55 protein-coding genes (2 of these 55 running past the window's edge) are annotated in these 54,110 nt (G+C 68.0%); 32 read left to right on the forward strand and 23 right to left on the reverse strand.

Annotated features, from left to right (window positions below; genetic code table 11):
* The 8 genes from ASG27_RS03430 to ASG27_RS03465 form a co-directional block, all read left to right on the forward strand.
* A protein-coding gene (locus ASG27_RS03430; protein ID WP_200912368.1) for a substrate-binding domain-containing protein crosses the window boundary here: on the forward strand, positions 1–194 show its 3' portion. 496 nt of this gene lie to the left of the window's left edge; only the last 194 of its 690 coding nucleotides appear in the window; its start codon lies off the left edge, out of view; the stop codon is at positions 192–194.
* Between the two features lie 58 nt (positions 195–252).
* Positions 253–1,287: an amidohydrolase family protein gene (locus ASG27_RS03435; protein ID WP_056411325.1), complete on the forward strand. Its 1,035-nt coding sequence runs from the start codon at positions 253–255 to the stop codon at positions 1,285–1,287.
* Between the two features lie 161 nt (positions 1,288–1,448).
* Positions 1,449–2,132: a 4-carboxy-4-hydroxy-2-oxoadipate aldolase/oxaloacetate decarboxylase gene (gene ligK / locus ASG27_RS03440; protein WP_056411326.1), complete on the forward strand. Its 684-nt coding sequence runs from the start codon at positions 1,449–1,451 to the stop codon at positions 2,130–2,132.
* Between the two features lie 91 nt (positions 2,133–2,223).
* Positions 2,224–3,237, forward strand: coding sequence for a Bug family tripartite tricarboxylate transporter substrate binding protein (locus ASG27_RS03445; RefSeq protein ID WP_056411328.1), 1,014 nt, complete (start codon positions 2,224–2,226; stop codon positions 3,235–3,237).
* Positions 3,238–3,268: 31 nt separating this feature from the next.
* Complete coding sequence (locus ASG27_RS03450) at positions 3,269–4,207, forward strand: amidohydrolase family protein (protein WP_056411330.1); 939 nt, start codon at positions 3,269–3,271, stop codon at positions 4,205–4,207.
* Between the two features lie 11 nt (positions 4,208–4,218).
* Entirely contained in the window at positions 4,219–4,665 is a 447-nt protein-coding gene (ligA, locus tag ASG27_RS03455) for a protocatechuate 4,5-dioxygenase subunit alpha (protein WP_056170929.1), read from the forward strand.
* Between the two features lies 1 nt (position 4,666).
* Positions 4,667–5,524, forward strand: a complete 858-nt coding sequence (locus ASG27_RS03460) for a class III extradiol dioxygenase subunit beta (RefSeq protein WP_056411331.1) — start codon at positions 4,667–4,669, stop codon at positions 5,522–5,524.
* Positions 5,525–5,540: 16 nt separating this feature from the next.
* A complete protein-coding gene (locus ASG27_RS03465) occupies positions 5,541–6,494 on the forward strand; it encodes a Gfo/Idh/MocA family oxidoreductase (protein ID WP_056411333.1) in 954 nt (317 codons plus the stop codon).
* A gap of 134 nt (positions 6,495–6,628) precedes the next feature.
* On the opposite strand, the gene map is transcribed toward ASG27_RS03465, so the two are convergent.
* Together map and ASG27_RS03475 are read right to left on the reverse strand one after the other, a co-directional pair.
* Positions 6,629–7,420, reverse strand: a complete 792-nt coding sequence (gene map, locus ASG27_RS03470; RefSeq protein ID WP_056411336.1) for a type I methionyl aminopeptidase — start codon at positions 7,418–7,420, stop codon at positions 6,629–6,631.
* The gene (locus tag ASG27_RS03475; RefSeq protein WP_056411337.1) at positions 7,420–7,674 is read right to left on the reverse strand and encodes a ParD-like family protein; all 255 of its coding nucleotides are present in this window, start codon (positions 7,672–7,674) and stop codon (positions 7,420–7,422) included. The genes map and ASG27_RS03475 overlap by 1 nt, the downstream gene beginning before the upstream one ends.
* 156 nt (positions 7,675–7,830) lie before the next feature.
* Here ASG27_RS03475 and ASG27_RS03480 point away from each other — a divergent pair, with 156 nt between their 5' ends.
* Positions 7,831–8,856: a GNAT family N-acetyltransferase gene (locus tag ASG27_RS03480; protein WP_056411339.1), complete on the forward strand. Its 1,026-nt coding sequence runs from the start codon at positions 7,831–7,833 to the stop codon at positions 8,854–8,856.
* On the opposite strand, the gene ASG27_RS03485 is transcribed toward ASG27_RS03480, so the two are convergent.
* Complete coding sequence (locus ASG27_RS03485; RefSeq protein WP_056411341.1) at positions 8,857–9,291, reverse strand: hypothetical protein; 435 nt, start codon at positions 9,289–9,291, stop codon at positions 8,857–8,859. It abuts the gene before it with no gap.
* Positions 9,292–9,442: 151 nt separating this feature from the next.
* Between ASG27_RS03485 and ASG27_RS03490 the strand changes: the two genes are divergently transcribed.
* The gene (locus ASG27_RS03490) at positions 9,443–10,045 is read left to right on the forward strand and encodes a YdeI/OmpD-associated family protein (RefSeq protein WP_056411343.1); all 603 of its coding nucleotides are present in this window, start codon (positions 9,443–9,445) and stop codon (positions 10,043–10,045) included.
* A gap of 28 nt (positions 10,046–10,073) precedes the next feature.
* Positions 10,074–11,093: an aldo/keto reductase gene (locus tag ASG27_RS03495; protein ID WP_056411345.1), complete on the forward strand. Its 1,020-nt coding sequence runs from the start codon at positions 10,074–10,076 to the stop codon at positions 11,091–11,093.
* 69 nt (positions 11,094–11,162) lie between these two features.
* On the opposite strand, the gene ASG27_RS03500 is transcribed toward ASG27_RS03495, so the two are convergent.
* Both ASG27_RS03500 and ASG27_RS03505 read right to left on the reverse strand, forming a co-directional pair.
* Positions 11,163–12,083: an OmpA family protein gene (locus tag ASG27_RS03500; RefSeq protein WP_056411347.1), complete on the reverse strand. Its 921-nt coding sequence runs from the start codon at positions 12,081–12,083 to the stop codon at positions 11,163–11,165.
* A gap of 70 nt (positions 12,084–12,153) precedes the next feature.
* Positions 12,154–12,531, reverse strand: coding sequence for a DUF4398 domain-containing protein (locus tag ASG27_RS03505; protein ID WP_056411349.1), 378 nt, complete (start codon positions 12,529–12,531; stop codon positions 12,154–12,156).
* Between the two features lie 648 nt (positions 12,532–13,179).
* Here ASG27_RS03505 and ASG27_RS03510 point away from each other — a divergent pair.
* On the forward strand, positions 13,180–14,367 hold the full coding sequence (locus ASG27_RS03510; protein ID WP_082485753.1) for a mechanosensitive ion channel family protein: 1,188 nt from the start codon (positions 13,180–13,182) through the stop codon (positions 14,365–14,367).
* Here the strand turns inward: ASG27_RS03510 and ASG27_RS03515 are convergent.
* The 3 genes from ASG27_RS03515 to tkt form a co-directional block, all read right to left on the reverse strand.
* Positions 14,339–14,809, reverse strand: coding sequence for a hypothetical protein (locus ASG27_RS03515; RefSeq protein ID WP_056411351.1), 471 nt, complete (start codon positions 14,807–14,809; stop codon positions 14,339–14,341). The genes ASG27_RS03510 and ASG27_RS03515 overlap by 29 nt on opposite strands.
* 120 nt (positions 14,810–14,929) lie before the next feature.
* Positions 14,930–15,928: a type I glyceraldehyde-3-phosphate dehydrogenase gene (gene gap, locus ASG27_RS03520; RefSeq protein ID WP_056411353.1), complete on the reverse strand. Its 999-nt coding sequence runs from the start codon at positions 15,926–15,928 to the stop codon at positions 14,930–14,932.
* A 93-nt stretch (positions 15,929–16,021) separates the two neighbouring features.
* The gene (gene tkt, locus ASG27_RS03525; RefSeq protein WP_056411355.1) at positions 16,022–18,106 is read right to left on the reverse strand and encodes a transketolase; all 2,085 of its coding nucleotides are present in this window, start codon (positions 18,104–18,106) and stop codon (positions 16,022–16,024) included.
* Positions 18,107–18,249: 143 nt separating this feature from the next.
* On the opposite strand from tkt, the gene ASG27_RS03530 reads away from it, so the two are divergent.
* Both ASG27_RS03530 and ASG27_RS03535 read left to right on the forward strand, forming a co-directional pair.
* Positions 18,250–18,639, forward strand: a complete 390-nt coding sequence (locus ASG27_RS03530; protein ID WP_056411358.1) for an S-adenosylmethionine decarboxylase family protein — start codon at positions 18,250–18,252, stop codon at positions 18,637–18,639.
* Complete coding sequence (locus ASG27_RS03535) at positions 18,636–19,406, forward strand: nucleotidyltransferase family protein (RefSeq protein WP_056411360.1); 771 nt, start codon at positions 18,636–18,638, stop codon at positions 19,404–19,406. The genes ASG27_RS03530 and ASG27_RS03535 overlap by 4 nt, the downstream gene beginning before the upstream one ends.
* A 19-nt stretch (positions 19,407–19,425) precedes the next feature.
* Here the strand turns inward: ASG27_RS03535 and ASG27_RS03540 are convergent, their stop codons facing one another.
* The 5 genes from ASG27_RS03540 to ASG27_RS03560 all read right to left on the reverse strand — a co-directional run bounded on the left by ASG27_RS03540 (position 19,426) and on the right by ASG27_RS03560 (position 23,910).
* Entirely contained in the window at positions 19,426–20,184 is a 759-nt protein-coding gene (locus ASG27_RS03540) for a hypothetical protein (RefSeq protein ID WP_056170881.1), read from the reverse strand.
* Between the two features lie 149 nt (positions 20,185–20,333).
* Positions 20,334–22,043, reverse strand: a complete 1,710-nt coding sequence (locus ASG27_RS03545; RefSeq protein ID WP_056411361.1) for a flotillin family protein — start codon at positions 22,041–22,043, stop codon at positions 20,334–20,336.
* 52 nt (positions 22,044–22,095) lie between these two features.
* Positions 22,096–22,728: a YqiJ family protein gene (locus tag ASG27_RS03550; protein WP_056170875.1), complete on the reverse strand. Its 633-nt coding sequence runs from the start codon at positions 22,726–22,728 to the stop codon at positions 22,096–22,098.
* Positions 22,725–23,396: a PspA/IM30 family protein gene (locus tag ASG27_RS03555; protein WP_056411363.1), complete on the reverse strand. Its 672-nt coding sequence runs from the start codon at positions 23,394–23,396 to the stop codon at positions 22,725–22,727. Before ASG27_RS03555 ends, ASG27_RS03550 begins: the two co-directional genes overlap by 4 nt.
* Position 23,397: 1 nt before the next feature.
* Positions 23,398–23,910 (reverse strand): hypothetical protein, encoded by a 513-nt coding sequence (locus ASG27_RS03560; protein ID WP_056411365.1) that lies wholly within the window; start codon positions 23,908–23,910, stop codon positions 23,398–23,400.
* 147 nt (positions 23,911–24,057) lie between these two features.
* Between ASG27_RS03560 and ASG27_RS03565 the strand changes: the two genes are divergently transcribed.
* The 3 genes from ASG27_RS03565 (at position 24,058) to pyk (ending at position 27,810) form a co-directional block, all read left to right on the forward strand.
* The gene (locus tag ASG27_RS03565) at positions 24,058–25,461 is read left to right on the forward strand and encodes an aminopeptidase P N-terminal domain-containing protein (protein WP_056411367.1); all 1,404 of its coding nucleotides are present in this window, start codon (positions 24,058–24,060) and stop codon (positions 25,459–25,461) included.
* The gene (locus ASG27_RS03570) at positions 25,458–26,264 is read left to right on the forward strand and encodes a CPBP family glutamic-type intramembrane protease (RefSeq protein WP_235503883.1); all 807 of its coding nucleotides are present in this window, start codon (positions 25,458–25,460) and stop codon (positions 26,262–26,264) included. Before ASG27_RS03565 ends, ASG27_RS03570 begins: the two co-directional genes overlap by 4 nt.
* 106 nt (positions 26,265–26,370) lie before the next feature.
* Positions 26,371–27,810 (forward strand): pyruvate kinase, encoded by a 1,440-nt coding sequence (gene pyk / locus ASG27_RS03575; protein ID WP_056411369.1) that lies wholly within the window; start codon positions 26,371–26,373, stop codon positions 27,808–27,810.
* Here the strand turns inward: pyk and ASG27_RS03580 are convergent.
* Entirely contained in the window at positions 27,743–28,330 is a 588-nt protein-coding gene (locus ASG27_RS03580; RefSeq protein WP_056411371.1) for a phosphatase PAP2 family protein, read from the reverse strand. The genes pyk and ASG27_RS03580 overlap by 68 nt on opposite strands.
* Positions 28,317–29,069, reverse strand: coding sequence for a phosphatase PAP2 family protein (locus tag ASG27_RS03585; protein WP_056411669.1), 753 nt, complete (start codon positions 29,067–29,069; stop codon positions 28,317–28,319). The genes ASG27_RS03580 and ASG27_RS03585 overlap by 14 nt, the downstream gene beginning before the upstream one ends.
* A 76-nt stretch (positions 29,070–29,145) precedes the next feature.
* Here ASG27_RS03585 and ASG27_RS03590 point away from each other — a divergent pair, with 76 nt between their 5' ends.
* The 10 genes from ASG27_RS03590 to ASG27_RS03635 all read left to right on the forward strand — a co-directional run bounded on the left by ASG27_RS03590 (position 29,146) and on the right by ASG27_RS03635 (position 39,584).
* The gene (locus tag ASG27_RS03590; RefSeq protein ID WP_056411372.1) at positions 29,146–29,850 is read left to right on the forward strand and encodes a response regulator transcription factor; all 705 of its coding nucleotides are present in this window, start codon (positions 29,146–29,148) and stop codon (positions 29,848–29,850) included.
* Positions 29,847–31,235: a histidine kinase dimerization/phospho-acceptor domain-containing protein gene (locus tag ASG27_RS03595; protein ID WP_056411374.1), complete on the forward strand. Its 1,389-nt coding sequence runs from the start codon at positions 29,847–29,849 to the stop codon at positions 31,233–31,235. The genes ASG27_RS03590 and ASG27_RS03595 overlap by 4 nt, the downstream gene beginning before the upstream one ends.
* Before the next feature lie 97 nt (positions 31,236–31,332).
* Complete coding sequence (fba, locus tag ASG27_RS03600; protein ID WP_056411376.1) at positions 31,333–32,397, forward strand: class II fructose-bisphosphate aldolase; 1,065 nt, start codon at positions 31,333–31,335, stop codon at positions 32,395–32,397.
* 278 nt (positions 32,398–32,675) lie between these two features.
* Entirely contained in the window at positions 32,676–33,791 is a 1,116-nt protein-coding gene (locus ASG27_RS03605) for a Re/Si-specific NAD(P)(+) transhydrogenase subunit alpha (RefSeq protein ID WP_056411379.1), read from the forward strand.
* Positions 33,788–34,534, forward strand: a complete 747-nt coding sequence (locus ASG27_RS03610; protein ID WP_056411380.1) for a hypothetical protein — start codon at positions 33,788–33,790, stop codon at positions 34,532–34,534. The genes ASG27_RS03605 and ASG27_RS03610 overlap by 4 nt, the downstream gene beginning before the upstream one ends.
* 65 nt (positions 34,535–34,599) lie before the next feature.
* Complete coding sequence (locus ASG27_RS03615) at positions 34,600–35,139, forward strand: hypothetical protein (RefSeq protein ID WP_056411382.1); 540 nt, start codon at positions 34,600–34,602, stop codon at positions 35,137–35,139.
* A 24-nt stretch (positions 35,140–35,163) separates the two neighbouring features.
* Positions 35,164–35,493: an NAD(P) transhydrogenase subunit alpha gene (locus tag ASG27_RS03620; protein WP_056411384.1), complete on the forward strand. Its 330-nt coding sequence runs from the start codon at positions 35,164–35,166 to the stop codon at positions 35,491–35,493.
* Positions 35,490–36,914, forward strand: a complete 1,425-nt coding sequence (locus ASG27_RS03625; protein WP_056411386.1) for an NAD(P)(+) transhydrogenase (Re/Si-specific) subunit beta — start codon at positions 35,490–35,492, stop codon at positions 36,912–36,914. The genes ASG27_RS03620 and ASG27_RS03625 overlap by 4 nt, the downstream gene beginning before the upstream one ends.
* 153 nt (positions 36,915–37,067) lie before the next feature.
* Entirely contained in the window at positions 37,068–38,747 is a 1,680-nt protein-coding gene (locus ASG27_RS03630) for a long-chain-fatty-acid--CoA ligase (RefSeq protein WP_056411388.1), read from the forward strand.
* 93 nt (positions 38,748–38,840) lie between these two features.
* Positions 38,841–39,584: a 5'-methylthioadenosine/adenosylhomocysteine nucleosidase gene (locus ASG27_RS03635; RefSeq protein WP_056411390.1), complete on the forward strand. Its 744-nt coding sequence runs from the start codon at positions 38,841–38,843 to the stop codon at positions 39,582–39,584.
* A 392-nt stretch (positions 39,585–39,976) separates the two neighbouring features.
* On the opposite strand, the gene corA is transcribed toward ASG27_RS03635, so the two are convergent.
* The 6 genes from corA to ASG27_RS03665 all read right to left on the reverse strand — a co-directional run bounded on the left by corA (position 39,977) and on the right by ASG27_RS03665 (position 46,350).
* Positions 39,977–40,966, reverse strand: coding sequence for a magnesium/cobalt transporter CorA (gene corA, locus ASG27_RS03640; RefSeq protein WP_056411392.1), 990 nt, complete (start codon positions 40,964–40,966; stop codon positions 39,977–39,979).
* Between the two features lie 371 nt (positions 40,967–41,337).
* Positions 41,338–42,123 (reverse strand): uracil-DNA glycosylase family protein, encoded by a 786-nt coding sequence (locus tag ASG27_RS03645; RefSeq protein ID WP_056411394.1) that lies wholly within the window; start codon positions 42,121–42,123, stop codon positions 41,338–41,340.
* 28 nt (positions 42,124–42,151) lie between these two features.
* Positions 42,152–42,631: a ribosomal protein S18-alanine N-acetyltransferase gene (gene rimI / locus ASG27_RS03650; RefSeq protein WP_056411396.1), complete on the reverse strand. Its 480-nt coding sequence runs from the start codon at positions 42,629–42,631 to the stop codon at positions 42,152–42,154.
* Entirely contained in the window at positions 42,628–43,347 is a 720-nt protein-coding gene (gene tsaB, locus ASG27_RS03655; RefSeq protein ID WP_056411398.1) for a tRNA (adenosine(37)-N6)-threonylcarbamoyltransferase complex dimerization subunit type 1 TsaB, read from the reverse strand. Before tsaB ends, rimI begins: the two co-directional genes overlap by 4 nt.
* Before the next feature lie 38 nt (positions 43,348–43,385).
* Entirely contained in the window at positions 43,386–44,396 is a 1,011-nt protein-coding gene (locus ASG27_RS03660) for a DMT family transporter (protein WP_056411401.1), read from the reverse strand.
* Between the two features lie 163 nt (positions 44,397–44,559).
* Positions 44,560–46,350, reverse strand: a complete 1,791-nt coding sequence (locus ASG27_RS03665) for a methyl-accepting chemotaxis protein (RefSeq protein WP_056411403.1) — start codon at positions 46,348–46,350, stop codon at positions 44,560–44,562.
* Between the two features lie 234 nt (positions 46,351–46,584).
* Between ASG27_RS03665 and dacB the strand changes: the two genes are divergently transcribed.
* From dacB to ASG27_RS03690, 5 genes are all read left to right on the forward strand, one after another.
* Complete coding sequence (gene dacB, locus ASG27_RS03670) at positions 46,585–48,051, forward strand: D-alanyl-D-alanine carboxypeptidase/D-alanyl-D-alanine endopeptidase (RefSeq protein WP_056411405.1); 1,467 nt, start codon at positions 46,585–46,587, stop codon at positions 48,049–48,051.
* A gap of 43 nt (positions 48,052–48,094) precedes the next feature.
* Positions 48,095–48,364, forward strand: coding sequence for a SemiSWEET transporter (locus ASG27_RS03675; protein WP_056411407.1), 270 nt, complete (start codon positions 48,095–48,097; stop codon positions 48,362–48,364).
* Positions 48,365–48,534: 170 nt separating this feature from the next.
* Positions 48,535–49,833: a lipase family protein gene (locus ASG27_RS03680; RefSeq protein WP_056411408.1), complete on the forward strand. Its 1,299-nt coding sequence runs from the start codon at positions 48,535–48,537 to the stop codon at positions 49,831–49,833.
* A 242-nt stretch (positions 49,834–50,075) separates the two neighbouring features.
* Positions 50,076–51,221, forward strand: coding sequence for an SGNH/GDSL hydrolase family protein (locus ASG27_RS03685; RefSeq protein ID WP_056411410.1), 1,146 nt, complete (start codon positions 50,076–50,078; stop codon positions 51,219–51,221).
* 35 nt (positions 51,222–51,256) lie between these two features.
* Positions 51,257–51,928, forward strand: coding sequence for an OmpW/AlkL family protein (locus ASG27_RS03690; protein WP_056411671.1), 672 nt, complete (start codon positions 51,257–51,259; stop codon positions 51,926–51,928).
* 113 nt (positions 51,929–52,041) lie between these two features.
* On the opposite strand, the gene ASG27_RS03695 is transcribed toward ASG27_RS03690, so the two are convergent.
* Together ASG27_RS03695 and ASG27_RS03700 are read right to left on the reverse strand one after the other, a co-directional pair.
* Entirely contained in the window at positions 52,042–52,995 is a 954-nt protein-coding gene (locus tag ASG27_RS03695) for an SGNH/GDSL hydrolase family protein (RefSeq protein ID WP_056411412.1), read from the reverse strand.
* Positions 52,996–53,126: 131 nt separating this feature from the next.
* Positions 53,127–54,110, reverse strand: partial view of an L-threonylcarbamoyladenylate synthase gene (locus tag ASG27_RS03700; protein ID WP_056411414.1) — the 3' portion only. The gene runs 33 nt beyond the window's last position; only the last 984 of its 1,017 coding nucleotides appear in the window; its start codon lies beyond the right edge, outside the window — the gene reads right to left on this strand; its stop codon occupies positions 53,127–53,129.

Below are 54,110 nucleotides of genomic sequence, written 5' to 3' on the forward strand. Positions count from 1 at the left end.
TGAGCGAGCTGCTGCACGTGCAAGGCATCGCCATCGTCGGGCCGCTGCCGCCCGCCATCCAGATCACGACCACGTTCTCCGCCGGCATCGGCGCGCAGTCGCAGCAGGCCGATGCCGCCCGCGAACTGCTGGCCTACATGGCGTCGCCGCAAGCCGCGGACGCCAAGCATAGGCAGGGCATGAGCCCCGCGTGACCGGCCTGCGCCACAGCACAAGCACTTCGACAAGAACATCTTTCAGGAGCAACACCCCATGAGCCTCATCATCGACTGCCACGGCCACTACACCACGGCCCCCAAGGCGCTGGAGAACTGGCGCAACGCGCAGATCGCCGGCATCAAGGACCCCGCCCAGATGCCCAAGGTGGCAGACCTGACCATCAGCGACGACGAACTGCGCGAGTCCATCGAGACCAACCAGCTCAAGCTGATGAAGGAGCGCGGCAGCGACATCACGCTGTTCAGCCCGCGCGCGAGCTTCATGGCCCACCACATCGGCGACTTCGAGGTGTCCAGCACCTGGGCCGCCATCTGCAACGAGCTGTGCTATCGGGTCTCCACGCTGTTCCCCGACCACTTCGTGCCCGTGGCCATGCTGCCGCAAAGCCCCGGCGTGGACCCCGCCACCTGCATCCCCGAGCTCGAAAAGTGCGTGCATGAATACGGCGCCGTGGGCATCAACCTGAACCCCGACCCCTCGGGCGGGCACTGGACCAGCCCGCCGCTGACCGACAAGCACTGGTACCCCATCTACGAAAAGATGGTGGAGTACGACCTGCCCGCCATGATCCACGTGAGCACCAGCTGCAACGCGTGCTTTCACACCACGGGCGCGCACTACCTGAACGCCGACACCACGGCCTTCATGCAGCTGATCCAGGGCGACTTGTTCAAGGACTTCCCCACGCTCAGGTTCTTGATCCCGCACGGCGGCGGCGCGGTGCCCTACCACTGGGGCCGGTTCCGGGGCCTGGCGCAGGAGATGAAGAAGCCGCTGCTGGACGACCACCTGATGAACAACGTGTTCTTCGACACCTGCGTCTACCACCAGCCCGGCATCGATTTGCTGAACACGGTGATCCCGGTGAAGAACGTGCTGTTCGCCAGCGAGATGATCGGCGCGGTGCGCGGCATCGACCCCACCACCGGCAACTACTACGACGACACCAAGCGCTACATCGAGGCCAGCAAGATCCTGAGCGCGGACGACAAGCACCAGATCTACGAAGGCAATGTGCGCCGCGTGTTCCCGCGCCTGGATGCGCGCCTGAAGGCCAAGGGGCTGTGACCTTGCTGCCGGCCTAGATGACCCCCAACCCCGGCCGTTCACGCCGAGTCTGTCGAAGCGCGGCACCAGGCTTCGACAAGCTCAGCCCGAACGGTGGAGGGTGATCGAACGCCGTGCGCTCAAAGATCCAACACCACCCACACAAACGAAGAGAGACCACCATGTACGAACTAGGCGTTGTCTACCGCAACATCACCCGCGCTGACCGCGCGGCCGCCGACGGCCTGGCCGCTTTGGGCTCGGCCACCGTGCACGAGGCCATGGGCCGCGTCGGCCTGCTCAAGCCCTACATGCGCCCCATCTACGGCGGCCAGCAGATCAGCGGCACGGCCGTGACCGTGCTGCTGCAGCCGGGCGACAACTGGATGCTGCACGTGGCGGCCGAGCAGATCCAGCCCGGCGACGTGGTGGTGGCGGGGGTCACGTCCGAGTGCACCGACGGCTACTTCGGCGACCTGCTCGCCACCTCCTTCCAGTCGCGCGGTGCGCGTGCGCTCATCATCGACGCCGGCGTGCGCGACGTGAAGACGCTGCAGGAGATGAACTTCCCCGTGTGGAGCCGCGCCATCAGCAGCAAGGGCACGATCAAGGCCACGCTGGGCTCGGTGAACATCCCCGTGGTGTGCGCCGGTGCGCTCGTCACGCCGGGCGACGTGATCGTGGCCGATGACGACGGCGTGGTCTGCGTGCCCGCCGCCCGTGCGGCCGAGACGCTGGCCGCCGCGCAAAAGCGCGAGAGCTTCGAGGGCGAGAAACGCGCCAAGCTGGCCTCGGGCGTGCTGGGCCTGGACATGTACAACATGCGCCCCGGCCTGGAGAAGGCGGGCCTCAGGTACATCGACTAGATCAGGCAGCCTTGAATATTTCAGGCCTCTACCGCTTGCCTGGCAAGCGGTAGCAGCTATCGAATTTATAGCATTTGTTTTTTTGCATTCCATGACCTCTCGCACCTTCTCCCCCCTGCGCCGCAGCGTTGGCCTGGCGTCCGTTGTCTCGCTCGGCCTGGCCGCCACCCTGGGCCTCGCGTCCCACGGCGCACACGCCCAGGCCTTCCCCACCAAGCCGGTGCGCATCATCACGCCCTTCCCGGTGGGTGGCGGCCCTGATGGCGTGGCCCGCCTGGTAGCCGACAAGTTGTCCAAGAGCTGGGGCCAGCCCGTGGTGGTCGAGAACCGGCCCGGCGGCAACGGCTTCATCGCCATCGACGCCTTCAAGCGCGGCGCCAAGGACGGGCATGACCTGATCGTGCTGGACAACGTGCACCTGGCCGCCTACCCCAGCCTGTTCAAGAAGCTGCCCTACGACGTGGCCAAGGACTTCGACACGCTGCTGCCGCTGTTCAAGACCCACTTCTTCTTCACCGTGGGCACGGGCAGCAAGTACAAGACCGTGGGCGACATCGTGGCCGACGCCAAGGCCCGCCCGGGCAAGCTCAACTACGGCTCGTGGTCCGTGGGCAACCCGGTGCACCTGGGCTCGGAGCTGTTCGAGTCCGCCACCGGCACGCAGATGGAGCACGTGATCTTCAAGGAGACCACGCAGCTGTACACCTCGGTCGCCACCGGCGACATCGACTTCGCGTTGGGCAGCGCCGCCACCGCCGGCCCGCTGTACCGCGCGGGCAAGCTGCGCCTGCTGGCCTTTGCCGGCCCCCAGCGCTCGGCCGAGTTCCCCGACGTGCCCACCGTGGGCGAAGCGGGTGGCCCCAAGGACTTTGCCGTGACCGGCTGGAACGCCATCGCCGTGCCGCCCGGCCTGCCTGCGGCCGTCACCGACAAGATCAAGCGCGACATAGAGCAGGCCCTGACCGGCCCGGATGTGGCCGAGAAGTTCAAGACCTTCGGCTACGAGCAGTTCCCCACCACGCGCCCCCAGTTCGCGCAGTTCGTGAAGGACGAGAGCCAGCGTTTTGGCGACGTGATCAAGAAGGCCAACGTTTCGCTGGACTGATGGCATCCACCTTTGTGAAAGTTTCATCATCATGAGTAAACCCACTTCCGGCCCTTTCGAGAAGACCGCTGGCTGGCTGGACTGGTACACCGGCCCGAGCCAGCCCCGGTTCCAGCTGCCCGCAGGCGCGGTGGATGCGCACTGCCACGTGTTCGGCCCCGGCGCCGAATTTCCTTACGCACCCGAGCGCAAGTACACGCCCTGCGATGCCTCCAAGGCGCAGCTGTTCGCGCTGCGCGACCACCTGGGCTTCGACAAGAACGTGGTGGTGCAGGCCACCTGCCACGGCGCGGACAACCGCGCCATGGTCGATGCGCTCCAGGCCAGCGGCGGCAAGGCCAAGGGCGTGGCCACGGTCAAGCGCAGCATCTCGGACGCCGAGCTGCAGGCGCTGCACGACGCCGGCGTGCGGGGCGTGCGCTTCAACTTCGTCAAGCGCCTGGTGGACTTCACGCCCAAGGACGAGCTGATGGAGATCGCCGGCCGCATCCACAAGCTCGGCTGGCACGTGGTGATCTACTTCGAGGCGGTGGACCTGCCCGAGCTGTGGGACTTCTTCACCCAGCTGCCCACCACGGTGGTGGTGGACCACATGGGCCGCCCGGATGTGAGCAAGCCGGTGGATGGCCCCGAGTTCGCGCTGTTCCTGAAATTCATGCGTGAGCACCCCAACGTGTGGAGCAAGGTCAGTTGCCCCGAGCGCCTGTCGGTGGCCGGCCCCAAGGCACTGAACGGCGAGCAGGCGGCCTACCAGGACGTGGTGCCGTTTGCGCGCAAGGTGGTCGAGGAGTTCCCCGACCGCGTGCTCTGGGGCACCGACTGGCCGCACCCCAACCTCAAGGACCACATGCCCGACGACGGCCTGCTGGTGGACTTCATCCCGCACATCGCGCCCACGGCCGAGCTGCAAAAGAAGCTGCTGGTGGACAATCCCACGCGCCTGTACTGGCCCGAGTTGGCCCAGGGCTGAAGGAGCACACCATGGCATTGCACAAACCCTACAAGGACGTGCCCGGCACGACCATCTTCGACGCCGAGCAGTCGCGCCTGGGCTACCACCTGAACCAGTTCTGCATGTCGCTCATGAAGGCCGAGAACCGCGCGCGGTTCCTGGCCAACGAGCGCGGCTACCTGGACGAGTGGCCCATGACCGAAGACCAGAAGCTGGCCGTGCTCGCCCGCGACCTCAACCGCTGCATCGCGCTGGGCGGCAACATCTACTTCCTGGCCAAGATCGGCGCGACCGACGGCCGGTCCTTCCAGCAGATGGCCGGCTCCATGACCGGCATGACGGAAGACGAATACCGCAACATGATGATCGGCGGCGGCCGCTCGGCCGAGGGCAACCGCTACGTCGGCGAAGACGGCGACGCACAGGCGCACCGACAACCCCAAGGAGCCGCCGGCAAGAAGCCGGCCGGACACTGACATGGCCAAGATCACCGCATCCGTCTACACCTCCCACGTGCCCGCCATCGGCGCGGCGCTCGACCTGGGCAAGCAGGGCGAGCCCTACTGGCAGCCGCTGTTCAAGGGCTACGACTTCTCCAAGGCATGGGAGAAGGCCAACAAGCCCGACGTCGTGTTCCTGGTCTTCAACGACCACGCCACCGCATTCAGCCTGGACATGATCCCCACGTTCGCCATCGGCACGGCCGCGTCCTACCAGCCCGCCGACGAGGGCTGGGGCCCGCGCCCCGTGCCCACGGTGTACGGCCACCCCGAGCTGGCCGCGCACATCGCGCAGTCGGTCATCCAGGACGACTTCGACCTCACCATCGTCAACCGCATGGATGTGGACCACGGCCTCACCGTGCCGCTGTCGCTGATGTTCGGCCAGCCCGAGCAGTGGCCCTGCAAGGTCATCCCGTTCGCGGTCAACGTGGTGCAGTACCCCGTGCCGTCGGGCAACCGGTGCTTTCAGATCGGCAAGGCCATCCGCAAGGCGATCGAGTCGTTCGATGAAGACCTCAACGTGCAGATCTGGGGCACGGGCGGCATGAGCCACCAGCTGCAGGGCCCGCGCGCCGGCCTGATCAACAAGGACTGGGACAACAAGTTCCTGGACCGCCTGATCGCCGAGCCCGCCGAGCTGGCCCAGGTGCCGCACATCGAATACGTGCGCGAAGCCGGCAGCGAGGGCATCGAACTCGTGATGTGGCTCATCGCCCGCGGCGCCATGAGCGATGTGGCCGGTACCGGCCCAGCGCCCAAGGTGGCGCACCGCTTCTTCCACGTGCCCGCCAGCAATACGGCAGTGGGGCACCTGATCCTCGAGAACCAATAACTTCAAGGAACCCGACATGACCATCAAAGTCGCACTCGCAGGCGCTGGCGCCTTCGGCATCAAGCATCTGGACGGCATTAAAAACATCGACGGCGTCGAAGTCATCTCCCTCATCAGCCGCGACCTGGCCAAGACCCAGGAAGTGGCCGACAAGTACGGCATCCAGCACGTCAGCACCGACCTGAACGATGCACTGGCCATCCGGGAGGTGGACGCCGTGATCCTGTGCACCCCCACGCAGATGCACGCCGAGCAGAGCATCGCCTGCCTGAAGGCCGGCAAGCACGTGCAGGTGGAGATCCCGCTGGCAGATAGCCTCAAGGGCGCGCAGGAAGTCGTCGCCACGCAAAAGGACAAAGGCCTGGTGGCCATGTGCGGCCACACGCGCCGTTTCAACCCCAGCCACCAGTACGTGCACCAGAAGGTCCAGGCAGGCGAGTTCAACATCCAGCAGATGGATGTGCAGACCTACTTCTTTCGCCGCACCAACACCAATGCGCTGGGCCAGGCCCGCAGCTGGACGGACCACCTGCTGTGGCACCACGCCGCGCACACGGTGGATTTGTTCGCGTACCAGGCGGGCAGCCCCATCGTCAAAGCCAACGCCATCCAGGGCCCCATCCACCCGGTGCTGGGCATTGCGATGGACATGAGCATCCAGCTCAAGGCAGCGAACGGCGCCATCTGCACGCTGTCGCTGTCGTTCAACAACGACGGCCCGCTGGGCACGTACTTCCGCTACATCGGCGACACCGCCACCTACCTGGCGCGCTACGACGACCTGTACAACGGCAAGGACGAGAAGATCGACGTGAGCCATGTCGACGTGTCGATGAACGGCATCGAGCTGCAGGACCGCGAGTTCTTCGCCGCCATCCGCGAAGGCCGCGAACCCAACTCCAGCGTGGGCCGCGTGCTGGCGTGCTATGAGGTGCTGCACGGATTGGAGCAGCAGCTCAACGCGGGCTGAAGCCCGGCTTTCAGGGGTTGAAAAAGACCCTGTCGCCCATTGGAAGAGCGCGAGCAGCTATCGATTCGATAGCTGCTCTTTCTTTTGGGTGCCCGGCTTCATACCTGCGCAGAGGCGTGGAGGGGCGCTGGTGTTCAGATCGGCGCGTAGCTGCCCGTGCCGCCCGGCCAGGCCGTGAGCACTTCGTACCCGTCGGGCGTCACCGCCACCATGTGCTCCCACTGGGCGGACAGCGAGCGGTCCTTGGTCACCACGGTCCAGCCGTCGGCCAGCTCCTTGGTTTCGCGGCCGCCGGCGTTGAGCATGGGCTCGATGGTGAAGACCATGCCGGCCTCCAGCGTGAGGCCGGTGCCGCGCTGGCCGTAGTGCAACACGTTCGGTACGTCGTGATAAATCTGCCCGATGCCGTGGCCGCAGTACTCGCGCACCACGCTGAAGCGCTCGCGCTGCGCCACCGTCTGGATCGCGTGACCGACGTCGCCCAGCGTGGCCCCGGGCCGCACCTGCCGGATGCCTGCGCACAGGGCTTCGTACGTCGTTTCCACCAGGCGCCGGGCGAGCGTGCTGGGCGCACCGACGAAGTACATGCGGCTGGTGTCGCCGTACCAGCCGTCCTTGATCACGGCCACATCGATGTTGACGATGTCGCCCTTCTTCAGGATCTTGTCGTGCGACGGAATGCCGTGGCAGACCACCTGGTTGACCGAGGTGAGGATGGTCTTGGGGTACCCCAGGTAACCCACGTTGGCCGGCACCGCGCCCTGTACGTTCACGATGTGATCGTGGCAGATGCGGTCCAGTTCTTCGGTGCTCACGCCGGGCACCACGTGGGGCTCGATCCTGTGCAGCACCTCGGCGGCCAGTTGCGCGGCGCGGCGCGACAGGGCCAGTTCGTCTGCCGACTTGATGGGGACGCTGCGCGCCATCAGTGCTTCCCGTTGCCCACGGCGCGGGGTTTGTCCGGCAGGCCGTCCACCGCCATGGCGATGTCCAGGCCGCCCGCCATTTCGGCCCGCACCAGCAGCTGGCAGATCTCGCGGTGGTCGAGCTCGGGGTGCATCTCGGTCAGCATGCCCACCCGCATCCAGTGCTCGGCCTGCGCGTTGATGGAGCGGCTCAGTGCCGTGCCTGCGACCCGCAGGTTCTCGTGCATCTGGTCGGAAATTTTGACGATACCCATGGATTGGTCTCTATATAAAACGTATACGAATTATATATAAAACGTGTAGCGACGTCTTAAGATGACGCACAGCATGGGTTGACCACAATGGGCGGTCCGCCGTGCCGCTGCCTCTGCGGCCCACGCACGCCACCGCAACACCAGGACCAGCCACCCATGGGTTCATCGCCTCCCGTGACCTTTCGCCCCTTCGCCGGGCCGTCGGATTTTCCGGCCATGGTCGCCTGCGCCAACGCCAGCTTTGCGCTCGATGAGACCCGGTTCTTCCGCACCGTGGACGACGTGGCGCGCGACTACGCCGCATTCACCGCGTGCGTGCCGCAGCACGACGTGTGGATCGCGCAGGCGGGAGACAACATCGCCGGCTATGTGCGCGCCTGGCACTGGGAGCAGGTCGACGGGCTGCAGCTGTACGGGCAGTTCGCCGTGGTCGCACCGCCGTGGCGCCGGCGCGGCATCGGCACGCAACTGCATGCATGGCTGGAGGCGCGGCAGCGCGCCATGGCCGCGGCCCGGGGCCACCCCGGCCCGCATGCGCACCACGCCTTCGTCACCCAGGGCGAAAGCGCGCGCGCGGCGCTGCTGGAAAAATCCGGCTACCGGCCCGAGCGCTACTTCTTCACCATGGTGCGCCCCACGCTGAACGACATCGCCAACTTCGCGCTGCCTGCCGGCGTGGAAGTGCGCGCGGTGCAGCCCGACCACTACCGCGCCATCCGCGAGGCGCACCACCGTGCGTTCCGGTCGCACTGGGGTGTCGCGCCGCCGGACGACAATGACTACGAACGCTGGCTGGACAGCCCCGTCTTTCAGCCGCACCTGTGGCAGGTGGCCTGGGATGTGGCCACGAACGAAGTGGCTGGCCAGGTGCGCGCGTACATCGATGCGACGTGGAATGCGGGCAACGCACGCCAGCGCGGCTGGACGGAATTCATCAGCGTGGACGAGCGCTGGCGCCGCCGGGGCCTGGCGCGTGCGCTGATCGCGCGCAGCCTGCGGGCGCAGGCCGACGCGGGCATGCACGAGTCCGGGCTGGGCGTGGACAGCACCAACGCCCACGGCGCCCAGGGCATCTATGAAGACTGCGGATTCATCGTCGAGCAGCGCAACTGCGTGTTCCGCAAGCCCCTGCTCCTGGACCGCACGCACCAGCCGCGGAGCCCCGCCGCGCCCGCGCGTTAGTCAGTTCGACAAGTCCCTCGACAGCACGATGAGCCCCCACACCGCCACCACCAGCTGCACCAGGTTGAGCAGCAGCGCCGTGGCATGGATGCGGCGGAACTGCTGCACCGCCCCTGCATGGCCCGCTTCGATCCGGCTGCCCAGATGCAGCATCACCGGCAGCAGACGCCTGCGCAAGAGCGTGGCCGTGGCAGCCAGCACGGCGGCACCCACGGCAAACGCCCACCGGCCCCACAGCGCATAGCTGACCGCAGCGCCCAGTGCCACCCAGAAAGCGGCCTGGTAGTACACGTTGAAGAATCCGCGCACGAACCGGGCGTCCAGCGGCTCGTCGTGCCGCAGTATCAAAAGCGGCAGGCCCCCCAGCAGGAAGTAGCCCGTGTTGACCAGCATGGCCACGGTGAAGAACAGCGCGGGGTAGATCGCGGAGGGCATGGCACTTCTCCTGGGCAGGGCGGGCTCGCTGCGGCGGGGCGATGGGGCCGCGAACGGCCTTGCGTAATGTATCTCTGGCGGGCGCGCAGGGGTGCTGCCTGCGTGCTGCCCGCCTGTACAGGCGCGCAGATGTTGGCAACAATGGCCCGCCATGCCAGCCCCCACTTTCTTCGCCACGCCCGCCGCCTTCCGCCGATGGCTGCAGCAGCACGCCGCGCAGTCCAGCGAGCTGCTGGTGGGCTTTCACAAGGTCGGCTCGGGCCGCCCCTGCATGACATGGTCCGAATCGGTGGACGAGGCGCTGTGCTTTGGCTGGATCGACGGCGTGCGCCGGCGCATCGACGAGCACAGCTATTCCATCCGCTTCACGCCACGCAAGCCATCGTCCATCTGGAGCGCGGTGAATATCGCCAAGATGGAGCAGTTGCAGGCGGTTGGCCGCATGATGCCCGCGGGCCTGGCGGCCTTCAGCCACCGCAAGGCGGACAAGTCCGCCATCTACTCGCACGAGCAGGCCGCAGCCGCCGAGCTGCCCGCGCCGCAGTTGCGCGAGTTCCAACGCCACAAGAAGGCCTGGCAGTTCTTCGAGGCCGCACCGGCGGGATATCGCAAATCGATGCTGCACTGGGTGACATCGGCCAAGCGTGCCGAAACCCGCGATTCGCGGTTTGCGCAATTGCTGGCCGCTTCGCAAGCGGGCGAACGGATCGACCTGTGGACGGGGCGGGCCGCGGCATTGGCTGCCAAGGCTTGAGGGCGCCTGCTTGTCGTAAGCTTGCGCCATGCAACAAAGAAACCTTGGACCTTTCTCCGTCTCGGCCATCGGGCTGGGCTGCATGAACCTCTCGCACGCCTACGGCGCGCCGGTGTCGGCCGAGCAGGGCGAGCGCGTGCTGCTGGCCGCGCTCGATGCGGGCGTGACGCTGTTCGACACCGCCACGCTGTATGGCTTCGGCGCCAACGAAACACTGGTGGGCCGCGTGATGAAGAGCCACCGCAGCCGCTTCACCCTGGCGAGCAAATGCGGCATGCAGGGCGTGGACGTGGCCGGCGACGGCAAGCTGGTGCGCGTGATCGACGGCCGCCCCGCCACGCTGCGCCAGACCTGCGAAGACAGCCTGCGCCGCCTGCAGACCGACGTGATCGACCTGTACTACCTGCACCGCTGGGACAAGAAGGTGCCCATCGAAGACAGCGTGGGCGCACTGGCCGACCTGGTGCGCGCGGGCAAGATCCGCAGCATCGGCCTGTCCGAAGTGTCCGCCGCCACCCTGCGCCGCGCGCACGCGGTGCACCCCATCGCGGCGGTGCAGACCGAGTATTCGCTGTGGACCCGCAACCCCGAGATCGCCGTGCTCGACGCCTGCCGCGAGCTTGGCACCGCCTTCGTCGCTTTCAGCCCGGTGGCGCGGGGTTTTTTGTGTGGCGAACTCACGGACGTGAGCACGCTGGACGCCAAGGACATCCGCCGAGCCATGCCGCGTTTTGCGCCCGATGCCTATGCTGCCAACCTGCAACTGCTGACCGGCTACCAGGCCATCGCGCGCGAGGTGGGCTGCACCCCCGCGCAACTGGCGCTGGCGTGGTTGCTGCACCGGGGCGAGCACATCATCCCCATCCCCGGAACGACGAGCGTGGAGCACCTGCTGGACGATGTGGGCGCGGCCGGTGTGCAGCTGGATGCGGCGGTGATCGCACGGCTTGATGTGCTGATCAATGAGCGCACGGTGGTGGGCCCGCGGTACAGCGCGCAGAGTGCGGGTGAGGTGGATACCGAGACGTTCGAAAGCCGCGCGGCGTAGCGGGTGCTGAAAAGACAAGGGCCCGGAGCATCACTGCTCCGGGCCCTTGCCTTTGGGTTACTGGAAGCCTCAACGTCCGCGCAGATTCCCCTTGTCATCCGCAATCACGATCTCCACGCGACGATTCATCGCGCGGCCCTCCGGCGATGCGTTGTCGGCCACGGGGTGGGCCTTGCCGTAGCCGCGGGCGGTGATGCGGCTGGTGTCCACGCCGCGCACCACCAGCGCGTCGCGCACGGCCTGGGCGCGACGGTCGGACAGGTCCTGGTTGTAGCTGTCGGAGCCCACGCTGTCCGTGTAGCCCTCGATCAGCAGCTTGCGGTCCGGGAACTGCTTCAAGAAGTTGGCCAGCTTTTCCAGGCGCGGTGCGGCCTGGGGTGAGAGCTCGGCCTTGTTGAAGGCGAACAGCACGTCGCCGAGCGTGACCAGCAGGCCGCGTTCGGTCTGCTGCGCTTCCATGTCGCGCAGCTGGGCTTCCAGCGCGCGCACGCGGTCCTGGGCGGCATTGGCCTGGGCCATGGCGGCGGTGGCATTGGCCTGCTGCTGGGCGGCGCGTTGCTCGGCGCTCATGGCCTGGGCCTGGGCCTGCTGGGCGCGCAGGCGGGCCTGGTCGGCCTCCTGGGTGCGGGCCTGCAGGCGGATGCGGTCGGCCTCGCTGCCGGCTTGCTGGATGTTGGCGTCGAGCTGGCGTGCGCGGGCGGTGTTGGTCGCGATCTCGGCACGCTGGCGGGCGATGTAGGCCAGGTGGTTGGTTTCCGATTCGTCGTGGTCGTCGGCCCATTCACGGTCGGCGCGGGCCAGGGCGTCGGTGGCTTGCTTGAGCTCCACGGCGGCGTACTGGTTCACGGCGGGGTCGCCCGCAGCGGCGGTGACGGCAGAGCGGGCTTGCTCCAGGGCGGGCAGGGGTGCGGTGCTGGCACAGGCGGCGAGCAGGCCCACGGCGATCAGGCTGGAGCACAGGGCGGTGGTACGGTGGATCAATTGGCGCATGGTGGGATGTCCCTTCAAATGTCGTTCAGGCGGTCAGTGGTGAGGCGCGGCGCAAGGCGTGCGACGGCGCTCAGCGGGGAGACCGGCGGTTGATTTCTTCCTGCAGCGCACGGATGCTGTCCTGCACCTGGGCCAGGTTGGTGGCGTTGCGGGCCGCATCGGCGCGCGTCTCGGCCACGCGGGCATCGACTTCTGCTTCGGCTGCCAGGCGGCGGGCGTTCTTGTAGTCGCCCTGGGTCATGGACTTCTCGGCCTGGATGAGCTTTTCCTGCGCACGCTGCAGGTCGACCGGTGCATTGGCGGCCACGGTGGGCGCTGCCGCGACACGGTTGACCGTGGTGCGGGTCACGGCCATCTGCTCGGTGGGGGCGGGGGTGGAAGAGCATGCCGCCAGGGCGCCCAGCGCAAGGGCTGCAGCGGTGGTTCGGATGAGTGCGGTCGAGTGCATGGTGTAGTGAACTCCTGCTGGAAGTGGTGTAGTGACGGTGGCCAGCGGCTGTGCCGCGAGGGCACGTTGTGCGGTGCTGGCACCGGAGACCAGGGGTGGCCCTGGTGTGCATGCATTGTTGGCGGCGGGCCGTGGAGGGGGCGTAGGTACTGCCTCTGTATTCCTGTGGGCGAAGTCTTACGAACTCTTGCAATTGCATGCGCTGCTGCATTCACATTTGCATTTGCGGCTTTGCGTTGATGGGTGGCGCAGGAGTGCGCGGCTGAGTCCTACGGCTTGACGGGCATCAACATGGCACGCTAGTTACTTGGTAGCGAAGGTGTGGTGCGGGCGGCCAGCGATGTGCCGCACCCAATCGTGCGCGGATCATGCTGAAAGCCGTGCCAGTGGGCTCGAAAGACCGTTGGCACTGTTTGTCAAACGGGCTTGTTCTGCACGCCAGCACCTGACGTCTCGGCCGGGCTTTCTTGCTGGACCATGCCGGTAGGTCGGCTGAGCCAGCCTGCGATGGCGCCGTGTGCGGTGTCTGGTGGTGGTGCTGGCAGTTGCGGGCGCTCTTCGCTTTTCGTGAACATCGGCCAAGTGCAGCGCTTGCAGCGCGTGCAGCGCGGGCCCTGTGCCGATCCAATGCAAGGAGCAGCGTTGAGCATGCAAGATTTCCCCTTCATGACCTGGGTCCGCGAGACCACCGTCATCGGCATTCCGTTGTGGAGCCTGCTGCTGGCACTGGCCGCAGCCGTCACCACCTACTTTGCGATCATGGTGGTGCTGCACCTGCTCACGCGGCGTGCCCGCAGCTGGGCCAGCCGCTCAGGTAGCGCCACCGCGCACACGGCGGCCGATGTGCTCGCCGGCACCAGCCGGCTTCTGGTGTTGCTGGTCGCACTGCTGGTGGGGGCCAACTTTCTGGACCTGCCCCTGCGCTGGGAAACGCGGCTGAGCCAGCTGTGGTTCGTAGCGGTGGCGCTGCAGCTGGGCCTGTGGGGCATGCGCGCCATTGGCTTGGGTGTGGGCCGCTACGTGCAGCGGCACAGCTCCAGCGGCATGACGCAGGTCAGCGCTTCGGCCACGCTGCTGTCCTGGGGCCTGCGCACGCTGCTGTGGAGCGTGGTGGCGCTGGCCATCCTGTCCAACCTGGGGGTCAACATCACTGCCTTCATCGCCAGCCTGGGTGTGGGCGGCATTGCGGTGGCGCTGGCGGTGCAGAACATCCTGGGCGACCTGTTCGCATCGCTGGCCATCGCGGTGGACAAGCCCTTCGAGGTGGGCGACTTCATCGTGGTGGGCAATGTGTCGGGCACGGTGCAGGTCATCGGCCTCAAGACCACGCGCATCCGCAGCCTGCAGGGCGAGCAGATCGTGATGTCCAACACCGACCTGCTCAAGCAGACCATCAGCAACTATCGCATGCTGGAGAAGCGGCGCATCGTCTTCCAGTTCGGCGTGTCGTACGCCACCACGCCCGAGCAGGCCGAGGCCATCCCCGGCGTGGTGCGCAGGCTCATCGAGGCGCACCCCGAGCTGCGCCTGGACCGCGTGCACTTCAAGTCGTTCGGCGAGAGTTCTCTGCAATACGAAGTGGTCTACATCGTGCAGGACCCGGCGTTCAACCTGTACATGGACCTGCAGCAGTCCATCAACCTGGCGCTGATGCGGGAGTTCAAGGCCATGGGGGTGGCGTTTGCGTTTCCGACGAGCACGGTCCACATTGCGCGAGACCGGCCTGCGGCTGCCGCGAGCGTGGCGGCAGAAGCGCGGCAGGCGGAACAGGTAGAGCATGTGGAGCCGGGAGGGGCCGGCGAGGTCCTCAGTCGTTCAACACAAAACCGATCCTGACCTCGCGACAGGGGCCGTGTGCTTCCACGCTGATATCGGCGCTCCACACATCGGGGTGCTCGCAGCGCATGTGGCGAAAGTGAGTCCCGGCGCCCGCAACCTGGGCCGGGTCTCCACTGCAAGCCAGTGGCGCCATGGCGGCAGCGTGCTTTAGCAACGCGACATCGGGGTCCATGTAACTGCCGTAGTCCATGGCGACATACGGCACGCCTTCGCCATCGCGCCCCTTCCAGTGAAAGCGCGCGGGGCGGCATTCTGCAAAGGTGGGCGTGGCATTGCGGACGCTTTCAGGCACGCCGACGTAGTACAGCGGCCATCCTGGCCTGACGTCGCTGACTTCGAACAGCATCCACAGGCCCAGCAGGGCAGTCGGCGGCAGGATCAGGCACGCGAGAACAAGGCCCTTCACCCATCCTGGCAGCTTCGGTGTTGGGTCATTCATTACGGGGCACGAGCAGCTGCAGGGTTCCAAAAAAAGGCCGGCGACCCTTGCGGGTAGCCGGCCTGAACGGGTAGTTGCAGACTTAGCGCTTCTTTCTCAACCGGCTGTGTCCGTTTGCCATCACTTGGCGACGACGCGCACCATCTCCAGGCACTTGTTCGAGTAGCCCCATTCGTTGTCGTACCAGGACACGATCTTCACGAAGGTGCCATCGAGCGCAATGCCGGCATCCGCGTCGAAGATCGACGTGCGGGTGTCGCCGCGGAAGTCTGTGGCCACCACCTTGTCTTCGGTGTAGCCCAGCACGCCCTTCAGTGCGCCTTCGGACTGGGCCTTCATCTCGGCCTTGATTTCTTCGTACGTGGCGGCCTTGTCCAGCTCCACGGTCAGGTCCACCACCGACACGTCGGAGGTGGGCACGCGGAAGGACATGCCGGTCAGCTTCTTGTTCAGGGCAGGGATCACCACGCCCACGGCCTTGGCAGCGCCGGTGCTCGAAGGGATGATGTTCTCCAGGATCCCGCGGCCGCCGCGCCAGTCCTTGTTGGACGGGCCGTCCACGGTCTTTTGCGTGGCGGTGGCGGCGTGCACCGTGGTCATCAGGCCGCGCTTGATGCCCCACTTGTCGTTGAGCACCTTGGCCACGGGAGCGAGGCAGTTGGTGGTGCACGATGCGTTGGACACGATGGCCTGGCCGGCGTAGGTGTCGTGGTTCACGCCGAACACGAACATGGGCGTGTCGTCCTTGGACGGGGCCGACAGGATGACCTTCTTGGCGCCGGCATCGATGTGCTTTTGCGCGGTGACCTTGTCCAGGAACAGGCCGGTGGATTCGATCACCACATCGGCGCCGACTTCGTTCCACTTCAGGTTGGCAGGGTCGCGCTCTTGCGTCAGGCGGATCTTCTTGCCGTTGACGATCAGGGTATTGCCCTCAACCGACACGGTGCCCTGGAAGCGGCCGTGCACCGAGTCGTACTGCAGCATGTACGCCAGGTAGTCAGGCTCCAGCAGGTCGTTGATGCCCACGACTTCGATGTCGCTGAAGTTCTGGACGGCGGAGCGCAGCACGTTGCGGCCGATGCGGCCGAAGCCGTTGATACCAATCTTGATCGTCATAGCTTGTCATCTCTCCAAGGTTGCAAAGTCGAAAAATCAGGAATCTGCCGCAACGCGCCCCCCGGCGGCAGGGCGCGCAGCGGGCTGGACGGGTCAGCGTGCATTCTTGGCGGGCTTGAGCCGTGCGGCGCCGACGGCAACCAGCACCGCGTCGGCGACGTTCTCTTCGGTAAAGCCGAAGTGCTTGAACAGCACGGGCGCGGGAGCCGATTCGCCATAAGTGTCGATACCGACCACAGCAGCGCAGCCGTACTTCCACCAGCCGTCGGTCACGCCCATTTCCACCGCCACGCGGGGCATGCCGGCAGGCAGCACGCTGCTCTTGTACTTGGCATCTTCGCGGTCGAACGTGGTCGTGCTGGGCATGGAGACCACGCGCACAGCCACTTTCTTGTCGGCCAGCAGGCGCTGGGCCTTCAGGGCCAGTTGCACTTCGGAACCGGTGGCGATGATCACGGCCACGGCCTTCTTGTTCAGGCCCACGTCGGCGGGTTCGGACAGCACATACGCGCCGCGGCTGATGTCGCCCAGGTCGCGCTTGGGGGCGTAGGGCAGGTTCTGGCGCGACAGCAGCAGGGCGGTGGGCTTGTTGCGGTTGGACAGGGCCACGCTCCAGGCCACGGCGGTTTCGGCCGTGTCACCGGGGCGCCACACATCCAGGTTGGGGATCAGACGCAGGCTGGCGGCGTGCTCGATGGACTGGTGGGTGGGGCCGTCTTCGCCCAGGCCGATGGAGTCGTGCGTGAACACGTGGATCACGCGCTGCTTCATCAGCGCGGCCATGCGGATGGCGTTGCGGCTGTAGTCGCTGAAGGTCAGGAACGTGCCGCCGTAGGGGATGAAGCCGCCGTGCAGCGCGATGCCGTTCATGATCGCGGCCATGCCGAATTCGCGCACGCCGTAGTTGATGTGGCGGCCACCGATCTTCTGGCCGCCTTCGACTTCGGTCTGCACCACGTTGCCCTGCATGTCAAAGCGCAGGTTGGGCGTGCTCTTGGTGTTGGTGAGGTTGGAGCCGGTCAGGTCGGCGCTGCCGCCCAGCAGCTCGGGCAGGGCCGCGGTGAAGGCTTCCAGCGCCAGCTGGCTGGCCTTGCGGCTGGCCACGGTTTCGCCCTTGGTGTGGGCAGCGACCACGGTGTCCACGGCCACTTGCGCGAAGTTGGCGGGCAGGTTGCCTTCCATGCGGCGCGTCAGTTCTGCCGACAGCTCGGGGAACGCGGCGGTGTACGCGGCAAAGCGCTCGTTCCATTCGGCTTCGACGTTCTGGCCGTTGGCCTTGCCGTCCCAGTCGGCGTACACGTCTTGCGGCACGACGAAGGGCTCGCTGCTCCAGCCCAGGGCTTCGCGCGTGAGCTTGATTTCTTCGGCACCCAGCGGCTCGCCGTGGGCCTTGGCGGTGTTGGCGCGGTTGGGGCTGCCCTTGCCGATGTGCGTCTTGCACACGATGAGGGTGGGGCGCTCGGTCTGCTTCTTGGCCTCGGCAATCGCGGCGGCCACCTTGTCGGCGTCGTGGCCGTCGATGGGGCCGATCACGTTCCAGCCGCTGGCCACAAAGCGCAGGGGGGTGTTGTCGGCAAACCAGGGGGCGACCTGGCCGTCGATGCTGATGCCGTTGTCGTCGTACAGGGCGATCAGCTTGTTGAGCTTCCAGGCGCCGGCCAGGGACACGGCCTCGTGGCTGATGCCTTCCATCAGGCAGCCGTCGCCCAGGAACACGTAGGTGTTGTGGTCCACCACCGCGTGGCCTTCGCGGTTGAACTCGCTGGCCAGCAGCTTTTCAGCCAGCGCAAAGCCCACGGCGTTGGTGATGCCCTGGCCCAGCGGGCCGGTGGTGGTCTCGACGCCGGCGGTGTAGCCCACTTCGGGGTGGCCGGGGGTCTTGCTGTGCAGTTGGCGGAAGTTCTTGAGTTCTTCGATCGGCAGGTCGTAGCCGGTCAGGTGCAGCAGCGCGTACAGCAGCATGGAACCGTGGCCGTTGGAGAGCACGAAGCGATCGCGGTCGAACCACTGGGGGTTGGCGGGGTTGTGCTTGAGGTGGCGGCCCCACAGTGCCGCTGCCATGTCGGCCATGCCCATGGGGGCGCCGGGGTGGCCGGAGTTGGCTTGTTGAACTGCGTCCATGGCCAATGCGCGGATTGCATTTGCCATCTGTTGGGATTGCTGCGGGGTATGGGCCATGGGGTGTGCGGGTTCGGGTGGGAGGGGTGGGATTTCAGGGGGAAACCCGGCATTTTACCGGCCCTGCTTTCCCGCGCCCGAACCGGCAGGGCCGAACCCTTGGCGAAGCAGCGCCTGCGCTGCGATGCACTACAGTGCGGGCCATGCAAGGACTGCACCTCACTGCCGATCTCCGGGACTGCCGCTGCGCCCCCGTGTGGCTGCTGGACGCCGCCGCGCTGGGCCAGGCCTGCGCCGACGCCGTGCGCCACGCCGGGCTGCAGCCCGTGGGCCAGGTATTTCATGAATTCCCGGCCACAGCGCACGGCCCGGGCGGGGTGACAGCTACGATTTTGCTAGCTGAGTCGCACTTGTGCGTGCACACCTGGCCCGAGCAGCGCGCCGTCACGCTCGATGTCTACGTGTGCAATTTCGGCGCCGACCATTCGGACAAGGCGCGGGCGCTGATGGATGCGCTGCTGGCGTTGTTCGAGCCTTCCTCGGTGCAGCGCCACGCGCTGCAACGGGGCACCGTGCCGGAGCTGGCGGCATGAGCGCGCTGAACCCGGCCGTCCCTTCCCAGGTCCCCGCGCTGCTGCTGGCCGCCGGCCGCGGCGAGCGCATGCGCCCGCTGACCGACACCACCCCCAAGCCGTTGCTCGCGGTGCAGGGGCTGCCGCTGCTGGAGTGGCACCTGCAGGCGTTGCAGGATGCGGGCGTGCAGCGGGCTGTCATCAACACCGCCTGGCTCGGGTCGCAGATCAGCGAGCGGTTTGCAGATGTTTTTGGCCTCCACCGCTTGCTGGACGGGCGCAAGCCGCTATCAATTTCATACTCCCACGAGGGTGTGGACTTCGGTGGTGCGCTTGAAACCGCCGGCGGCATCGCCCGCGCGCTGCCCCAGCTGGGGCCGGTGTTCTGGCTGGCGGCGGGCGATGTGTTTGCGCCCGACTTCGTGTTCGACAGCGGCGCAGTGCAGGCTTTTGCCGCCAGCGACCGCCTGGCGCACCTGTGGCTGGTGCCCAACCCGGCGCACAACCCGCGGGGCGACTTCGGCTTGTCGCCAGAGGGGCTGGCGCTGAACCTCGCACCCGGCGATCCTGCGCCCCGTTACACCTACAGCACCATCGCCCTGCTGCGCGCAGAGCTGTTCGCGCTGCCTTGGTGCGACATTCCGGCCGGCAACCCGCAGGGCATTCAGGCGCCGCTGGCCCCGCTGCTGCGCCGCGCCATGGACCAGGGCCGTGTCAGCGCAGAGATCTACCCCGGCCGCTGGACGGACGTGGGCACGCCCGAGCGGCTGGCAGAGCTCAACCGCTGACGCGGCGGCGCAGGCGCGGTCACTGCGTGGCCGTGGCGGGGCCGGAGTAGGCAGGCTGCACCGCAATGGCAGGGCCATTTTCACACCCGCGAAACAGCCACTGGCTGGGCATGAAGCGCGCATCCGGGCCGTCGGGCGCGGGCTTGCCCACCTCCGCCTGCACGTCGTAGGGGATGTGCGGCACCTGGAACAGGGCCAGTTGGCCCTTCTTGCACGCCATGGCCGGAATGAGCTTGTGCGGCACCCATGCCTGGCTCGCGTTGTCGTACCGGTACAGCGGCCCGATCTGCTGGTCCTGGGCCAGCTCCACGCGCATCGGCACCACCTGCAGCGCGCTGGCCCAGACGGAGGCCACCTGCACCGGTTCCGCGAACCGCACGGCCTCCAGCCCGTAGAGCGCCAAAGGACGGCCCGGTGCGCCCTTGTCGAACGGGTCGTTGCGGTTGATGAGGCTGCCCGCAGGGATCAGCAGTTCGCCATACTGAAAGTCCTGCGGCAGCACGAACTTCTCCCGGCTCGCACGCACCACCGCGCCATCCTGCCGCGCCTGCTTGGCGCTGTGCGACAGGAAGAGCTGTGCTATCAGCAGCAGGTTGCAGGCTGCCGCCACCGCGCAGGCGATCACCAGGCCCCGGCGGGTGAGCAGCCACTTGTTCGGGATGTCGACCCAGCGCACATACATCGCATAGATCAGCAGCGCACTCGTCAGCAGCAGGCCGAGCAGCGGCAGCAGGACGGCCACGATGAGGTGCAGCAGGGCATTGAGCAGGTTGAGCATGGTTGCAGGGAAAGTGGCAGAGCAGGGCGCCTTCGAGACCATCACCCGGGGCGGCGGCGCATCGCGAGGCGTCGAGTCTGCCATGAGCCGCGGGCCGCCCGGCCTGTCGGTCGGCGGCGGGCAGCGTCCGCGGCTTCTGACCTTGCCGCTTACTCTGCAGGCCGGGCGGCAGCGCGCTCGGCCGTCGGCTGTCCGCCCAGCATGCCCGCCAGGCTCTGCGCCATGCCGGTGATGCCTTCGTTGGACAAGCCTGCGTCCTTCATCACCGCATCGACGATGGGCTTGGCGATCTGGTACTGCAGGGCCGAGTTCATGACCTGCTCCGGGAAGGTGCCCTGCGCTCCATTGCCGCCTGCCGCTGAGCCCTGGCCGCCGTAGCTGCCGGGCATGCCGCCCACCTGCACGATGCGGATCGAGTCGATCTTTTCCATGGGCCGCACGGCCTGCTCGATGATCTGCGGCAGTTGCTGCAGCAGCAGGCTGCGCACCTGCAGGTCCACCTGCGCTGCAGACAAGGTGTTGAGCGCTTCGTTCAGAGCGCGCTTGCCTTCGGCCTCGGCCAGGGCCGCCGCCTGGCGGGCGCGGGCCTCGATGGTGATTGCTTCGGCGCGGTCCATCGCAGCTTCCTTTTCGGCCGACGCGGAAACGCGAACGGAAATGGCGTTCTGCTCGGCGTCTTTCGACGCCTCGATCAGCTGGATGCTCTTGTCGCGCTCGGCTACGGCCACCTGGCGCGCGGTGTTCACGGCTTCTTCGGCTTTCACGGCCTCGGCGCGCGCCAGGTTGGCGGCGGCGTCCGCGTCCGATTGTTCGCGCGACTTGGTCGCGATGGCGATCTGCGTGTCCTGGCGGGCGATTTCCACCTGCTTGCGCTGTTCGGCGCGCTTGGTTTCGGTGTGGCGCTCCAGTTCGATCTCGCGGGTCTGGATGACCAGGTTTTTTTCGATCTCGGCAGCCTTGATTTCGCGCTCGGCCTCGATGCGCTTTTGGCTTACCTGGCGCTCGGCTTCGATTTTGGCGGCCTCGGCCTCGCGGCTGCGCTCGGCTTGCTGCGTGGCGATCAGCGCGGCCTGCTCGGCGCGGGAGTTCTCGATCTCGCGCTTTTGCGACAGCGAGGCGAACTCCTGGTCCTTCTCGATGGTGAGCTTCTGGCGGGTGGCTTCCAGGTCCTTGGTGCGCACTTGCACTTCGGTGTCCTGCTCCACGTCGTTGCGCTGCTTGCGGCGTGCCTCGGTCTGCTCGGTCAGGCGCGTCAGGCCCTCGGCGTCGAAGGCGTTGTTGGGGTTGAAGAACTGCTTTTCGGTCTGGTCCAGGCTGGTCAGCGAGACGGATTCAAGCTCCAGGCCGTTCTTCTCCAGGTCTTCGGCCACGGCGTTCTGCACGGCCTGCACGAAGTCGCGGCGCTTGTCCTGCAGCTCCTGGATGGTCATGGTGGCGGCAGTTGCGCGCAGCGAGTCGACGAACTTGTCTTCCACCAGTGCCTTGAGTTCCTCGGGGCTCATGGTGCGGGCGCCCAGCGTCTGGGCGGCGATGCTCACGGCCTCTTCGGTCTGCTTGACACGCACGAAGAAGGCGGCGGTCACGTCCACGCGCATGCGGTCCTTGGTGATCAGGCTTTCCTTGGCGCGGCGCACCACTTCGAGCTTCAGGGTGTTCATGTTCACCAGCACGCGCTCGTGAAACACCGGCAGCAGGATGGCACCGCCGTCCATGATGACCTTCTGGCCGCCCAGGCCCGTGCGCACGAAGGCAGTCTCTTTGGTGGAGCGCTTGTACAGGCGCGAAAACACGATGCCGATGGTCAGCAGGGCCAGCAAGGCAATGCCTGCGATGGTGCCCATTTCGATCAGGTTGGTCATTTTCTAGGTTCTCCCTCTTTGGATGTCTGTTGGATTTGGGTGAGCAGCGGGGCTACATCAGCGCTGGATGCGGGTTGGCGATGCAGCGGTAGAAGGCGCCCACCTTGCGCACGATGAGGATCTGCGCGCCTTCGTCGAAGACCTCGTCATCCACATCGGGCTCCACCATCAGGTAGTGGGTGCGGCCATGCGTGTCGCGCACGCGGGCCTGCGCGGCCAGGCCGCGGCGCGCCGCACCCGCAGAGACGACGCCCGGGCGGCCGATGAGCGACATCTCGCTCACGGCCGAGGTCTCGTCGCGCGGGATGATGTGGGCGATGAGCGCGCCCAGGCTGCGCACGGTCGCCATGCCCGGTGCCACGGCCGCAAGGCCTGCGACCCACACCGGCAGGTAAAACCCCAGCAGGCCGTGCGCGACCTTCTGCAGGCTGTATCCGAACACGGCGTAGCCCGCAAGGAACAGCACCATCAGCACCAGCGAAGGCACCTTGCCCAGGTGCAGCCAGCCCAGGACCCGGTCCAGGCCGCTTTCTCCATGCACGTCGGGCAGCAGGTCGTCGATCCAGTTGCTCGGGCTCAGCGAGATCAGCATGCCCAGGCCCTCGATCAGCGCAATGCCGACGATGAGCGCAAACGCCACGCCGAAGGGCCAGGTCTCCGGGGCGGTGAACAGGCCGACGATCACGGCTTGACGGCCCTCAGCTGTGCCATGCGCTCGGCGATCTTGTTGTCGCGCACCAGGTCATCGAGCTCCTTGAGCTTGGCCGCCTGGTCGAGCGTGTTGCTGCGGTCCGTGCCCGACAGGCCGGTCTGGCGGGCGTAGACGCGGTCGAACGCGCCAGCCACGGCGTCCATGCGCTGCGCCGGGTTGGCACCGCCGGGCTGTGCCGCCGCGGATGGCACGGCGCTGGCGCGGCTCTTGCGGAACGCTTCGAGCGCTTCCATCATCTCGCGCTGCTTGGCCAGCAGCGCGGCCACGTAGCCGGTGAGCTCGCTCTCCTGCCGCGCAAGTTCTGCCAGCGTGGTCTCCAGCACGGGGATCTGCGCCTCGATGTCGAGCTGCCGAGCCACCGCAGCGCGCGCCAGATCCTCGCGGCCGGCGGCCAGGGCCTGCTCGATCTGCTCGCCGAGCTTGCCGTGCTGGCCATTGAGATTGGCGTGTTGCTGCTGGGCCAGGTGCCGGTTGGCGCTGGCCAGGCCCAGCTCGTGGCGGACATCGCCGATGACGGCATCGGCCTCGCGCAGCGACTGCTCCATCACGGCCACGGGGGCCTGGTTCTCCAGGTGGTCCACCAGTGCGTGGACGCTGCCGGTGATCACGCGTCCAACGCGGGTCTTCAGGGAATCTGCCATCTCAAGCTCCTTTTGAAACAGGGGGGTGAATGGTGTGGGCCAGCTCCAGTGTCGCAGCCGCATGACGCTGCACGACGGCTGGATCGTAGGCGCTGGCCTGGCTCGTGGTCGCCTGGCGCAGCAGCATCTCACTGAGCGCGAACCCCCGGCGCACCAGCAGGTCTTCCAGCCGGGCGGCTTCCTGCTCGGAGGCCGGGGCGTTGCTCACGATGATCGCCAGGCAGGTGGTGACGTGGTCCAGCATGGCGTTGAGCACATCGGAATGCCGCCCCGTCTGGCCTTCGGTGCGGACCAGCGACTCGCGCAGCCGCCCCGTGATATCCCGCGCCCAGGCATGGGCGGCGACATAGTCCAGCGCACCGTCGTGGTGGCGCTTGAGCTGGCCCAGCAGCACGCGCAGCTTGTCGCTGTTGGTGGTGGCGCCCTCGACCTGCAGTTGGGCCAGCCACAGGTAAAGGTCGCTCGGTATCCGGGCGGAGAGGGGCTCCATGGTGGTGGTCGGCGTGGCGGACATGTGTGGACCTCAGGCAGTGTTGAATGCGATGGTATTCATTTGAATTCGTTTGTCAACAACGATGCGAAGTGGAGGATTTTTGGAATTGTTGGATCGGCCGATGTCACTGCCCCGCGTCCGGCCATGGTTTCGCGATAAAAATAGCGGATGAGCTCAACGTCCTCGCATTCCATCTACGCCCAGCGCCGCGCGCGCCTTGCTGCCCAGTTGGGCGCCGGGGGCATCGCCATCATCCCCACGGCGCCCGAGCGGCCGCGCAACCGGGACACGGACTTTTTGTTCCGGCACGACAGCTATTTCTACTACCTCACCGGTTTCATCGAGCCTGGCGCCTGCCTCGTGGTGGCGGCGGATGGCCGCAGCACGCTGTTTTGCCAACCCAAGGACCTGGAGCGTGAGATCTGGGACGGCTACCGGCTGGGCCCTGCGGCGGCACCCGGTGCACTGGGCGTGGATGCAGCGCATTCCATTGCCGAGCTCGATGCCAAGCTGCCCCGGCTTCTGGAAAACCGCAGTTGCGTGTGGTACCCCTTTGCCACGCACGCCGGCCTGGCGGCGCGGGTGGAAGGGTGGCTGAACGCGGTGCGGGCGCGGGTGCGCTACGGCGCGCTGTGCCCGGCCGAGCAGAACGATGTGTGCACGCTGCTCGACGAGATGCGGCTCATCAAGGATGCGCACGAGCAGGACATCATGCGCCGCGCCAGCGACATCAGCGCCCGGGCGCACATCCGCGCGATGCAGCGCTCGGCCCGCATGCTGCGCGCCGGGCAGGACGTGCGCGAATACCACCTGGATGCCGAGCTGCTGCACGCGTTCCGCGACGAGGGCTCGCAGTACCCGGCGTACAGCTCCATCGTGGCGGCCGGGGCCAACGCCTGCGTGCTGCACTACCGCGCTGATGCCGCCCCGGTGCGCGACGGCGAGCTGGTGCTCATCGACGCGGGCTGCGAGTTCGACGGCTACGCCAGCGACATCACCCGCACTTTCCCGGCCAATGGCCGCTTCACCGGGCCGCAGCGCGCGCTGTACGACCTGGTGCTGGCCAGCCAGGACGCGGCCGTGGCGGCCACCAAGGCGGGCGCGCGCTTCAACGACCCGCACGACGCCACCGTGGCCGTGCTGGCGCAGGGCATGCTGGACCTGGGCCTGCTGGACCGCAACAAGGTGGGCAGTGCGCAGGACGTGATCGACACGCGTGCGTACTTCCAGTTCTACATGCACCGCACCGGCCACTGGCTGGGCATGGACGTGCACGACTGCGGCAGCTACGTGGAGCCCGGCGAGGTGGGCCAGGTGAGCGAGCGCAGGGACCCGCTGTCCGGCGAGACCATCACCAATCGCCCGAGCCGCGTGCTGCGCCCGGGCATGGTGCTCACCATCGAGCCCGGCATCTACGTGCGCCCGGCCGACGGGGTGCCCGCGCAGTTCCACAACATCGGCATCCGCATCGAGGACGATGCGATCGTCAATGACGCGGGCTGCGAGCTGATCACCCGCGGCGTGCCCGTGAAGGCCGACGAGATCGAAGCGCTGATGCGCGACAGCGCGTGAACCCGCAACCGCTCGGCAGCACCGCGCGCGACGCCGTGCCGGCGAGCCCGCCGGAGCCGTCTTCGAAAGTCTCCAGGTGGCGGCTGGCCGGGGCCTTGTGGCTGCTGGGCGTACCCGGCGTAGTGGCCGTGGTGTGGGCGCTGCTGCCGCCCCTGGCCGCCAACGCGGCGATGTTTCCGCTGCCGCTGTGGGCCATCGTGCTGCTCAGCGGGCTGCAGACCGCGGTGCTGCTGGCGTTGGCCGTGGGCGTGGGCGTGTGGCTGGCGCCGCGTGTCGGGCTCACGGCACCGGCGGTATCGGCATGGCTGGCCGGGCAGCCCGTGGGCCCGGTGCTGCGCGCGCAGTGGCTGCCGGGCGTGCTGGGCGGTGTGGCCGGCGCCGCCTGGCTCTGGGCGCTGTCGCGGCTGGCGCCGGAAGCGCTCAAACCGTCGGACCCGGGCAGCGCGATGCCCCTGGTGGTCAAGCTGCTGTACGGCGGTGTGACCGAAGAGCTGCTGGTGCGCTGGGGGGTGATGACGCTGCTGCTGTGGCTGGGCTGGCGCCTGGCGCAGCGCGGACAGGGCCGGCCTGGCGCCGGCGTGGTGGGTGTTGCGGTGGTTGTCAGCGCACTGCTGTTTGCCATGGGCCACCTGCCTGCGGCGCAGGCCATGGCGGGGGCGCTGACCGTGCCGGTCGTCGCCTTCGTGCTGGTGGGCAACACGGCGTTCGGGCTGGTGGCGGGCTGGCTCTTTGCGCGCCGGGGCCTGGAGGCTGCGGTCATCGCGCACGTGCTGGCCCATCTGCTCTCGCACCCGCTGCTGTAACTCCGCACGGCCCGGCGGGGGTTGCCGAGAGGTAACCGGCCTGTAACCGCTTCGTGTGAGAATTGAAATTCGATTACATCCGCCACACCAAGAAAGAGACAAGCCCATGCCCAGTACCCGCCGCGCCACCAAGATTGTTGCCACCCTGGGCCCCGCATCGAGCGACCCGGCACTGCTGGAGGCCATGATCCGCGCGGGCGTGAACGTGGTGCGGCTGAACTTCAGCCACGGCAAGGCGCAGGACCACATCGACCGCGCCGCCACGGTGCGCGCCGCCGCCCAGCGCGCCGGCCGCGAGGTCGCCATCATGGCCGACCTGCAGGGCCCCAAGATCCGCGTGGGCAAGTTCGCCGAGGGCAAGGTGCAGCTCGAGCACGGCGCCAAGTTCGTGCTCGATGCATCGCGCACCGAGCCGGGCGACATCGAAGGCGTGGGCCTCGACTACAAGGAGCTGCCGCGCGATGTGAAGGCGGGTGACCTGCTGCTGCTCAACGACGGCCTCATCGTCCTCACGGTGGATGCGGTGCGCGGCGAAGAAGTCCACACCACCGTGAAGGTGGGCGGCGAGCTGTCCAACAACAAGGGCATCAACAAGAAGGGCGGGGGCCTCACGGCGCCGGCCCTCACGGCCAAGGACATGGAGGACATCCGCACGGCGATGAGCTTTCAGGCCGACTACGTGGCCGTGAGCTTTCCGAAGAACGCGACCGACATGGAGATGGCGCGCCAGCTGTGCAACGTGGCCGCGTCCGAGTACCGCCACAAGCCGGGCCTGATCGCCAAGATCGAGCGTGCCGAGGCCATCCCGCACCTGGAGTCCATCCTGCGCGTGAGCGACGGCATCATGGTGGCCCGCGGCGACCTGGCCGTGGAAGTGGGCAACGCGGCCGTGCCGGCGCTGCAAAAGAAGATGATCCGCATGGCGCGCGAGCTGGACAAGGTCGTGATCACCGCCACGCAGATGATGGAGAGCATGATCACCAACCCCGTGCCCACGCGCGCCGAGGTGAGCGACGTGGCCAATGCGGTGCTGGACGGCACCGACGCCGTGATGCTGAGCGCCGAAACGGCTGCCGGCCGCTACCCGCTCGAGACCGTGGAAGAAATGGCCACCATCTGCGCCGCCGCCGAAGCGGCCGAAGACCACCAGCTCGATGCCGACTTCACGGGCCAGACCTTTGGCCGGATCGACCAGTCCATCGCCATGGGTGCGCTGTTCACCGCGCATCACCTGGGCGCCAAGGCCATCGTGGCCATGACCGACAGCGGCGCCACGGCACTGTGGATGAGCCGCCACAGCATCGACATCCCGATCTACGCACTGACGCCCAAGGTGGCCACGCAGCGCAAGATGGCCATGTACCGCAACGTGCGCCCGCTGCTCATGGACACGAGCGCAGACCGCGACACCGCGCTGGAGCAGGCCGAGCGCCACCTGAAGAACCGCAACATCGTGCAAAAGGGCGACGTGTACGCGATCACCTGTGGCGAGCCGATGGGCGCTCCTGGCGGGACCAATATGCTGAAAATCTGCGTGGCCGGTTAGCAGGTCGCGGGGCTGCACCCAGCGCGTGCACGGCCCCTGCGCTGAGTGCGCCGGTGAGCATGCCCGCGAGCACGTCGAAGGGAAAGTGCACGCCCAGGCACACGCGGCTCCACGCGATGGCCAGCGCTGCCACCCAGCACAGTGCGGCGAGCCAGCGTGCGGGGCGCGAGGCCTGCAAGCTGGCCGCCAGGGCACAGGCCGCGGCCGTGTGCATGCCGGGAAACCCGGCGCGCGCCGCATGCTCGATCCATTGCACCCCTATCCCCAGCTGGGCGGGCCGCGGCGCCGCGATGGCGTGCCTGAGCAACTGCACGCCCACCCAGGCCAGTGCCATCGAGAACAGCGCCAGCACCAGGTCACGCCGCTGGGCAGGGCTGCCGACCACAAGGCCGCCAGCCAGCACTCCCCCCATGGCGATGGGCAGCTCCTGGGACGCCCACCGCGCGGCGGTGACCACCGCAGGCCAGGTCGACGCGTCTGCATTGACCGCGTGGAACAGGGCCAGGTCAAGCGGAAGCATGGGGCGCCTCTTCGGGGGGAGTGCTGCACGCAAAGGACGGGAAACGGGGGCGCAACGCAGCGGCCGCCAGGTCGCACAGCCAGCCGGTGGTCCAGCACAACCAGCCCGTCCACAGCGTGTGGCTCATGAAATGCGCGCCGCGCACCTGCTGCGCCGCGCCCAGCACGAACCCCGCCAGCAGCGACCCCGCCAGCCACCAGCGCGCGGCCGCGGGTGCCTTGTGGCGCAGCGCGAAGTAGCCGCCCAGGAACGCAAAACCCGCGGACGCGTGGCCTGCGGGAAAACAGCGTCCGCTGCCACCGTCGAGCACTCCGAGCGCCCAGTGGGAGACGTGGCGGGCCACGCCGCCGAACTGCGCCAGATCCCAGGGGCAACTGGTGGCGCTCAGGTTCTTGACGATGCTGATCAGCGCCAGTGCCAACAGGGCACTCACGGCCATCTGCAGCCGCTCCCTGGCGTCGATGCGCCGCAGGATGCCCTTAGGCCACCACACGCTCAGGGCCAGCAAGAGCACCAGCAGCCATCCCAGGCGGCGTGCGTCTTCATGGAGCACCTGGACGAAGAACCAATGGTCCCGCATCGGAAAACCCGCCGACGAGCCGAAGGCCTGGGCCCAGGCCAGGTCGCGCCCGCCTGCATCCCAGGCCACCACGCCCGCCAGCGCGGCGAGGGTCCAGAACAAGAGAGGGTGGTGCGGGCGCGGGGGTGTCGCAGGTGAAGGAGCCGGTCTGGAGAGCATGGCCGGCACGATAGGGCGCCGCACTTAACGTCGTCTTAATGGGGCGCAAGTCGATGGGCGCTGCGACAATGCCCGCATGCGAATACTCGTGGTCGAAGACGATGCAGGCATTGCCACCGGCCTGCGCAGCAACCTGCAGCAGCGGGGCTACGCGGTGGATGTCAGCGACGGCGTGGCCAGTGCCTGGAGTGCGCTGCGGGCCGAACGGTTCGATGCCGTGCTGCTGGATCTGGGCCTCGTGGACGGGGACGGCAGCGAGCTGCTGCGGCGGCTGCGGCTGAGCCCGGCAGCGAGCGCCGCTTCACCAAGCGTGTTGCCCGACCCGGCCACCCCCGTGCTCATCGTCACCGCGCGTGATCAGGTCCACCAGCGCATCGCGGGGCTCGACCTGGGCGCGGACGACTACCTCACCAAGCCGTTTGACGTGGACGAGCTGGATGCGCGCCTGAGAGCGCTGCTGCGGCGTGCGGCAGGCCGCGCATCGCCCACCATCCGCCATGGCGATATCGAACTGGACCCGGCTGCGCGCACCGTGCGCCTGCAGGGGCGGCCGGTCGAGATGTCGCCCCGGGAGTTTTCGGTGCTGCTGGTGCTGCTGGAGGCGCGTGGCCGCGTCCTCTCGCGCCAGCAGATCGAGGAGCGCCTGTACAGCTGGGAGGCGGCCATCGAGAGCAATGCCGTCGAGGTCCACATCCACCACCTGCGCCGCAAGCTGGGCAGCGCCTGCATACAGACCATGCGGGGGGTGGGCTATTTCATGCCCCAGGAGATGCCCGGATGAACGCGCCTGCCGAGTCTTTGCCACGGCGGCCCCGCAGGCCATCGCTCACGCGGCAACTGCTGCTGTGGTCGCTGGGCGCGCTGGCGCTGGTGTGGGGCACCTTCGTGTTCATCGGCTACCAGACGGGCGTGCACGAGGCGGACGAGCTGACCGACGGGCACCTGGCCAGCGTGGCGGCCTTGCTGCTCAACCTGCGGGCCACGGAGGTGATGGAGGGGCCGCAGGTCACCCCCCGGGCGCCCACCCCCTGGCTCAAGTCCCACGACTACCAGCAGTCCATCAGTGTCGTGCAGTGGGACGCGCAGGGGCGGCTGCTGTCGCTCAGCGGCACCACGTTGCCGCCGGAGTTCTCCGACGTGGAGGGTTTCGCCAACCTGACGCTCGGCCCGGACAAGGTGGTCTGGCGCAGCTTCTCGCAATGGGATGCGGCGCGGGCCCGCAAGATCATGGTGATGCTGCAGCTGCATGAGCGGGACGAACTGGCCGACGACATTGCCGGACAGATGATCGAGCCGGGCCTGTGGTTGCTGCCCGTGGTGTCCCTGGCCTTGGGACTGGCACTGTGGCGCGGGTTGCGGCCGCTGTACGCGTTGTCGGCGGATGTCGCTGCGCTGGACCCGGTCAGCACGCAGCGCCTGGCCTCGCGCCATGCCTGGAGCGAATTCGAGTCCGTGGTGGCCTCCATCAACACGCTGCTGGATCGTCAGCACACCGCCATGGTGCGCGAGCGCAGGCTGGCCAACGAGGTGGCCCATGAACTGCGGACGCCCTTGTCGTCCATTGCCCTGCAGGCCAGCGCCCTGTCCGGTGAGCTCGACGAAGACGCCAAGGCCCAGGCGCTGGACCGCATCGGTCGGGATGCCCTGCGGGCGGGGCATGTGCTGAACCAGTTGCTGGCCCTGGCGAGGGCCAGCCGGGCCGAGCTGCATGAAGCCAAGCAGGCGGTGGACCTGGCCGCTTTGGTGCGCTCGGTGTGCGCCGACTACGCGCAGACGGCCTGGCAGCGCGGCGACGACATTGCGCTGCAGGCGCCGCCGGCGTTGATGGTCCAGGGCCATGCCTTGCTGCTCGACATCGCCACGCGCAACCTCGTGGAGAACGCGCTCAAGCACACGCCGCACGGAACCCATATCGCCGTGCAGCTGTGTGGGGACGGGCCCGAGGGCGCCTGGCTGCAGGTGTGCGACGACGGGCGGCGCACCGCACAAGACGACTGCGCAGCGCCGGTGGACCGGCCCCAAGACAGCCTGCACCTGGGCCATGAAATCCTGCGGCGCGTGGCCGACATCCACGGCGGCCGCTTCGGCGAGGCCCCGGCCCCGGCGCCCTTTACCACCTGCTACCGGCTGGATTTGCCGCCAACCCCTGTCACGCCGGCCGGTTAAAATTACGAGTTACCAAGCGGTTACCACCGCCCAGGCCCCCACCCTGGCCCCACCAGGCCGACTGCGACCCTCACCAACTTCAACGGACATCACGACCATGCCCCTCGTTTCGATGCGCGAACTGCTCGACCATGCCGCCGCCCACAGCTACGGCATCCCTGCCTTCAACGTCAACAACCTGGAGCAGGTCCAGGCCGTGATGGCCGCCGCCGACGAAGTGGGCGCCCCGGTCATCCTGCAGGCCAGCGCCGGAGCCCGCAAGTACGCTGGCGAGCCTTTCATCAAGCACCTGATCCAGGCCGCGGTCGAAGCCTTTCCGCACATCCCGCTGGTCATGCACCAGGACCACGGCACCTCGCCCAAGATCTGCGCGGGCGCCATCGACCTGGGCTTCGGCTCGGTGATGATGGACGGCTCGCTCATGGAAGACGGCAAGACGCCTTCGTCCTTCGAATACAACGTGGAAGTGACCCGCAAGGTCGTCGAGATGGCCCACAAGGTCGGTGTGACGGTGGAGGGCGAGCTCGGCTGCCTGGGCAACCTCGAAACCGGTGAAGCCGGCGAGGAAGACGGCATCGGCGCAGACGTGAAGCTCGACCACAGCCAGATGCTCACCGACCCCGAAGAGGCGGCCACGTTCGTCAAGGCCACCCAGCTCGATGCCCTGGCCATCGCCATCGGCACCAGCCACGGCGCCTACAAGTTCAGCCGCAAGCCCACGGGCGACATCCTGGCCATCAGCCGCGTGAAGGAAATCCACCAGCGCATTCCCAACACCCACCTGGTGATGCACGGCTCCTCGTCGGTGCCTGCCGAGCTGCTGGCCATCATCAACCAGTACGGCGGCAAGATGAAGGAAACCTACGGCGTGCCGGTCGAGGAGATCCAGGAAGCCATCAAGTTCGGCGTGCGCAAGATCAACATCGACACCGACATCCGCCTGGCCATGACCGGCGCGGTGCGCAAGTTCCTGGCCGAGAACCCCGACAAGTTCGACGCGCGCGAATGGCTCAAGCCCGCCCGCGAAGCCGCCAAGCAGGTCTGCAAGGCACGCTACCTGGAGTTCGGCTGCGAAGGCCAGGGCCCCAAGATCAAGGGCCACAGCCTGCAAGACGTGGCCCGCCAGTACGCATCCGGCGCGCTGGCGCAGGTGGTGAACTGACCGTGAACTGATCCACGAGCGCGGGCCTGCCCGCCGCAGGGGAGCCCGGTTGCACACAAGGCGGCCGGGCTTTTTTACGGCCGGTGCAGCCTGTTCCTTGGACGCCAACGGCAGGCTGTCGCGAATTAGCGTGCACACTCGGCACCTTGCGTGGCACGCGATCCTTGGCCTGGGTGGGGAGTTCCCTCTACATCAGACAAAGGCGACAGTCATGAGAAATTCTTCATGTAAGCTCGCGGTCAGTAAGTAATTCCACTGACCCTCACCGAGGAGATGACATGCTGATTGGTGTGCCTGCGGAATCGATGGCAGGAGAGACCCGGGTGGCAGTGACGCCCGAGACGGTCAAGAAGCTGAAGGCGCAGGGCCACACCCTGCGCATCGAGTCGAGTGCGGGTGTGGCCGCCAGCGTCACGGACGCCGCGTACGAAGCCGCCGGCGCCGAGATCTCCGATGCCGCCGGCGCCTGGGGTGCCGACCTGGTGCTCAAGGTGCGCACGCCTTCGGACGCCGAAGCCCCCCGCCTGCGTGCGGGCGCCACCGTGGTGGGCATGCTCAATCCCTTCGACGTCGCAGGCCTGCAGCGGCTGGCCAGCGCGGGCGTCACGGCCTACGCCCTGGAGGCTGCGCCGCGCACCACGCGGGCCCAGAGCATGGACGTGCTCTCCTCGCAGGCCAACATCGCCGGCTACAAGGCCGTGATCATCGCCGCCGATCGCTACCAGCGCTTCTTCCCGATGCTCATGACCGCGGCGGGCACCGTCAAGGCCGCCCGTGTCGTGATCCTGGGCGTGGGCGTCGCGGGCCTGCAGGCCATTGCCACCGCCAAGCGGCTGGGGGCTGTCATCGAGGCCTCGGACGTGCGCCCCAGCGTGAAGGAACAAGTGGAGTCGCTGGGTGCCAAGTTCATCGACGTGCCCTACGAGACCCAGGAAGAAAAAGACGCGGCCGAGGGCGTGGGCGGCTACGCCCGCCCCATGCCGCAAAGCTGGCTCGACCGCCAGAAGGCCGAGGTGGCCAAGCGCGTGGCCCAGGCCGATGTGGTCATCACCACGGCGCTGATTCCCGGCCGCGCCGCACCGGTCCTGGTGACCGAAGACATGGTCCGGTCCATGAAGGCGGGCTCCGTCATCGTGGACCTTGCCGCCCCGCAAGGCGGCAACTGCCCGCTCACCGAAGCGGGCCAGACAGTGGTCAAGCACGGCGTCACGCTGGTGGGCGAGACGAATCTGCCGGCGCTCGTCGCCGCCGATGCGTCCGCGCTCTACGCGCGCAACGTGCTCGACTTTCTCAAACTCATCATCAACAAGGAAGGTGCCCTGCACATGGACCTGCAGGACGACATTGTTGCCGCCTGCCTCATGGCACACGAGGGCACGGTAAAGCGCGCATGAGCCTGCTGAAGAATTTGCAAGAGATATTGTCCGCCACGCCCCGCCGCGGTGGCTGGCTGCTGGCCGCCTGTGGCGTGCTGGCCGTGAGCGGCTGCGCACCCATACCCGCCGGCCCTGCGGAGTTCAGCGCCGGCCGCACGCGCGTGGTGCTGCCCTCGGCGGCGTGGGAAGACCTGGGCGCGACGAACGAGGCGTTCCCGCTGCACCCGCTGCCCGGCGCCTTTCCACTGCAGACGCGCGCCGTGGCGCTGCGCGGCGCCAACCGCGAACTGCTGGCCGTGATGCTGGTGCAGACCAACCGCACGGACATCCCGCGCGACCCCACGCTCTGGACGGGCAGCTGCCCTCTGCAGCAGGGCATGACCGTGGAAGACGCGACCAAGGGCAGCCCGGTGCGCATCGACTGCTTGCGGTTCAAGCGGTGGGCCAACAACGCCGACTGGATGGAGAAGAACCACCCCGGCGTGGTGCGCTGGATGGATGAGCACAAGGCCACGCCGCTGCAGCCGTATTCGCACCTGAACTACCGCTTTGCGACGCAGGGCGGCTCGTATGTCGAGATCAACGCCATGGTCGACCAGCGCCTGCTGCGGCCCAAGACGAGCAACAACGAAGAGTTCCTGCGCGCGGGCTACCCGGCCCAGGAATGGAGCCACAAGGTGGCCGAGGCCGCCCGCGTGAGCACGGGCATGGCCGATGGCTTCTTCCCCGTGCCGCCGTTCCCCTTTGCCGTGCCCAACTGAGCACGCAGCAAGCCCCCACTTACCGCGTTACCACCGCTCACCGCCCACCGACTGGAGTTCTCAACATGGGTGTCGTTCTGCAGATTCTGGGCCTGGTCATCACGTTCACCATGGCGATGGAGGCCTTGCGCCGCTTCGGCATCGACGTCGGCTGGCTCAATCCGTTGACATTCTTTCACCGCCGCGCCTGGCGCAAGAAGGTGCAGACGCCGCCGCTGTATGCGCTGGACCACCCGGTGGACGTGGTCGCCGTGCTGGCCCTGGCCACGGTGCAGACCACCGGCGCGATCACGGTGCAGCAAAAGGCCGGCGTCCAGGCCCTGCTGCGCGAACACCTGCAGCTCAGTGAATCGGATGCCGCCAACCTCTGGGTGGCCAGCGCGCATCTGCTGCGCAGCCGGGCGCTGGAGCTGCGCGAGCTGCCGGTGCTGCTGGAGCGCAGCGCCGACAAGTTCACCGACTACCACGTGCAGACGCTGCAGACCGTGATGCGCGCGGCCGCACAGATCGAGCCACCGCCCAACGCTGCGCAGCAGCAGCTCATCGGCGCGGTGGATGCTTACTTTGCCAAGAAGAAAGCGTCTTCTGGCCCCTGGTCTTCCTGAAACGCACTGAACGAAGGACTCTCCATGGACGCCGTCTCGCCCACCCTCATCAACCTCATCATCTTCGTGCTGGCCATCTACGTGGGCTACCACGTGGTCTGGACGGTGACGCCCGCGCTGCACACGCCGCTCATGGCCGTGACCAACGCGATCTCGGCCATCGTGATCGTGGGGGCCATGCTGGCCGCCGCGCTCACCGAGACCACGCTGGGCAAGAGCATGGGGGTGCTGGCGGTGGCGCTGGCGGCGGTCAACGTGTTCGGGGGCTTCCTCGTCACACGGCGCATGCTCGAGATGTTCAAGAAAAAAGAAAAGAAGGTCGCCGCCCCCCAGGCTGAAGGAGGCCAGGCATGAGCATGAACCTCGTCACGCTGCTGTACCTGGTGGCCAGCGTCTGCTTCATCCAGGCGCTCAAGGGCCTGTCGCACCCCACCACGTCGATCCGCGGCAACCTGTTCGGCATGACGGGCATGGCGATTGCCATCCTGACCACGGCCGCGCTCATCGTCGAGCTGTCGGGCGGCAAGGCCCAGGGCATGGTGTACGTGCTGGGGGCGCTGGTGGTGGGCGGCGCCGCGGGCGCCTTCATGGCCCAGCGGGTCGAGATGACCAAGATGCCTGAGCTCGTGGCCTTCATGCACAGCATGATCGGCCTGGCTGCCGTGTTCATCGCGGTCGCGGCGGTGGCCGAACCCTGGGCGTTCCAGATCGTGGCCAAGGGCCAGCCCATCCCGGCGGGCAACCGGCTCGAGCTGTTCCTGGGCGCGGCCATCGGCGCCATCACCTTCAGCGGCTCGGTCATCGCGTTCGGCAAGCTGTCGGGCAAGTACAAGTTCCGCCTGTTCCAGGGCGCGCCCGTGCAGTTCGCGGGGCAGCACATGCTCAACCTCGCGCTGGGTCTGGCCACCGTGGGTCTGGGCCTGCTGTTCATGTTCACCGAGAACTGGACGGCCTTCTTCGCCATGCTGGCGCTGTCGTTCGTGCTCGGCGTGCTCATCATCATCCCGATCGGCGGTGCCGACATGCCGGTGGTGGTGTCCATGCTCAACAGCTACTCGGGCTGGGCCGCGGCGGGCATCGGTTTTTCGCTCAACAACTCGATGCTGATCATTGCCGGATCGCTGGTGGGCAGCTCGGGCGCGATTCTGAGCTACATCATGTGCAAGGCCATGAACCGCTCGTTCTTCAACGTGATCCTGGGCGGCTTCGGCGGCGAGGCGGCGAGCGCCACCTCGGGCGCCAAGGAGCAGCGGCCCGTCAAGACCGGCAGCTCGGACGACGCGGCCTTCGTGCTGGGCAATGCCGAGACCGTGGTCATCGTGCCCGGCTACGGCCTGGCCGTGGCGCGCGCCCAGCATGCGGTCAAGGAGCTGGCGGCCAAGCTCACCGAAAAGGGCATCACCGTCAAGTACGCCATCCACCCCGTGGCGGGCCGCATGCCCGGCCACATGAACGTGCTGCTGGCCGAGGCCGAGGTGCCCTACGACCAGGTGTTCGAGATGGAAGACATCAACGGCGAGTTCGGTCAGGCCGACGTGGCCATCATCCTCGGTGCCAACGACGTGGTGAACCCCGCCGCGCACACCAAGGGCAGCCCCATCTACGGCATGCCCATCCTGGAGGCCTACAAGGCCAAGACCGTGATCGTGAACAAGCGCTCCATGGCCGCGGGCTATGCGGGCCTGGACAACGAACTGTTCTACATGGACAAGACCATGATGGTCTTCGGCGACGCCAAGAAGGTGGTCGAGGACATCGGCAAGGCGATCGAATAGACCCCGCGCGGTTTCCCGCGCCCGCGGTGGCAGGGCGGCCCGCAAAGCCCTCTGCGCCTAGGGAAACCACACACCCCCGAAACCAGCACCGGCAGGGACAATGCCGGGGTTTCATTGCATTCAGTTTCAAAAGAGTTTGGAGAGACAGACACCATGACCGACCGTCCCTGGCTGGCCGCCTATCCGCAAGGCGTACCTGCAGATATCGACCCCTCGCAATACCCGTCCCTCGTGGCGCTCATGGACGAAGCGTTCACCAAGTACGCCGACCGCGTGGCCTACAGCTTCATGGGCAAGGACGTGACCTATGCCCAGACCGACTCTCTCTCGAGCGCGTTCGCGGCCTATCTGCAGGGCCTGGGCCTGGTCAAGGGCGACCGTGTGGCCATCATGATGCCCAACGTGCCGCAGTACCCGGTGGCGGTGGCGGCCATCCTGCGCGCCGGCTTCGTGGTGGTCAACGTGAACCCGCTGTACACCCCGCGCGAGCTGGAGCACCAGCTCAAGGACTCCGGCTCCAAGGCCATCGTCATCATCGAGAACTTTGCGACCACGCTGCAGAACTGCATCGCCAACACGCCGGTCAAGCATGTGGTGCTGTGCGCCATGGGCGACCAGCTGGGCCTGCTCAAGGGCGCGCTGGTCAACTACGTGGTGCGCAACGTCAAGAAGATGGTGCCCGCTTACCACCTGCCCGGCGCCGTGCGCTTCAATGACGCGGTGGCCCAGGGCACGCGCGGCACGCTGAAGAAGCCCGACATCAAGCCCGACGACATCGCGCTGCTGCAGTACACCGGTGGCACCACCGGCGTGAGCAAGGGCGCGGTGCTGCTGCAGCGCAACGTGATCGCCAACGTGCTGCAGTCCGAGGCCTGGAACGACCCGGTCATGAAGAAGGTGCCGGCCGGCGAGCAGCCCACCAGCATCTGCGCGCTGCCGCTGTACCACATCTTCGCGTTCACCGTGAACATGATGCTGAGCATGCGCACGGGCGGCAAGACCATCCTGATCCCGAACCCGCGCGACCTGCCGGCGGTGCTCAAGGAGCTCTCCAAGCACACGTTCCACAGCTTTCCGGCCGTGAACACGCTGTTCAACGGACTGGCCAACCACCCGGACTTCAACACCGTCAACTGGAAGAACCTCAAGGTCTCCGTGGGCGGCGGCATGGCCGTGCAGGGCGCCGTGGCCAAGCTGTGGCTGGAGAAGACCGGCTGCCCCATCTGCGAAGGCTACGGCCTGTCGGAGACCAGCCCGTCGGCCAGCTGCAACCCGACCACCAGCACCGAGTACACCGGCACCATCGGCGTGCCCATCCCCGGCACCTGGATGAAGCTGCTGGACGATGAAGGCCGCGAGGTCACCACGCTCGGCCAGCCCGGCGAGATCGCCATCAAGGGCCCGCAGGTCATGGCCGGCTATTGGCAGCGCCCGGACGAGACGGCCAAGGTCATGACCGAGGACGGCTACTTCAAATCCGGCGACATCGGCGTGATGGACGCACGCGGCTTCTTCAAGGTCGTGGACCGCAAGAAGGACATGGTGCTCGTCTCGGGCTTCAACGTGTACCCCAACGAGGTCGAGGACGTGGTCGCGCAGATGCCCGGCGTGCTCGAATGCGCGGTGGTGGGCGTGCCCGACGAGAAGACCGGCGAAGCCGTCAAGCTCGTCATCGTCAAGCGCGACCCCACGCTCACCGAAGCCCAGGTCAAGGAGTTCTGCCGCGCCGAGCTCACCGGCTACAAGCAGCCCCGCGTGATCGAGTTCCGCACCGAGCTGCCCAAGACCCCCGTGGGCAAGATCCTGCGCCGCGAGCTGCGCGACAAGAAGTAGCAGCTTCTGCGCAGCAACAGCCCTGCCCCGCCAATCGGGGCGGCCACCAGGCGGCTTCGGCCGCCTTTGTTTTGACCCCGAGAGTTCCACGCCATGACCACCGCCATCCTCAGCGCCCTCCCCGAAGAACAGGCCGGCCTGGTCCACGCGCTGGCGCACCCCCAGCGCATCACCCGCGCCGGCCGCTCGTTCTGGCGCGGCGAGCTGCACGGGCGCTCTGTCGTGCTGGCGCTCTCGGGCATCGGCAAGGTGGCGGCGGCCACCACCGCCACGGCGCTCGTCGAGCACTTCGGCGTCGCGCGCATCGTGTTCACCGGCGTGGCGGGTGGCCTGGGTGACGGCGTGAACGTGGGCGACGTGGTGGTGGCGCAGAGCTACCTGCAGCACGACATGGACGCATCCCCGTTGTTCCCGCGCTGGGAGCTGCCCGGCTATGCACGCGCGGTGCTGGAGTGCGATGCACCATTGTCTGCTCTGCTTTTGATAGCTGCTCGCGATTGCCTGATGGGCGGTAGCGGCCATTGTTCTTCGCAATCTGAGGTCCGCAGCGTGCACCAGGGCCTGATCGCCAGTGGCGACCGCTTCGTCTCCAGCGCCCAGGAGTCGCAGCGCCTGCGCGACGCCCTGCGCGCCGCCGGCCACGAGGTCCTCGCCGTCGAAATGGAAGGCGCCGCCGTGGCCCAGGTCTGCCTGGACTACAACGTGCCCTTCGCCGCGATGCGCACCATCTCCGACCGCGCCGACGACTCCGCCCACGTCGACTTCCCCCAGTTCATCCAAACCGTGGCGAGCCGGTACGCAGAGCACATCGTCGGCAAGTTGTTGCAGTTGCTATGAAATATGTAGCTACTGGCGCTTTATAGAAAAGCGGTAGAGGGTGCTTTGGCTTAAAAATTGAGTATTTTCATGAGGGGTGCGCCGCCGCCTTCATCCAGCAGCCGTCGACCTAGCTCACCCAAGACTCCAGTTAGCCCGCCTGCAGAAGGCACCCCATCGCCGGTACCCAGCCAGAGCGCAGCGAATGGCTCCCTCCATGTTCAGGGCACGCCGCCAGTTCACCCCCCGCCGCCATCGCCAGCGCCACCGTGGATCCGGCTTCGCCGGTCCACCGGAGGCTTCCCCCCTGGGGGGCTGAGGAACTGCGGCTCCGAGCCTGCCTGCGCAGGCTTGGACAGTTCCGAAGGGCTGACGCCTCTGGCGGCGGCGCGTAGGTCCGCGCTACAGGGGGGCTACTTCAACCAGCCGCGCTTGCGGAAGTACCACATGGGCCCGAGCGCACTCGCCAGCATCAGCCCGATCACATACGGATACGCCGCCGGCCCCAGCAGCTCCAGCTCCGGGAACTTCATGTTCATGCCGTAGACGCTCGCGATCAGCGTGGGCGGCAGCAGGGCCACGCTGGCCACCGAGAAGATCTTGATGATCTTGTTCTGGTTGATGTTGATGAAACCGACCGTGGCGTCCATCAAAAAGTTGATCTTGTCGAACAGGAACGCCGTGTGGTTGTCCAGCGACTCGATGTCGCGCAGGATCTGGCGGGCTTCCTCGAACTGCTCGGAGTTGAGCATCTTGCTGCGCATCATGAAGCTCACCGCGCGGCGGGTGTCCATCACGTTGCGGCGGATGCGGCCGTTCAAGTCTTCCTGGCGCGCGATGGCGCCCAGCACTTCGCCGGCCAGTGCGTCGGTCACGTCGCCGGCCAGGACCTGCTTGCTCACCTTTTCGAGCTCGTCGTAGATGTTCTCCAGCGTGTCGGCCGAATATTCGGCGTCGGCGTCGAACAGCTTGAGCAGCACTTCCTTGGCGTCTTCGATCAGCCCGGGCGCACGGCGTGCGCGCATGCGCAAGAGGCGGAACACCGGCACGTCTTCATCGTGGATGGAAAACAGCACGCCACGGCTCTTGAGGTTGGCGTTGTGCTGGTTCAGGATGAAGGCCACGCGCACCGAGCGGGGGTCTTCATCGTCGTCGATCAGGAAGTCGCTGCGGATGTGCAGCTCGCCGTTGTCTTCCTCGTAGAAGCGGGCGGATTCCTCGATGTCCTCGTCCATCGCATCTTCGGGGATGGACAGGCCGTAGTGCTGCTTGATCCAGCGTTTTTCTTCGAGGGTGGGGGCTTCCAGGTCCACCCAGATCGGCTGGAAGCGGGTCAGCTCTTCCAGGGATTCGATTTCTTCCTGGACGAGCCGGCCATTGGCGAGCGAAAAGATGTTGAGCATGGGCTCACTCCCTGGTTATGTGGCATCTGCGGCGGTGGGGGGTCATGGGGTGCTTTCAGACCCCACGGCAGCAGGCCGGGGAGCTGAAAGCTACCAACTGGGGTAGGTTTCCAAGGAGCTTTCTCCGTCAATCAGTAAAAAATGGGCAAGCGGCGGATTATGGCACCGGACCTCGCGCCTGTCCGGGCTGCACAGGGGCTTCGGTGCGCGCATATCCGGCTTTCTGTGCAGGTTGTGCACCGCTTGGGGAAGACTTCGGTGGCGCGGCCAAGTTCCGGCCCGCACGGGCCTTGCCGGAAGCCGCCGCTGCGGTGGTGATGGCCCCACACAGACAGACAGCCCGCCCGCCAGCCAGCCCGCCGCGGCACCGCTCAGGCGTTCTGGCGCACGCGCACGGTGGCCAGCGCCCGGCACAGGTCGGCCCAGGCCGCGGCCTTGGTGTCCTGCGAGCGCAGCAGGAAGGCGGGGTCGTACGACACCACGGCCGGGCACCCGGCCAGCTGGTGCAGCTCGGCGCGCAGGCGGCCCAGCGGCTCGGTGCGGCCCAGGGCTGCGCGGGCGGCCACATGGCCCAGCACGAGCACCATCGAAGGCTGCAGCTGCGCCACCGCCGCGGCCAGTTGCTCGGGGATGGCGTCGGTGCCGGGGCCTCCGGCGGCAGAGCGCTCCAGCGCGGTGATGAAGACGCGGGGGTGCCGGTGCAGCTGCATGGCCCGCAGCATGTTGTCGAGCAGCTTGCCGGCGTCGCCCGACAGGGGGTCGTGGGGTGCCGTGCTCTCGGCCACGATGAGCCAGCCTGCGCCCAACTCTGCGGGAGCCAGGGCCGGGTCGGCCTGGGGGTAGAGCGCCTGCGGCGGATGCAGCCGCAGGGCGGCAGCGCCTGGACCGCCAGCAGCGGCGGTGGCGGTGGGTGCGCTGGGCCCCACCGCAGCGGGCGGGGCCACGGGGGGCGCCGCCCGGGGGGGTGGCGGCGGCGTCGCCGCCACGGCGGCGGGCGCCAGGGCAGGAGCCGGCGGGGCCGCCGCCATCGGCACGGCGGGGGCCGTGCCGGCCCGCACGGTCACGGTGGCCGCGGCGGGGCGGGATGGTGGGCCCCACACGGTGACGCCCATTTCCTGCAGCATGGCGCGCTGGCGCGCATCGAGGTCGAGGGTCATAGACAGATCAGGCGCAAGGTGCCCGGGTTCATAGCGCAAAGCTCATGACCACCGCGTCTTCGCGTTGGCCGTCGGCGGCGGGGTAGTAGCGCTTGCGTTCGCCCACGCGGCGAAAGCCATAGGCCAGGTAGATGCCGTGGGCGCGCAGGTTGCTGGTGCGCACCTCCAGCCACAGCCACTGCGCGCCGCGCCCGCGCGACCACAGGGCCAGCGCATCGAGCAGCACGCGCGCCCAGCCCTGGCGCTGGTACTCGGGCGTGACGGTGATGTTCAGCAGGTGCACCTCGTCCACGCCCAGCATGGCGACGAAGTAGCCCAGCATGTGGTCGCCCGCCATCAGCACCTGGGCCTGGTAGCCCGAGGCCAGGGCGTCGGTGAAGTTGCCGCGCGTCCAGGGGTGGGTGTACGCCTGCACCTCCACGTCCAGCACGGCGTCCAGCCGCGCGAGCGTGAGGTTTTCAAAGCGTGCCTCCAGCGCGGATGTGGGGGGGGTGGGCAGGGCGCTCATGGTGGCGTGGTGGTCGTGGTGGCAGCCACGCGCTCTGCAGCGCGCTCGGCCGTGGTTTTCGCCACTTTATCGCGGATGTAGCGCGGCAGTGCATCGGTGGCGGGCACCGCGCCGCCAGCGGCCAGCAGGGCAGGCGCCAGGCGCAGCAGGGCGGCGGCGGTGGGCAGGGCTGCGGCGTGCGGTGCGGCCGGTGCCAGGCGCTCGCCGTAGGGCGCCAGCGCATTGCCCGCCACGGTCCAGCCGGGCGGGGCCTGCACGGTTTCGGGCGCGCCCAGGCCGAAGTCGGCGTCGGCCTGCCAGCGGCCTTCGGCGGGCTGCCATTCGCAGCGGGCGTGGTAGACCTCGTCCATGCGCGCATCCAGCACGGCCACCACCTGGGTGCAGCCGTGCTGCGCCCGGGCCTCCTCGGCCACGGCCAGCAGCGTGTCCACCGGCAGCACCGGGATGCCCTGGCCACCGCGTGCGCCGAAGGCCAGCCCCTGGGCCACGGCGCAGGCGGTTCGCAGTCCGGTGAAGGAGCCCGGCCCGCGGCTGAAGACCAGCGCGTCCAGCGTGTCGAACGTCAGGCCCGCCTGCGCCAGCAGGCTGCGCACGGCCGGGATCAGCGTGGCCGACGCCTGCGAGCCGCCCGGACCATGGTGCAGCCACACGGCATCGCCGTGCTGCACGGCGATGGAGATGACGTCGGTGCTGGTGTCGAAAGCAAGCAAATTCATGGGCTGGGGCCGGTCGCGCGAGAAGAAAGGATTCGGGGTCACGGGGCCGTGCGGCCCGGTGCGGATGCGGTGGAGGTACCCGGTGGGGAGGCCGCCGCCGGCGGGGCCCGGCGCAGCACCCCCAGCAGGATACCCCCGGTCACGAGCAGCAGCCCGGCCACCAGGTTCCAGTGCAGGGGCTCGCCCAGGAACATCACCGCGCCGATGGCCGACAGGCCGGGCACCAGCGCCGTGATCATGGTCGAGCGCACGGGGCCGTAGTGCTGGATCATGCGCGTGAAGGCAATGCCCGAGATCACCACCGAGCCCCCGCCCTGGAACGCCAGCTGGAACAGGATCTCGCTCCCGGGTGCGAGTGCCAGACGGCTGGCGACCCCGCCCAGGCCCGCCAGCAGCGCATAGGACGGCACGTACACCAGGCAGGCAAAGGCCGTGATGGCGATGGTGGCCTGCACCGCGTCCACCGCGTGGCGCCGCGCCATCACGCTGTAGGCGGCCCAGCAGGCGGCGGCGGACATGAACAGCAGGTCGCCCTTCCAGACGTCTCCGCCCGCGAACGCGGCCAGCAGGCTGCTGCCGCCCACCAGCAGGTCGCCCGCCACGATCAGCGCGAGCCCCGCGGCGCGCAGCGGCGTGATGCGGTCGTGCAGCAGCAGGGCCGCCAGCAGGGCGGTCCACAGCGGCAGGCTGCCGGGCATGAGCACCGCCGCATGCGTGGCCGGTGCGTGGAAGAAGCCTGCATACGCCAGCATGGCGTACAGCAGCCCGCCCAGCGTGCCCAGCAGCACCGTGGTGCGCAGGGGCAGGGGCGAGATGCCCGCAAGGCTCGATGGTGGCGCTGCGCTGCCCAGGGCGGCCTTGCGCCGCCGCACCATCCACCAGCCCCAGGGCAGCAGGACCAGGCTGGCGCCCACGATGCGCAAAAAGGCGATGTCGAACGGTGTGAGGGTGCGCTGTGCCGAGGCGCGGGCGATGACGATGAAGCCCGTCCAGATGGTGACCGTCACGACAGCCGCCAGCAGGCCCATGGCACGAGGGGAAAAGCGCATGGGGGGATTATCCGGTGGCGCGGGCCCGCACCGGGCCGGGCAGGTGCTGCCTGGGGGGCAGGCCAGCGACATCCCGGGCGCTGGTTGCGCCACCGTGTGCGAGGAAGGTGCCCGAAAGGTGCCCGGCAGGCGGCTGGTAAGCCTCAGGCTGCGCAACAGGCGCTCAGAAGGATTCCCAATCGTCGTCGCCGCCCTTTGGCGCGCTGCGCGGGTCGGGGCGTGGGGCGGCCGGCTGCGCGAGGGCCGGGGCTGCAGGCCGGGCCGCTGCGGGCGATGGGGCCCGGGCGATGGCGGCTTTGGCCAGGGGTTTGGCAGGGGCCTGGGCCACGGCCGCCGGCCGTGCGGGCGCGGGGCGGGCCTGGGGGGCCGGGGCTTTGGCCGGGGCCATGGCGGGGCGCGACTGGTCGCCGGAGAGCTTGAACACCGCCACCACCTGCACCAGGTCGTGCGCCTGGTTGCGCAGGCTGCTGGCGGCAGCGGCCATTTCTTCCACCAGCGCGGCGTTTTGCTGCGTGGCCTGGTCCATCGAGGTGACGGCCTCGCCGACCTGGGCGACGCCGGCGCTCTGCTCGCCGCTGGCCGCGCTGATCTCGCCCATGATGTCCGTGACGCGGCGGATGCTGCTCACCACTTCGCTCATGGTCTCGCCCGCCTTGTCGACCAGCGCCGTGCCGTGCTCGACCCGCTCCACGCTCGCGTGGATCAGGTTCTTGATCTCCTTGGCGGCCTCGGCGCTGCGGCCGGCCAGGCTGCGCACTTCCGATGCCACCACGGCAAAACCGCGGCCCTGCTCGCCCGCGCGGGCGGCTTCCACCGCGGCGTTGAGCGCCAGGATGTTGGTCTGGAAGGCAATCCCGTCGATGACGGCGATGATGTCGCTGATCTTGCGGCTGGCGTCGTTGATGCCCTTCATGGTCTCCACCACGTCGCCCACCACCGCGCCGCCCTGGGCGGCCACGCTGGAGGCCGTCATCGCCAGCTGGTTGGCCTGGCGGGCGTTGTCGGCGTTGTTGCGCACGGCGGAGTTCAGCTGCTCCATGCTGGCGGCCGTCTGCTGCAGCGCGCTGGCCTGGTGTTCGGTGCGGGAGCTCAGGTCGGTGTTGCCCTGGGCGATCTCGGAGCTGGCATTGGAGACGGACTCCGCGCCGTGCCGCACGTTGTTCACCACGCTGGCCAGGTTGGCCTGCATGAGCGCCAGGGACTCCATGAGCGCGCCGACCTCGTCCTTGCCATGCTGCGGCACGGTGGCGGTCAGGTCGCCGGCGGCCACCCGGCGGGCCAGGTCCGAAGCCTGCCCCAGCGGCACGGTGACCGAGCGGGACAGCACCCACGAGAACAGCGCGGCCACCGCCACGCTCAGCACACCCAGCGCGATCAGCAACTGCCGGCTGGTCTGGCGGTTCTCTTCGACGGCACGCCCCAGGGCATCCACCTGCTCGCGCTGGTTGTTCAGCAACTCGTCCATCTTGGCGGCATAGTTGGCCGCCTCGGGCATGAACTGCTTGACCAGCATGGCATTCGCTTCGTCCACCTTGCCCTCTTTCTTGAGCGCAAAGATGTCGTCGCGGTTCTTGAGATAGATCGTGCGCAGCGTGCCGATTTCTGCAAAGAGCTTCTTCTCGGAGTCGAGGAACATCAGCGCCTCGACCGCTTTTTGCAGCTCGCCCGAACTCTTGGACGAGGCCTTGCTGTCCTCGGCAAAGAAGTCCGCCAGCGCCGGGTCGCTGCTGCGCGCCACGGCGGCGGTGCGCGTGATGCCGGTGCGCAGGTTGCGCGACCAGTCACTCACCAGGCGTTCGGTCTTGATGGGGTTCTGCACCATCTCCAGCGTGGCATCGGCCACCGCGTTCAGGCGCGAGATGCTCAGCGCAATGGCACCGATCAGCAGCAGGAGCACCAGGGAAAATCCCAGCGCAAGGCGCTTGGCGACGGAGAGGTCGGAGAGTCGGCTCATAAGAAAAATGCCTTGTTGTGTAGCGTTGTGGTGGCAACCGTGGGCGCGATGGCCGCCCTGCCGCGCAGATCCACGGTGCGCCGTGGGTGCGCCCGCACTGTCCCGGGTGCGGGGGGTGATGTTGCATAGTGTAAGTACGCCGCTTGCCGATTGCACGCACTGCATGCAGGTCGGCCGCGTGCCCTTGGCCGCTGCCAGGTCGGCGGGTGCACGGTCCTCCTCTAGACTTCCTGCATGATGAAGAATCGATCGAGAACCCCCCTGTGCCTGCGATGGGCGCGGGCCGTGTGGTTGGCCGGCGTGTTGTGCGCGGCCGCTGTCCCCTCTGTGCAGGCCCAGTCCACGGCGGCGCCTGTGGCCCTGCCCCCCGAGGTGGAAGCTGCGCTGGCCCGCGCCAAGCTGCCGCGTGAATCCCTGAGCGTGATGGTCACCGACGCGCAAGGCACAGCCCGCATGCAGCCCCGCCTGGCGCACCGTGCCCAGGTGCAGGTCAACCCCGCCTCGGTCATGAAGCTGGTGACCACCTACGCGGCGCTGGAGCAGCTGGGCCCTGCCTACGTCTGGAACACGCCCGTGTACGTGCAGGGCACGGTGCAGGACGGCAGCCTGCGCGGCAATGTGTACATCCAGGGCCAGGGCGACCCCAAGATGGTGATGGAGCGGCTGTGGCTGCTCATGCGGCGCCTGCAGGCGCAGGGCATCCAGGTGATCGTGGGCGACATCGTGCTGGACCGCACCGCGTTCGACGTGCCCGAGCACGATCCGGCCCGCTTCGACGGCGAGCCGCTGCGGCCCTATAACGCGTCGCCCGACGCGCTGCTGCTCAACTACAAATCGTCGGTGATGACTTTCGTGCCCGACGTGCCGGCAGGGCTGGCACGCATCCAGTACGACCCGCCGCTGGCCGGCGTGCAGCGCCAGGCCTCCGTGGCGCTGGCGGCGGCCGGCACCGACTGCGGCGACTGGCGCGGCGCGCTGCGGGCCGAGCTGGCCGACCCTGCCAAGGTGGTGTTCCAGGGCGTGTACCCGGCCGCGTGCGGCGAGCGTGTGTGGCCCGTGGCCGCGGCCGACCCGCGCGGTTTTGCGGCGCGGGCCGTGGAGGGCATGTGGCGCGAGCTGGGTGGCAAGCTCACCGGCAGCGTGCGCGACGGCAAGGTGCCGGCGGGGCTCAAGCCCGCGTTCGTGTCCACATCGCCCGCGCTGGCCGAGGTGGTGCGCGACGTGAACAAGTACAGCAACAACGTGATGGCCCAGCACGTGTTTTTGACGATGGCGCTGCAAAAGAACGGCGTGGCCACGTTCGACGGTGCACGCGAGGCCCTGCGCCAGTGGTGGCAGGCGCGTGTGGGCGATGCCGAGCTGCCCCAGGCCGACAACGGCGCGGGGCTCAGCCGCGACGCGCGCCTCACGGCCCAGGCCCTGGCCCGCATGCTGCAGGTGGCCTGGCAGTCGCCCGTCATGCCGGACCTGGTGGCATCGCTGCCCATGTCGGGCGTGGACGGCACGCTGCGCCGCAGCCAGAGCCGCGCGTCCGCCCACCTCAAGACCGGCAGCCTGCGCGACGTGATGGCGGTGGCAGGCTACGTGCACGCCGCCAGCGGCCGGCGCTATGTGCTGGTGGCGGTGGTCAACCATGCCAACGCCGGGGCGGCCCGGCCGGTGCTGGACGCCCTGGTGGACTGGGCGGCGCGCGACCAGTGAATAATCCGCGCTGGCCCTGGCACTTCTCCCTCACCCCCGCTCCATGCCCCTCTCCGAGCTCATCGGCTACCTGGCCGCGTTCCTCACCACCTGCAGCTTCGTGCCGCAGGCCCTGCACACCTTCCGGACGCGCGATGTCGGGGGCATCTCGCTGGGCATGTACAGCGTGTTCACCGCGGGCGTGGCGCTGTGGCTGGTCTACGGGCTGGTGCTCGGGGCCTGGCCCATCGTGGTGGCCAATGCGATCACGCTGGCGCTGGCCGGCACCATCCTGGGCATGAAGATGGTCTACGGGGCGCGCGGCGGGCGCTGAGCGCCTTGTGGCGCCCTGCACCGGGCGCCGCCTCTGGAGGCAGGGCGGGCCCTTCGCCACTGTCGCCCAGGTGTCAAATCTGCCCGGCCAGGCACTCGTTAACCCGGATGCTGCTGCAGTGCAGGTAAGCGCACGATCCTTCGTTCCTTACCCACCGGAGGTCTCCACCCATGACGTATTTTCGCTTGACCTGTGTTGCCGCTGCGGCGGTCCTGCTTGTGGCCTGCGGGGGCTCGGACGACCCCGCCCGCGGCGCCCTGATCGACCCGCCGGCGGTGCTGGCCACGCTCACGGCCGCGCAGATCGATGCCGGCACGGCCAGCAGCGGCCTGCAGCCCATCAGCGGCAAGGCCAAGTGCGACGTGAAGGTGGTGTCGCTCAACTACGCCACCGCAGGCGCCAAGGGCGGTGAGATGACCAACGCCTCGGGCGTGATGCTGGTGCCCGCCGGCAGCTGCACCACGGCCGCGCCGCTGCTGGCGTATGCCAAGGGCACCGACGTGCAAAAGCCCCGCACCCTGGCCAACCCGCAGGACAGCGAGACCTTCCTGCTCGCCGCGATGTACGCCGCGCAGGGCTATGCGGTGGTCGCCACCGACTACCTGGGCTTTGCCAAGTCGGGCTACAGCTACCACCCCTACCTGCATGCCGATTCGGAAGCCACCTCGGTGATCGATTCGGTGCGCGCCGCGCGCAATGCCGCGGGCACGGTGGGCGCCAACCTGTCGGGCAAGGTCATGTTCACCGGCTACTCGCAGGGCGGGCACTCGTCGATGGCCGCGCAGCGCAGCGCAGAGCGCGACTACGGCAGCGAATTCAACGTGGTCGCGGGCGCGCACCTGGCCGGGCCGTACAACCTGTCCGGCTCGCTGCGCATTCCGGATGCGATCGCGGGCGTGCAGTTCTTCGTGCCGTACCTTGTCACCGCCTGGCAGAAGGTCTACGGCGATGTGTATACCGACGTGAAGCAGGTCTTCAAGGCGCCGTATTCGGGCTACATCGAGACCCTGTTGCCCAACCCCACGATGAACTACACCACCCTGGTCACCTCCGGCACGCTGCCGGCGGGCACGCCCAACCAGGCCCGCGACGCGCTGTTCCAGCCGGACTTCATCAAGGGCTCGCAGACCAGCACCACCCATCCGCTGTACCTGGCGGCCAAGAAGAACGACCTGCTGGGCTGGACGCCCAAGGCCCGCGTGCTACTGTGCGGCGGCGCGGGCGACCCCACGGTGCCACCCTCCATCCACCAGCAGGTGATGAAGGCCGACTTCGACAGCCGGGGCGTGACCAACGTGGCGTCGGTGGACGTGGACGCCGCCATCCAGGCTACGTTCGGCACCGGCGGCAAGGCGCCCACCGACCCGGCGTCCGCCGCGTTCGCTACCTACTACGGCTCCTACCACGGCACGTACGAGCCCCCGTTCTGCCATGCCCAGGCGCGGGCGGTGTTCGACACCGTGAAGTAAGTACACGGGCCTTTGCGCGGGCTGCACCCGGCCGCGCCCTGGCTCGGCAGGGGCCAGGCACGCCCTTCGAACCGCCGGCCTTCGGGCCGGCTTTTTTGTGGGCGGGTGTCTGGAGAGGGGTGTGTAAAGCCCGGTGCGGGCTCGGTATTTTCCCGGGCGGGCAAGCCGGGAACTCGGGGGTACCATGGAGATGCGAAAAAAGCACGGTCGTTCTTTTTGGCAGTTTTCAACTGGAGAATCCCTTGAATTCACAACAATGCAAAGCCTCCCTGTCGGCGTTGGTCGCGGCCTGCCTGCTGGCCGCCTGTGGCGGCGGCGGCTCGGATACCGCGCCCTCGGCACCTGTCACGTCCGTCAAGGTGGCCGGCGACAGCCTCGCTGACAGCGGGACTTTTGGCTACAAATTCACCGTCCAGGGGTCGGCCGCCACCGGCGTGGGCTCCACGGCCATCTGGCCCGAGCGCGTGGCGACGAGCTACGGCCAGTCGCTGTGCGCCTACTACCGGTTCAACGGTTCGGCGTTCGGCACCAATGCGGCCTGCACCAACTACGCAGTGGGCGGCGGGCGCATCAACAACGCCACCGCGCCCACATCGCCGGTGTCCATCACGCAGCAGATCAAGGACATGGGCGCGCGCGGCTACAGCGCCAGCGACCTGGTGCTGATCGACGGCGGCGGCAACGACGCGGCCGACCTGATCGGCGCCTACCTGCGCGCCTCCACCGACAGCGGCCAGGCCTATGCGGCCCTGTTGAGCAGCGTGCTGCCCCAGGCCACCGTCAGCGCCGCGCTGGCGGGCGGGGCCAATGGCCTCGCGCAAGTGGGCGGCGCCTACATGCAGGCCCTGGCCCGCAACTTTGCCGACACCATCAAGGCCAACACGGTCGCCAAGAACGCACCGCGCGTGGCCGTGCTCAATGCCCCCGGCGTCACGCTGACGCCGCGCTTCCGACTGGTGCTGGCGTCCATCAGCGCCACCCGCGGCGCAGCCGCTGCCACGCAGGCCGAGGCCTTGTTCGATGGCTGGATCCAGGCCTTCAATGCACAGCTGGCGACCAGCCTGGCTGGCGACACCCGCATCGCGGTGGTGGACTTCTACACGTCGTTCAAGGACCAGGCGACCAACCCTGCGCAGTACCAGCTCACCAATACCACCACGCCGGCCTGCCCGGCCACGGGCGTGGGCGCGGATGGACTGCCGACCTACACCTTCCCCACCTGCACCGCCACGGCGCTGTCGGCCATGACCCCGCCCGCGGGTGCCACGGGCGGCGCCGACTGGTGGAAGAGCTACGGCTTTGCCGACAGCTTCCATCCCACGCCGTACGGCCACCAGCTGGTGGGCCAACTGGTGTCGCGTTCGCTGTCCCGCGCTGGCTGGCTGTGAGCCGGCTGCACATGCTTCCATCCAAGGAGTTCTTCATGCACGCATTTTCCAAGGCTGGCCTGGCGGCAGCGGCGCTGTTTCTCGGCACGGGCGCCATGGCGCAGGTCGCCGGCACATTGAGCGTCCGCGCGGGCTTCACCCACATCGCTCCGCAGGTCAAGAGCGGCAACCTGAGCGCCCCGGCGTTCCCCAACACCAAGGTGGACGTGGACGCCGCCACGTCGCTGTCGGGCGGTGTGAATTACATGCTGACCGACCACTGGGCGGTGGACGTGCCGCTGTCCCTGCCTTTCAAGCACGACATCGTGGGCGACGGCGCCATCGCCGGTGTGGGCAAGCTGGCCGAGACCAAGGTGCTGCCCGTCACGGTGTTCGCGCAGTACCGCTTTGGCGAGGCCGAGGCGCGGTTTCGCCCCTATCTGGGCGTGGGAGTGACCTATGGCCGGTTCTTCAAGACCCGCACCACGGCCACGCTCAGCGGCCTGACGGGCGGCACGCCGGCAAACCCCACCACCGCATCGGTCGACAACAAGTGGGGCATCACGCCCCAGGTCGGCTTCGTGTGGAAGATCAACGACCGCTGGTTCGTGGATGCTGCCTACTACAAGAGCTTCCTCAAGACCACCTCGCACCTCTCGTCGGGCCAGTCGATCTCCAAACGGCTGAACCCCGATGTGATCGCCGTGGGCGTGGGCTACCAGTTCTGATGGCGGGTTGAGGTAAGGGGTGGGGACAAGAGACTTGCCCCGCCCCTCGCCATGAAAAAGGCCGCCCGGGGGCGGCCTTTGTGTCTGTGCGCGGTCCTTGCTGGAAGAACCGATTACCAGCGCGCGCGCAGGCGGTCGTACGCGTAGGTGCCGAACTGCCGCTGCGCCGACGGCGTGAGGTACACCTGGTCCGCGAACACGAAGGAGTCCGGGCTCGCACCCGCCACCAGCGTGGAGGTGTTGCACAGCGACGAGTTGACCTTGCCCGTGCCGATGCCGATGCCGTTGTTGGCGTCCACCGACGTGCATATCGGCGCGATGGCGTTGTTGAAGCCGTAGTTGGCAGGAACGCCGGTGTACAGGTTCACGTAGTAGGCGGAGTCGACATACAGCACGTTGGCGCCCAGGTCGACGATGTTCACGAGCAGGCCGTCGTTGAAGCGGGTGCTGGCATCGGCCAGCAGGGCTTCGCGGTTGATGGACTTGGCCCAGGGGCTCTTGCTCAGGTCGTAGGTACCGGTCACCACCACGTACTTGGCACCGGCGGTGACCAGGCGGCGCACCTGCGCGGCCAGGTCCTCGCCGGCCTGGCGGGCGGCGGCCACCATGGCGGCCTCGGTCTGGGTGCCGGCCTGCACGGCGGCCATGCCGGCGATCACTTCGCTCACGCCCCCGTTGATGAACACCACATCGCTGCCGCCGAAGGTGTTGCTGGCCAGGAAGGTGTCGATCTGCTCAGTGATGGTCGGGGTGCTGGCGTTGCCTGCGGCGTCGGGCTTGGCCTTGACGCGGGCGTTGCCCACGGCGTAGCTCTTGCCGCCCGCCGATGCGGCCGTCAGGGGCCTGCCGTAGTTGGCGGCCACCTGCAGGGTCCAGTTGTTCACGCTGCCGTCATTGACGGTGTAGCGCGTGCCCTTTTGGCCGATGTCGCTGTAACCATCGCCGAACGCGATGAAGCGCTCGGGGGTGATGGCCGACTCGGTGGTACTTGAACCGCAGGCCGCGAGCAACGCGGCCGACGCACATGCGGCGACCAGAACGGTGCGGCGGATCCAATTTGCTGCCATGTATTTCTCCAGAAAAGTGGGGCATAGTTTAGCGGGGCCGTGTCAAGCCATGTAAAGCCGGACCTGCAACGGCATGTTGCAGGCAGGGCCTGCCCTGCCGCCGGGGGCCGTCGAGCCTCCCGGCAGGTGCCTCAGGCCGCGGCAGCCCGCTGCAGGCGGTCTCGCACGCCTTCCCAGTCGGGGCTGGCGGGCGGGGTTTCGATCCAGATCAGTTTCACGCCGTCGTCGTCGAAGCCGCGCAGCACGGCGAACAGTTGCTGGGCGGTGGCGGCCGCATCGTCGGGCATGCGGCGCATGACCAGCCGCGACGACTTGGTGCGCAGCACGGCGCGGGCGTACACCGCAATGTTGGCGGCCTCGGCGCCCAGCAGGTCCAGGCCGGTCTGCAGCGCCTTGGCATCCATCAGGCGCACCTTGGCGTTGGGCGCGTAGTGGGCCTCCAGCGTGCCCGAGGCGCGGGGCGTGTGGTCGGGCAGGTCTTCCTTGGACAGGGGGGCCGTGCCGCAGGCTGCCGTGATCTGCTCGCGGGTGATGGCGCCGGGGCGCAGCAGCACCGGCACGCCGCGGGTGCAGTCCACGATGGTGCTCTCGATGCCCACGGCGCAGGCGCCGCCGTCGAGCACCAGCAGGTCGGCGCCCAGCTCATCGCGCACGTGCTGCGCGGTGGTGGGGCTTACGCGGCCGAAGCGGTTGGCGCTGGGGGCCGCCACGCCCCACACCGGCGGTCCACCGGCCTGGGCGTCGTCGCCCGGGGCCGCGCAGGCCACGAGCAGGGCGTGCGCCACCGGGTGTGCCGGGCAGCGCAGCCCCACGCTGTCCTGGCCGCCGGTGGCGGCGGTGGCCACGCCGGGCAGGCGCGGCAGGATGAGCGTGAGCGGGCCGGGCCAGAACGCGTCGACCAGCGCCCGGGCGAACGGCGGCACGCTGCTGGCAAAGTGGCGGATGCCGTCCGCGTTGGCCACGTGCACGATCAGCGGATGGTCGCTGGGCCGCCCCTTGGCGGCAAAGATCTGCGCCACGGCGGCATCGCTGCTCGCGTCGGCCGCCAGGCCGTACACGGTTTCGGTGGGCAGGCCCAGCAGCGCGCCGCTGCGCACCGCGCGGGCCGCAGCGGC

The organism is Acidovorax sp. Leaf191, from assembly GCF_001424425.1.
GTDB lineage: Bacteria > Pseudomonadota > Gammaproteobacteria > Burkholderiales > Burkholderiaceae_C > Acidovorax.

Excerpts from the sequence above, each read along its gene's own strand:
- ASG27_RS03450 (WP_056411330.1), top strand. The coding sequence starts at position 3,269 with ATGAGTAAACCCACTTCCGGCCCTTTCGAGAAGACCGCTGGCTGGCTG.
- ASG27_RS03560 (WP_056411365.1), bottom strand. The coding sequence starts at position 23,910 with ATGTCCGCCACGCCGACCACCACCATGGAGCCCCTCTCCGCCCGGATA.
- ASG27_RS03530 (WP_056411358.1), top strand. The coding sequence starts at position 18,250 with ATGCAAGGACTGCACCTCACTGCCGATCTCCGGGACTGCCGCTGCGCC.
- ASG27_RS03435 (WP_056411325.1), top strand. The coding sequence starts at position 253 with ATGAGCCTCATCATCGACTGCCACGGCCACTACACCACGGCCCCCAAG.
- ASG27_RS03540 (WP_056170881.1), bottom strand. The coding sequence starts at position 20,184 with ATGCTCAACCTGCTCAATGCCCTGCTGCACCTCATCGTGGCCGTCCTG.
- ASG27_RS03660 (WP_056411401.1), bottom strand. The coding sequence starts at position 44,396 with ATGCGCTTTTCCCCTCGTGCCATGGGCCTGCTGGCGGCTGTCGTGACG.
- map (WP_056411336.1), bottom strand. The coding sequence starts at position 7,420 with ATGGCGCGCAGCGTCCCCATCAAGTCGGCAGACGAACTGGCCCTGTCG.
- ASG27_RS03580 (WP_056411371.1), bottom strand. The coding sequence starts at position 28,330 with ATGCTTCCGCTTGACCTGGCCCTGTTCCACGCGGTCAATGCAGACGCG.
- ASG27_RS03625 (WP_056411386.1), top strand. The coding sequence starts at position 35,490 with ATGAGCATGAACCTCGTCACGCTGCTGTACCTGGTGGCCAGCGTCTGC.
- ASG27_RS03565 (WP_056411367.1), top strand. The coding sequence starts at position 24,058 with ATGAGCTCAACGTCCTCGCATTCCATCTACGCCCAGCGCCGCGCGCGC.
- ASG27_RS03615 (WP_056411382.1), top strand. The coding sequence starts at position 34,600 with ATGGGTGTCGTTCTGCAGATTCTGGGCCTGGTCATCACGTTCACCATG.
- ASG27_RS03535 (WP_056411360.1), top strand. The coding sequence starts at position 18,636 with ATGAGCGCGCTGAACCCGGCCGTCCCTTCCCAGGTCCCCGCGCTGCTG.
- ASG27_RS03490 (WP_056411343.1), top strand. The coding sequence starts at position 9,443 with ATGCCAGCCCCCACTTTCTTCGCCACGCCCGCCGCCTTCCGCCGATGG.
- ligA (WP_056170929.1), top strand. The coding sequence starts at position 4,219 with ATGGCATTGCACAAACCCTACAAGGACGTGCCCGGCACGACCATCTTC.
- ASG27_RS03515 (WP_056411351.1), bottom strand. The coding sequence starts at position 14,809 with ATGAATGACCCAACACCGAAGCTGCCAGGATGGGTGAAGGGCCTTGTT.
- ASG27_RS03480 (WP_056411339.1), top strand. The coding sequence starts at position 7,831 with ATGGGTTCATCGCCTCCCGTGACCTTTCGCCCCTTCGCCGGGCCGTCG.
- ASG27_RS03505 (WP_056411349.1), bottom strand. The coding sequence starts at position 12,531 with ATGCACTCGACCGCACTCATCCGAACCACCGCTGCAGCCCTTGCGCTG.
- ASG27_RS03620 (WP_056411384.1), top strand. The coding sequence starts at position 35,164 with ATGGACGCCGTCTCGCCCACCCTCATCAACCTCATCATCTTCGTGCTG.
- ASG27_RS03465 (WP_056411333.1), top strand. The coding sequence starts at position 5,541 with ATGACCATCAAAGTCGCACTCGCAGGCGCTGGCGCCTTCGGCATCAAG.
- ligK (WP_056411326.1), top strand. The coding sequence starts at position 1,449 with ATGTACGAACTAGGCGTTGTCTACCGCAACATCACCCGCGCTGACCGC.
- ASG27_RS03460 (WP_056411331.1), top strand. The coding sequence starts at position 4,667 with ATGGCCAAGATCACCGCATCCGTCTACACCTCCCACGTGCCCGCCATC.
- rimI (WP_056411396.1), bottom strand. The coding sequence starts at position 42,631 with ATGAGCGCCCTGCCCACCCCCCCCACATCCGCGCTGGAGGCACGCTTT.
- pyk (WP_056411369.1), top strand. The coding sequence starts at position 26,371 with ATGCCCAGTACCCGCCGCGCCACCAAGATTGTTGCCACCCTGGGCCCC.
- ASG27_RS03635 (WP_056411390.1), top strand. The coding sequence starts at position 38,841 with ATGACCACCGCCATCCTCAGCGCCCTCCCCGAAGAACAGGCCGGCCTG.
- ASG27_RS03665 (WP_056411403.1), bottom strand. The coding sequence starts at position 46,350 with ATGAGCCGACTCTCCGACCTCTCCGTCGCCAAGCGCCTTGCGCTGGGA.
- ASG27_RS03605 (WP_056411379.1), top strand. The coding sequence starts at position 32,676 with ATGCTGATTGGTGTGCCTGCGGAATCGATGGCAGGAGAGACCCGGGTG.
- ASG27_RS03610 (WP_056411380.1), top strand. The coding sequence starts at position 33,788 with ATGAGCCTGCTGAAGAATTTGCAAGAGATATTGTCCGCCACGCCCCGC.
- gap (WP_056411353.1), bottom strand. The coding sequence starts at position 15,928 with ATGACGATCAAGATTGGTATCAACGGCTTCGGCCGCATCGGCCGCAAC.
- tkt (WP_056411355.1), bottom strand. The coding sequence starts at position 18,106 with ATGGCCCATACCCCGCAGCAATCCCAACAGATGGCAAATGCAATCCGC.
- ASG27_RS03545 (WP_056411361.1), bottom strand. The coding sequence starts at position 22,043 with ATGACCAACCTGATCGAAATGGGCACCATCGCAGGCATTGCCTTGCTG.
- ASG27_RS03645 (WP_056411394.1), bottom strand. The coding sequence starts at position 42,123 with ATGACCCTCGACCTCGATGCGCGCCAGCGCGCCATGCTGCAGGAAATG.
- tsaB (WP_056411398.1), bottom strand. The coding sequence starts at position 43,347 with ATGAATTTGCTTGCTTTCGACACCAGCACCGACGTCATCTCCATCGCC.
- corA (WP_056411392.1), bottom strand. The coding sequence starts at position 40,966 with ATGCTCAACATCTTTTCGCTCGCCAATGGCCGGCTCGTCCAGGAAGAA.
- ASG27_RS03555 (WP_056411363.1), bottom strand. The coding sequence starts at position 23,396 with ATGGCAGATTCCCTGAAGACCCGCGTTGGACGCGTGATCACCGGCAGC.
- ASG27_RS03485 (WP_056411341.1), bottom strand. The coding sequence starts at position 9,291 with ATGCCCTCCGCGATCTACCCCGCGCTGTTCTTCACCGTGGCCATGCTG.
- ASG27_RS03690 (WP_056411671.1), top strand. The coding sequence starts at position 51,257 with ATGCACGCATTTTCCAAGGCTGGCCTGGCGGCAGCGGCGCTGTTTCTC.
- ASG27_RS03500 (WP_056411347.1), bottom strand. The coding sequence starts at position 12,083 with ATGCGCCAATTGATCCACCGTACCACCGCCCTGTGCTCCAGCCTGATC.
- ASG27_RS03675 (WP_056411407.1), top strand. The coding sequence starts at position 48,095 with ATGCCCCTCTCCGAGCTCATCGGCTACCTGGCCGCGTTCCTCACCACC.
- ASG27_RS03585 (WP_056411669.1), bottom strand. The coding sequence starts at position 29,069 with ATGCTCTCCAGACCGGCTCCTTCACCTGCGACACCCCCGCGCCCGCAC.
- fba (WP_056411376.1), top strand. The coding sequence starts at position 31,333 with ATGCCCCTCGTTTCGATGCGCGAACTGCTCGACCATGCCGCCGCCCAC.
- ASG27_RS03475 (WP_056411337.1), bottom strand. The coding sequence starts at position 7,674 with ATGGGTATCGTCAAAATTTCCGACCAGATGCACGAGAACCTGCGGGTC.
- ASG27_RS03630 (WP_056411388.1), top strand. The coding sequence starts at position 37,068 with ATGACCGACCGTCCCTGGCTGGCCGCCTATCCGCAAGGCGTACCTGCA.
- ASG27_RS03590 (WP_056411372.1), top strand. The coding sequence starts at position 29,146 with ATGCGAATACTCGTGGTCGAAGACGATGCAGGCATTGCCACCGGCCTG.
- ASG27_RS03510 (WP_082485753.1), top strand. The coding sequence starts at position 13,180 with ATGCAAGATTTCCCCTTCATGACCTGGGTCCGCGAGACCACCGTCATC.
- ASG27_RS03495 (WP_056411345.1), top strand. The coding sequence starts at position 10,074 with ATGCAACAAAGAAACCTTGGACCTTTCTCCGTCTCGGCCATCGGGCTG.
- ASG27_RS03445 (WP_056411328.1), top strand. The coding sequence starts at position 2,224 with ATGACCTCTCGCACCTTCTCCCCCCTGCGCCGCAGCGTTGGCCTGGCG.
- dacB (WP_056411405.1), top strand. The coding sequence starts at position 46,585 with ATGATGAAGAATCGATCGAGAACCCCCCTGTGCCTGCGATGGGCGCGG.
- ASG27_RS03695 (WP_056411412.1), bottom strand. The coding sequence starts at position 52,995 with ATGGCAGCAAATTGGATCCGCCGCACCGTTCTGGTCGCCGCATGTGCG.
- ASG27_RS03680 (WP_056411408.1), top strand. The coding sequence starts at position 48,535 with ATGACGTATTTTCGCTTGACCTGTGTTGCCGCTGCGGCGGTCCTGCTT.
- ASG27_RS03595 (WP_056411374.1), top strand. The coding sequence starts at position 29,847 with ATGAACGCGCCTGCCGAGTCTTTGCCACGGCGGCCCCGCAGGCCATCG.